This window comes from Centipeda flueggei ATCC 43531 (genome assembly GCF_000160695.1).
Taxonomy (GTDB): Bacteria; Bacillota; Negativicutes; order Selenomonadales; family Selenomonadaceae; genus Centipeda; species Centipeda flueggei.
Genome location: NZ_GG694007.1, coordinates 56,502 through 114,172, shown reverse-complemented (window position 1 = coordinate 114,172; position 57,671 = coordinate 56,502). Strand labels below are relative to the sequence as shown.

Genomic DNA, 57,671 nt, shown 5'->3' with positions numbered 1-57,671 from the left:
GGGACTCTTTGACGAATTCGACGTGAACAGCAGCAAGCTCGGCGCGACCGTCAAGGAGCGCAACGCCAAGCTGACAAAACTCCTCAGCGGCGTCGGCGCGATGCGCCTCGGACACTATCAGGACAACACCATCGACGCATTCGGCGACGCGTACGAATACCTCATGCGGATGTACGCCTCGAACGCGGGCAAGAGCGGCGGCGAGTACTACACCCCGCAGGAGGTCTCCGAGCTCCTCACGCGCCTCACCGTCATTGGGAAAACGCAGGTGAACAAAGTCTATGACCCCGCCTGCGGCAGCGGCTCACTCCTGCTGAAATTCGCCAAGGTCATCGGCAGGGAGAACGTCCGCAACGGATTCTACGGGCAGGACGAGAACATCACAGCGTACAACCTCTGCCGCATCAACATGTTCCTGCACGACATCAACTTCGACGACTTCGACATTGCGCATGGGGACACACTCATCAACCCCCACCACTGGGACGATGAGCCGTTCGAGGCGATCGTCTCCAACCCGCCGTACTCCAAGAAATGGGCGGGGAAAGACAACCCTCTGCTCATCAATGACCCGCGCTATGCACCTGCGGGCGTCCTCGCCCCGACGAGCAAGTCGGACTTCGCCTTTATCCTGCACTCCCTAGCGTGGCTCGCGGCGAGCGGCACGGCAGCGATTGTCTGTTTCCCGGGCATCATGTACCGCAGCGGCGCAGAGAAGAAAATCCGTCAGTACCTCGTGGACAGCAACTACGTCGATGCCGTGATTCAGCTGCCGGATAACCTATTCTTTGGCACAACGATTGCGACCTGCATTATGGTGCTCAAGAAATCCAAACCAGATACCACGACGGTCTTTATTGACGCATCGAAGGAATGTGTCAAGGTCACAAACAGCAACAAACTCTCACAGGAAAACATTGAGAACATCCTAAAGCTCTATACGGATCGGGTAGATGTGGAGCATACCGTGTGCGTCGCAAAGGGGGCGGAGATCGCTGCCGAGGACTATAACTTCTCCGTCAGCACCTATGTCGAGCCGGAGGATACACGCGAGATCATAGATATCGTGCAGTTGAACGCCGAGATTCGCACCCTCGTCGCACGCGAGACTGTTCTGCGTGACGAGATTGAGAAGATCATCGCCGAGATCGAGGGAGAGGAGGGCATCGCGCTATGAGTCGGCTGCGTGAGATGATAAAGGAACTGTGTCCCGATGGGGTGGAGTATAAAAAATTGGGGGAGATTGCGACTAATGTATTTCGTGGTGCAGGAATCAAACGGGATGAACTGACCGCAATGGGAATCCCATGCGTTCGATACGGTGAAATTTATACGACCTATGGCATCTGGTTTGACTCCTGTGTTTCGCATACCGACGAAACGTTTCTCACAAATCCTAAATATTTTGGGCATGGTGATATCTTATTTGCCATCACGGGGGAGAGTGTCGAGGAGATTGCAAAATCGACGGCGTACATTGGACATGATAAATGTGTGGCAGGTGGCGATATTGTCGTCTTACAGCATGAGCAGAATCCCAAATATCTTTCCTATGTATTGTCTACCGACATGGCACAGCGGCAAAAAAGCAAGGGGCGCGTCAAGAGTAAGGTTGTTCATTCGAGTGTTCCTGCCATTAAGGAAATCGTCATTCCTGTCCCGCCGCTCCCCATCCAAAATGAAATTGTGAAAATGTTGGACAATTTTACGGAGCTAACAGCGGAGCTAACAGCGGAGCTAACGTTGCGAAAAAAGCAGTATTCTTTCTATCGTGACAGTCTTTTGAACTTTTCGCGAGACGATGCAGAGGTTGAGTGGAAAACGCTGGGTGAGACTACGAAATCTATCTCATCTGGGAAAAATAAGATAAGAGTTGTAGACGGAGAATACCCCGTATATGGCTCAACAGGCATCATCGGATATTGTACTAATTTTGTATACGAGCATGCTCAAATTCTTGTAGCGCGAGTGGGGTCGGTTGGTTATGTGCAAATTGCAGATGGAAGATATGACGTGTCTGATAATACACTCATTGTCGATGTATTAAGCACTATCAATATGAAGTATATTTTTTATTATTTAGGCTATATGAACTTGAGCCGTCTTGCACACGGTGCGGGGCAACCTCTGATCACGGCGGGACAATTAAAAAAGCTAATTATCCCCATCCCACCGCTCGAAACGCAGGCAAAAATCGTCTCCATCCTCGACCGGTTCGATGAGCTCTGCCATGACCTCACGCAGGGGCTGCCCGCCGAGATCGCCGCCCGCAAAAAGCAGTACGAATACTATCGCGAAAAGCTCCTCACCTTCCCACGGAAGGGGACATCAGCAAGAGGAGCTCGATAGACCTTGTTATAAGAACATCTATTTGCTATAATAGAGACACGTCATATAGCAGGAGGTTCTTTATGAACTATAAAACCACGGATGGTTTGATGCGTCATCTTAGAGAGAATGGAATAGCGATTTCAGGCGGTACGCAAAAGCGACAACTTATTAACACGGGATATTTTCATGGCTATAAAGGATATCGTTTTTTTCGTCATGCAGGAAATCGTCTGCCGTTCACGTCATACAGCGAGGTTTATGCAACGATTCGATATGATTCGGCGCTAAAGGCTTTGATGTATGGAAAGGTAATGTTTATTGAAACAGCGGTCAAGAATATTGCCATCGAGGCGATTCTGACGCACGCAAGGTCGGAGAGCATCCAAGCGATGTGTGACAGAGTGGTCAGCAGCTATCATAATGCACCGATGGATGCGAATGAGGAAAAGAGGCGTCGACTGCAGCAGGCGAAACTAAATTTGCAGAATTCGATTCAGGCGAGTCTTGCTAAGGAGTATCGTCGCGGCAATCCAAAGATCACGCACTTTTATGACAACCCCAGCTATGCCGAGGTTCCCGTCTGGGCTCTTTTTGAGATCCTGACCATGGGTGACTTTGGATTCCTTTTGTCGTGTTTGGCGTACGATGTGCGTGATGATATTTCGCGCAGGATCGGATTTAATCTGGCTTGTGATACGGATCGTCAGCTTATCTACAAGTACATATACATGCTGAAGGATCTGAGGAATGCGATTGCACACAACGCGGTCGTCTTTGATACGCGCTTTCGGAGCGTTGACCCCAATCGAACGGTGCGACAGTGTCTGAAACTGGAGATCGGTCTGCCCTATGTGAATTTCAAAACGATAGGTGATTATGTTATCCTCGTGTGCTATTATCTGAAATGCCTACATGAGCCAAAGATGGAGATAAAAGCATTTCTCCGAGCCTTCGAGAAGATAACGACGGATTACGTGAAAGCCGTAAGCCCTTCCGTTGCCTCCATCGTGATTCATCATGACTTATCTGCGCGGATGGCGACACTGTATCAATATATTTAACTTGCATATTTGCGAACGCGGTAGTATAATAGTCGTACGAATTGGGGTATGTGTTTGCGGACGCATACTTGAGAGAGTCGGAGCGATCCGGCTCTCTTTTTATGTGCGCAACGCAGAGAGCAAGAAGGACAAATGTTCCGAGACAGCGAATAATGAGGAATAGCATAGGAACGATCGAGGAATAATACAGACTGAATTTCAACGAAACGAGGGTCATCATGTACTACAATCTCATCGCGAGCGCGGAGGAGAGTACGGTGCTCGCACAGTATGTACGGGAGGAGCGTGCGCCGTACGGCTCGTACCAGTCGGAGGCGGCACTGGAGCGGGCACTCATCCGTCTGCTGGAGGAGGAGGGCTATGCGCATCTCCCCATTCACGATGAGGCGGAGCTGATCGCCAATCTCCGCACGCAGCTCTCGGTACTGAACGACTATGATTTCACTGATGCGGAGTGGGAACGCTTTTTCAAGACATCGATCGCACCCGCGAGTGACGGAATTGTGGAGAAGACGCGCCGCATCCAGACGGACTATATTCAGAATCTAAAACGTGACGATGGCACGACGAAAAATATACGTCTGATTGACAAGGAACATATCCACAACAACCGACTGCAGGTGATCAATCAGTATGCGGTGGAGGGCGGTGCGGACGCGGGGGAGCATGCGGCGGCACACACGAATCGCTATGACGTGACGATCCTCGTGAACGGGCTGCCGCTCGTGCATCTGGAGCTGAAACGGCGCGGCGTGGAGATCCGTCAGGCGTTCAACCAGATCAAACGCTATCAGCGGGATTCGTTCTGGGCGGGCACAGGGCTCTATGAATACGTCCAGATTTTTGTGATCTCGAACGGGACGAATACGAAGTACTATTCCAATACGACGCGCGAGAGCCATATCCGTGAGATGGATGCGGCGGGGCGCAAGGCGAGCAAAAAGACGAGCAACAGCTTTGAGTTTACGTCCTACTGGGCGGATGCGGGCAACCGTCTCATCACCGATCTGATGGATTTCGGGCGGACGTTCCTCGCACGCCACACGCTGCTCGCGCTCCTGACGCGCTACTGCATTTTCACGACGGAAGAAGTGCTGATGATCATGCGCCCGTATCAGATCGCGGCGACGGAGCGGATTCTCGCCCGGATCAAGATTTCGTCGAACTACAAGACGTGGGGGCGCATCGAGGGCGGCGGCTATATCTGGCACACGACGGGCTCGGGCAAGACGCTGACCTCGTTCAAGACAGCGCAGCTCGCTGCGGCGATGCCTGAGATCGAGAAGGTGCTCTTCGTGGTCGACCGCAAGGATCTCGACTACCAGACGATGAAGGAGTACGACCGCTTCGAGAAGGGCGCGGCGAACGGCAATACGTCGACGGCGGTGCTCGCGCGCCAGCTGGCGGACGATGGCGCACGCATTGTAGTGACGACGATCCAGAAGCTGTCGAATTTTATCCGGCAGAACAGGACGCACCCGATCTATGGAAAACATGTGGTGTTGATTTTCGATGAGTGCCACCGCTCGCAGTTCGGGGAGATGCACACGGCAATCACAAAGGCGTTCAAGAAGTATCACGTCTTCGGCTTTACGGGGACGCCGATCTTTGCGCCGAATGCGGCAGGTGCGGGGCGTCCCTCGGCGCGGACGACGCCGCAGCTCTTCGGGGACAAGCTGCACACCTATACGATTGTGAATGCGATCAATGACGGGAATGTCCTGCCGTTCCGCATCGACTACATCAATACGATCAAGAGCAAGGAGGCGGTCGATGACAAGGAGGTGCGCGCGATTGATCGGGAAAAGGCACTTGCTGCACCCGAGCGCATCCGTGAGGTGACGAAGTATATCCTCGCGCATTTCGATCAGAAGACGATGCGGAGCAAGGCGTATTCGCTGAAGGGGCAGCGTGTGCTCGGCTTTAACTCGATGTTTGCCGTCGCGTCGATTCCCGCCTGCATGGCGTACTATGAGGAGTTTCGTCGTCAGCTGAGCGCGGCGGGGCGCGACCTCACGATGGCGACCATTTTCAGCTATGCGGCGAACGAGGACGATCCCGAGGATGCGCTGCCCGATGAGGATTTTGATACGGCGAGCCTCACCCCAACGAGCCGCGACTTTCTTGAACATGCGATTGCGGACTACAACGCGCACTTTCACACGAATTTCTCGACGGACGGGGATTCGTTCCAGAACTACTATAAGGATCTCTCGCAGCGGATGAAGAAGCGTGAGATCGATCTCCTCATCGTGGTGAATATGTTCCTCACGGGCTTTGACGCGACGACGCTCAATACGCTCTGGGTGGATAAGAATCTGAAATACCACGGGCTGATTCAGGCATTTTCGCGCACGAATCGGATTCTGAACTCGGTCAAGACGTTTGGCAATATTGTCGCATTCCGCAATCTGGCAAAGGCGACGGATGATGCGATCTCGCTCTTTGGCGATGAGAATGCCGAAAGTGTCGTTCTTCTGCGCGGCTTCCGCGACTACTATGACGGGTATGATGATGAAAAGGGGCAGCACCACAAGGGGTATGCGGAGCTGATTGCAGAGCTGCGTGCGAAGTTCACTGTTGGAGAGCAGGTCTTAGGCGAGGCGGCGCAGAAGGATTTTGTGCGCGTTTTTGGCAGTATCCTGCGCCTGCGGAATATCCTCATGGCGTTTGATGACTTTGCGGAGGATGATCCGCTCCTGCCACCGCGCGATCTGCAGGACTACCAGAGTGCCTATCTTGATATACACCATATATTGACGGGGCAGGGGAATGCCGAGAAGGAGAACATCAACGACGATGTCGTGTTCGAGCTGGAGCTCATCCGGCAGGTGGACATTAACATCGACTGCATCCTCATGCTCGTGGAGAAGTACCACGCGACGAACGGCGCGGATAAGAGTATCATCGGCGCGATTGACCGCGCCGTCGGATCGAGCCCCGAGCTCAGGAGCAAGAAGGAACTGATCGATGGGTTCATTGCGACCGTCAATACGGATACTCGGGTGATGGAGGACTGGCGCAAATACGTCACGGAGGAGAAGGAAAAGGAACTCGCCTCCATAGTCGCGGAGGAGAACCTAAAACCCGATGAGACGGAGCGGTTCGTCGCGAGCACGTTCCGCGACGGCCGGCTCAAGACCACCGGCACCGCCATCGATGCGATCCTCCCGCCTGTACGCCGCTTTGGCGGCGGGCGGGCAGAGAAGAAGCGCAGCGTCATTGAGAAGCTGAAGGTGTTCTTTGACAAGTTCATGGGGGTTGTGGAGGCGTAGAAAAAGGGGGCTGCTGCACCAACAAACGTGCAGCAGCCCCCTTTTGTGCAAGGCTTTGCCCTTGCCTTAACCCATCGATAATATTCTCCTTTTGGCAAAGTACAGCTTACTTGGTTTACGATGTAAAGTAAAAGAACGCTTGCGAATAGAGTGAGGACAGTCAAATCTCTGCTATATCAGGGAAATGATTCCCAGTCAAAATCACTGGATAAACTCAAATGTCCATGAGTTTTTCTGTATGGAAGGGGGACTAAACATACAAGGATACTCTACAACAGCGAATTCTTGTATCACAGCATCAAACATTCCAATCAGCTTAACATATTCCTTCAAATGGTTTGGCTGTTGAATTACAGGAGCTTGCCGCTTATAGAGAGAAGCACGATGACATGGGAGCGGATATGCTGCATATTCAGGACGTCGGCTTTGATGAGCTCGTGCGAAAATTTCACGGCGGATGGATGCCGAAACGTGGCTGAATGCAAAGGATGCCGCGGAGCTTGGATTTGCGGATTCTGTTCCCTACGTGGATGTTCAGCGTCCTGTAATGGATACGGCGGGGGCTGATTTTTTGATGATGCGACAGCAATCCAAGCGTATTAATATTAAAGAATAAAAACGAACATTAGAAACGATGTTGACATGGTGAAAATAATCTTATATCATCACTGCATATAATAGTTCTCATTTTCTATAGCCATCAACAACGGATTGTTGATGAGGGGACGGCAGCCGACGGGCTGAACAGGAGGCTTCGATGATTGAGGGAATGAAGGCGCGCCGCCGTATGGCGATGTATGTAGCGCTCGGACTGTCGGCGGGCGGCACGGCACTGTTTCACGGCGGAACGGCGTATGCGGCGGAGACGCATGACTACACGGAGACTGCGGCAAGCGTCAGTGGTCTTGAGGGCACGGATAAGACCGGATTCATGAGCGACAACAATATCGTGCTCGGAACGGAGGGCGGCCCTGCGAACCGCCCGTTCAGCAATAACGGCATCTTCTCGGGCGGCGGAAGGAAAAACGCAGCCGAGGATGTCAGCAATAATACCATCACGATTCATGGGCTGCGGACCAGCAACGGCGGCGGCTGGAGCATGATTTACGGTGGTGTCAGCGGCACGGGCGCGGTCACAGGGAACAAAGTCATCTTCAACCATGGGACGAGTGCGGATGCCCTCGTCGGCGGCTACACGGGTGCGACGGACAAGGATGTGCGCGGCAACAGCGTCACGGTCGCAGACGGCACGATAAAGGACGATATCATCGGCGGCTGGGCAGGCGTGGCTGCGGGCACGGGCACGCTCGCAGAGAACACGGTCGCCATCACAGGCGGCACGATTGGAAGCTATGACGGCGGCATCGTTTACGGTGCGCGCACGAGCGGAAATGGCGTTCTAAAAAACAACACAGTCTCCTTTGCGAATGCCTCCACGAGCAGGGCTGTCTACGGCGCGGCAACAGATGACACAAACAGCGCGGCGACTCTGCGCGGCAACAGCGTTACGGTCACGAGTGGCACGATCAACAGCCCCGTGGCGGGCGGCTATACCGTGGGCACGGGAGCCGTCGGCGGCGCTGAGGAGGGGGCGGGCAACCGCGTCGTCTTTGAAAACGGAACGGCGGGCGATCTCTACGGCGGTCAGATCGATAATGCGGACAGTACCGCCGATGTCACGGGCAACAGCGTCACTGTAAAGGGCGGCGCGTTCGGCGAGATCTACGGCGGCAATACGAAGGGGACGGGTTCGGCGAACCGGAACACGGTCACGGTGAACAGCGGCACCAGCGATGCGGACGTCTACGGCGGCTATGCAAAGGGAAGAAGCGGAGCAGACGGCGCGAATGCGGAGTACAACACTGTCACCATCAACGGAACGACCACAGGTGAGGACGGTCTCGCGAGTGTCTATGGCGGGCGCGCAGCATACAACGGCAATGCTTCGCACAATACCATCAACATCAATGGCGGCGTGATGAGGAACGTCTACGGCGGAGCTGTAAACACGATAAACGCCTATGGCAAGGGAGCGGCATCGAACAATACAATCACCATTACGGGCGGCACGGTCGGCACGGGCAACGGCAACGGCAATGTCTACGGCGGACATACCGGCAACTCCAACAAGGCGGTGGGTAACGTCGTCAACATCGGCGACGGGACGAGCACGACACTGAAGGCGGGGACGGATCTCCGCTGGGCGATGCTGCACGGCAACAACAGCTCCCCCTTTGGCACCTATGACATCACGGGCAATACGCTGAACGTCAACGTGAAGGACGCGCACGTACGGTCGGTCGATAATTTTGACACATACAATTTCAAACTGAATCATGCCTTCGCAGACGGCGATACAATGCTCTCCGTGACGAATTCGGGCGCATTCAGCGGCACGGGCGTCGACTGGTCGAAGATCAGCGTCGATCGTTCGGGGATTTCGGCGGACTACATCGCGAATGTACAGGGCGTGCACCGCGTGACTCTCCTGAAGAGCGTTGGACCGGACGACCTGCATTTCACAAACTATGCGGCGCGGAACTATGCCGCGACGGATACCCATGAGAGCGCGTTGGTGACGGATACGGATGAAGCCACGGCAAAATCCGTCGTGTGGGTCGTCAACCGCTTTAAGGGCGGGCGCGTCACCTATGACGGCACATCGGCGTCCGATAGCGGCGCTGTCTATGGCGGTATTTCCTACGACGGACATACGACGACGGACAACGTGCTGACGGTGAAGGGCGTACATGGTGCGGACGATCCGAAGTATGCCTACGGCGGCAGGAACGAGGGCACGACGGGCGATGTCACGGCGAACACGGTCACCATCGATATGGCAAATGCCGCAGATCTCGTGGAGGAGGTCTACGGCGGCATGGCGAGTGTCGAGGATAACACGGGTGCAGTCGATCACAACACCGCCAACATGAAGAACGGCACGACGCATCTGCTCTATGGCGGATATACCTTTGGCAAGGGCGCGGTTACGAACAACAAGGTGCAGTTCGACGGCGGCACATCGACGGGGTATGTCGCGGGCGGCTATCTTGACAACACGGCCAGTACAGTGGAGATGACAGGAAATAAGGTCGTCTTCACCAATGGTACGGCGGCAGAGCTTGCCGGTGCAGACAGCAACGGCAAGGGAAAGCTGAGCGGAAATACCGTCGATTTTGGCGGCGCGGCCAGCACGGCAGAGATCCTGCGCGGTGCACTCGCTGAGAATGAGGCAGCGGTCGAGGGAAATGGCGTCACCATGACGGCCGGCACGGCGGAGAGTGTCTACGGCGGCGCAACCTACATGACTGACTCGAGCAATAATCTTGTCGGCGGCAACGGCCGCGCGGAGAAAAATACCGTTGCCGTCACGGGCGGCGCAGTCACGAAGGAGATCGCGGGCGGCGTCGGCTACCGTGCGGACGGCAACATCGTCACCATCACGGGCGGCACCATCGGCACGACGATGCAGGCGGCGAACGTCTACGGCGGCAAGACGACAGAGGGCCCCGGCAGCGGGACAACGGACAATGTTGTGAACCTCGGCGCGGAGGACGGCACGTATGCGGCTGACCTCACGAATGCGCAGGTACACGGCGACAACAGCACGGACAGTGCCGTCAACAATAACGTGCTGAACGTGCACGGCAAGGACATTACCGTTAAGAGCGTCGACAATTTTGACAAATACAATTTCAAGCTGAAGGGCAATATCGGCGGCGGCGACACCATGCTGACGCTCAAAAACGGCGGCTTTGGCAGAGAAATCGACTGGAACAACGTCAGCGTGGATACGAGGGGACAGACGGGCAATCCGAACGGTGAGGTTACACTCATTAAGGCAGATACGGCGAACGCGCTCAAGTTCAAGAACTACGATGTGCGCGACCTTGTCAATGACCCGAACGCCGACTATGAGGCAATCCTGCGTACCGATACGGACAAGGGGGCAGGATCGGTGCATTCTGCAACCACGGTCAAGCTCAGCACCAGCCGTTTCCGTAAGAGCAGCTGGACGTATGACGGCACGAACCCCGTGACGAACGGTGAAGTTGCGGGCGGCGTCTCACGCAGGGACGGTCACACGGCGGAGGGAAATACCCTCACCATTGCGAGCACTGCGACGACGGGACTGAATGCCGCCTATGGCGGCAAGGCAGAGGCCGCGTCGGATGTTCGGGACAATCGGATCGTCGTCGAGGGCACGGGCAGCGGAACGATTGCGGATGCCGTTGGCGGTGCAACGGCAAAGGCGGGCGGCGTTGCGGAAAAGAACCATGTCCTCATCAAGGGCGGCACGGTCACGAACGCGATGGGCGGATACGTTTCGGGGGCGAATGCCTCGGCGACGGGCAATGAGGTCACGGTCGAGGGCGGTACCGTCGCGAACGTCATCGGCGCCGGCGGGGCTGGCGGAACCGGCAATATCGCAAATAATTTCGTCACCATCAAGGGCGGTACGGTCACGGGACAGATCGTCGGCGGGTATACGCACGAACTGACGAGCAGCTCGAACGGCAATACCGTCACACTCGGAGGCGGCACGCTCACGGGGGCAGAGGTCTGGGGCACGAGCTACGTCAACGCGAGCAATCAGGCATCCGTTCTTGGCAGCAGCGATGCACAGATTGCGGGCAATACGCTGAACGTAGCGGCAAAGAATCTCGAAGTCAAGAAGGTGCGCAACTTTGAAAAATACACCTTCACACCGACCGATGCCGTCCAGAACGGTGACGCCATGCTCACGCTGTCCGCGGCGGGCGGCTTTGGCGGCATCTCGGGCACGTCCGATGATGTCAAGGTCAAGTGGTCGAATGTCACGGCCGATACGTCGGCACTCACAGCATTGAGTACAGGAATTCAGGGAAAGAATACCATTACTCTGCTGAAAACCGGCGACGGTGCAGCAGACCTCCATTTTGACGGCTACGCTGCGACGGCAAAGGCAGACGGCACCTACGAGACCCTCCTTCATACCGCGGGCAATGCGGCGGACACCGCGGCGCTCCTCCTCGATGTCAACCGTTACAGGGACAGCCATGTCACAACGGATCAGGATGCCGACAGCGATCTCTACGGCGGCTACTCTGCCTCCGACCACCGTGACGATGGGGGAACGACGATCGGACACACGGCGACGGGCAACACCCTCTCCGTGACGAAAATCGCAAACGGTTCGAACATCAATGCCTATGGCGGCTATGCGGGCGGAACGGCAGGCGGTGCAGAAAACAACGAACTCACCGTGAACGTCACGGCACCAACGGCGGGCAAGATCAATAACGCCTATGGCGGCTACACGAAGGGCGCGGGCGCGGTCACAGGGAATAAACTGACCTTTTCACAGGGGACGGTGCTCCACGACCTCATCGGCGGCTATGCGGACAGCACGACGAGTGCGGCAGAAGTCACGGGAAACACCGTCACCGTCGCGGGCGGCAGCATCGGCGGCCTCGTTTATGGCGGCAGATCGGATGGGACGAGTGCCGTCAAAGGAAACGGCGTCCTCATGGACGGTGCGGCTGCGCCGGTGGATACACTGACGGGCGGCTACGGCGCGAGTGCAGAGAGCAACCGTGTCGAGCTGAAAGACGGCACGGCGCATGTAGTCTATGGCGGTGATGCGACGACAGGCGATGCGATAAAGAACATCGTTACCATCACGGGCGGCACGGTCACGGACAACATCTACGGCGGACAATCCCGCACCGGTGCAGCAAGCGAGAACATTGTCGACATCGGTGCGGTGCACATCCAGAACGGCATCGCAAACAAGGCCGTCGTGGGCGGCTATGCTGCTGCTGTCACTGACCACAATACGATTCATCTGCGCGGCACGGAGATCGACGGCATTGTCCTCGGCGGTGCCATCAAGGATACCGCTTCTCCGCTTGGTATGAAGGCGAACCCGGACGGCAAGGATAACACCCTCGCCATCCACGCGGCAGGGACGAAGATTGCCGACTTCGCAGGTGTACAGAACCTGCATTTCTATGTTCCTGAGGAGCGTACAGCGGCGGATACCACCCCGATGCTCACCCTGACAGCGAATGCCGACAAAGATATCCATGGAGTGAAAGTCGGTATCGGCATCGCGGGTGACCACAGCGTTCTCGCGAAGGGCGACACCATCAGCCTCCTGAAGATTGCGGACGGCAAGACACTCACTACGGACGCGGAACTCAAGAATGAGACGACGGGTATGCAGGGCGTCAGCATGAGATATCGCTTTAACCTTGCAAGACAGGGGGACAACGAACTCATCGCCACCGTCAGCGACACCGACCTCAACCCGCAGACAAAATCGCTTGTTGAGACTCGTGCCGCCTCTGCCGCACTCATTAACAGCGGTGCAGATCTTCTCGCGGGCGGCGGCATGAACGCCGCTGTGAACGCCGCCGACGCGGGGACAGGAGCGGGTGCACAGAGGACGGCAAATGACCAGACCTATCATCTCTGGGCGGCACAAAGCGGCTCTGCCGTCCGCCTCAATACCGGTTCCCATGTCGACGCGAAGGGCTGGAACCTCAATCTCGGCTTTGCCCGGCAGAAGGCATCGGAGCGCAACACGCTCACGTACGGTCCCTTTGTCGAGTACGGACACGGAAATTACGACTCCTATCTGGATGACGGCACGCACGGCGACGGTACGGCGAGCTACATCGGCGCGGGCGTTATGGCGAAGTCAGCCGCAGAGAACGGCTCCTATATTGAGGGCAGCGTGCGTGTCGGCCGCGCGAAGAGCGACTACACGGGAGACATCGCAGGCCGTCATGCGGGCTACGATATGAGCAGCACCTACTACGCCGCGCACATCGGCATCGGGCAGGAGAAGAAACTCGGAAACGGGACCATCGAGACCTATGCGAAGTACTTCTACACGCACCAGAACGGAGGCAGTGAGCGGCTGACCTCAGGTGATCTCTACGACTTTGATGACGTAGACTCCCAGCGCCTGCGCGTCGGTGCACGTTATACGAAGCAGAATGGCACAGGCGGATCATTCTATACGGGACTCGCCTACGAGTACGAGTTTGATGGAGATGCGCGTGCCTCCTATGCAGGGTACAGCACTCCGACACCGACGCTGAAGGGCGGCACGGGCATCCTCGAACTCGGCTACCGCTTCGCCCGCCCGGGCAGCAACGTCAGCTATGGACTCAACCTCATGGGCATGACGGGCAAACGCCGCGGCATCACAGGCGGTCTGCAGGTGAACTGGGCATTGTAAGAGAGTTACACACGCATATAAATAACGGGCTGCTGTACGAAGCTGGGAACTTCGTGCAGCAGCCCGTTGCTCTGCCTATGAGGGGATGGGCTGTGAGGGTCAGGTAATGGACGCCTTGTAGATGCTGTCGACGGCCTTTTCCAGCACGGCGTCAAACTCCGCGTCGCTTTGGCTGGCACGCAAGTCCTGCGCGAGGGCGCGGGAGAAGCTGGCGATGAGGCCGTGGTTGCGTGCGAGTTTCTCGTTCGCATCGCTCTGGGAGTAGCCTCCGCTGAGGGCGACGACGCGAACGACATGCGGGTTCTTCATAATCTCGGCGTAGAGATTATCGACACTGGGGATGGTGAACTTGAACATGAGTTTTGCATCGGCAGGGAGCTTGGCGAGGTTCTCCTTGATGACGCCGCACATGATCTCCTCTGCCATCGCCTTGTCGGGGCAGTGGATGTCGACCTCTGGCTCGAGGATGGGGACGAGGCCCTTTGCGATGATCTCCTTGCCAAACGCAAACTGTTGGTCGATGATGGCACGGATGCCGTCAGGGTTTGCCTCCTTGATGACAGAGCGCATCTTCGTACCGAAAATGTGGCGTGCGTTCGCGCGGTCAAGGAGTGTGCTGAGGTCAGGGATGGGCTTCATGAGTTGGACGCCGTCCGCCTCGGGCGCAAGCCCCTTGTCGACCTTCAGGATGGGGATGATGCCCTTTTTCTCCCAGAGATAGTCGGCGGTGTAGAGCCCGTCGATCTTGCGGTCCATTGTGTTCTCAAAGAGGATGGCGGCAAGAATTTTGCTCTTGTCGAATGCGGGGCTCTTGATGATGCGCGTGCGCATCTCGTGAACGCGCGTAAACATCTCCTCGTCACCGTGGTAGGCGCTCTCGTCGATGCCGTATGCTTTCAATGCCTTCGGCGTCGAGCCGCCGCTCTGATCGAGTGCGGCGACAAAGCCCTTGTCGTGCTCCATGCGGGTGAGCTGCTGCTGGTTCATAACAGATTCCTCCTTGTTTGTTTTGCTGCACAAGCAGAAACTTCTGCTTTATCGTATTATAACGCAGATCAAGCAGAAACACAACGAAGATGATATTTTTTATCAAAAAACAGCAAGCGGCGAATTGAGCCGATGCGGTGAATATGATAGAGTATTCAGCAGGTGTGTGTATGGAATAAGGAGATACGCTATGAGTCTTTATGATTGGATGCAGGAAAAAGTCTTTCATACCTACGAGACATGGCGGCTGAAAAGCAGCATATACAATAGGACTGGATTTCACATTGTCGCCATCGAAAAGCAGCTTGGGGCGATGCGGGACGGTGTCAATATGTACGTGGAGCTGTATCCGCCGCACGCGATACAGGGCTGTACGTGTATGAAGGCAATGCACGGGCGGCAGCGCGGTCGGGTGAATCTGCTGCTCGTGATGGATGGAAAAACGTATGGGATCACCGATCTCAGCAGTGATGATGCCGCTGTGATGATGCGGTCTTTCGTGAAGCATGCGGTACTTCCGCCCGCCGACGCGTATGTGGACATGCACGAGACGGGCAGTGCGGAGAAAAAGGAAGCGTTCACGGCAGTGGCAGAGCTGCTGCTCGGCGATGATGCGCAGGCATTCTGCCGACGGGTGAAGCCGCCGAAGTGTACCGAGGAGAGCGATGCATGGAATGACGCATGGTATGAGCTTGCGGAGGAACTGGTCTCCTGCGGGCGGGCCGTCATGCTGGACACAAAAACTGCGAAGGAGGAATTTTTCGCCGCGCTGTATGAGCTGACAGCGGGACGGACGATCGCCCTTCCTGCGGCGCTCAGCGCGGAATACGGCGTCCCGGCGTGGAGCAAAGAAATTAATGCGCAGTGGACGGATACGCTGCTCGCGGGGATGGACATTGGTACGGATGACTACGTGCTGCTCGTTCTGCCTGTGGAGGTGTTTTACCGCGCGAAAGAACTCGCGCAGACTTTCCTGCAGCGGATTGCGCGCGCGGAGGAGCTGTAAGGTGACGCATTGTTCCTTAACAATTGTTTACCGATTTGAGGTGTTCTACACCGTGGATACCGAAGGTGCAGTAGTGGCAGTGCTCCGTGTGATCTATGGCGGGCGGGATATTGATCAGGCGTTTCACACATAAAAATGCGGTCGGACGAAGATAAATTTCTTCATCCGACCGTGTTTTACTTTTTATTGCCTTTTAGCAGGTATGGCACTTGTCGTAGAGACCTTTCTCCTTGAGAAGCTTGACCATGGTCTCGCCGATGTGGGCGACGGTATCCGCGACGGGGATGCCTGCCGCGTTGAGCGCTGCGACTTTGTCCGCTGCCGTGCCCTTGCCGCCGGAGATGATGGCGCCGGCATGGCCCATGCGCTTGCCCGGAGGCGCCTGACGTCCTGCGATAAAGGCGGAGACAGGCTTGTTCGGCATGTTCTCCTTGATCCACTTCGCCGCGTCCTCCTCGGCTGTGCCGCCGATCTCGCCGATGATGAGGACGGCGTAGGTGTCGGGGTCGTCCTTAAAGAGCTGGAGCGCGTCGATGAAGTCCGTGCCCTTGACGGGGTCGCCGCCGATGCCGACGGTGGTCGTCTGGCCGATGCCCGCGTTCGTGAGCTGGAACGCCGCCTCGTAGGTGAGGGTGCCGGAGCGCGAGATGAGTCCGACGTGGCCGGGCTTGCTGACGGTGCCCGGGGTGATGCCGAGCTTCGACTGCTGGGCGGTGAGGAGGCCGGGGCAGTTCGGACCGACGAGGCGCGTCTTTTTGCCCTGCATATAGCGGCGCACTTTCACCATGTCGAGCACGGGAATGTGCTCGGTGATGCAGACGACGAGGTCGAGCTCCGCATCAACTGCCTCAAGGATGGAGTCCGCCGCAAAGCGTGCGGGGACGTAGATGACGGATGCCGTTGCGCCCGTTGCCTTGACGGCATCGGCGACGGTGTTGAAGACAGGGACGCCGTGGACGTCCTGCCCCGCCTTGCCTGGGGTGACGCCGCCGACGATCTTTGTGCCGTAGTCGAGCATCTGCTGGGTGTGGAACATGGCCGCTTTGCCCGTAATGCCCTGGACGATGACTTTGGTGTCCTTATCGATCATGACTGACATATCGTATACCTCCCTCTCTCACGCCTTCGCCTGTGCGACGAGTTTCACGATCTGCTCTGCGCCGCCCTCCATCGTGGGTGCGGGGAAGACGTTGCCGATCGGCGTATTCTTGAGGATCTCGCGTCCCTCCTCGACCTTCGTACCCTCGAGGCGGACGACAACGGGAACCGGGAGGGATTTCCCGTCCTTCGAGATGATCTTTGCCGCCTCGATGATGCCGTTGGCGATGTTGTCACAGCGGTTGATGCCGCCGAAGATGTTGACGAAGATGCCCTTTGCCTGACCGCCCTCAAGCATGATGCTGAATGCTTTGGCGATCTTCTCGGGCTCGGAGTCGCCGCCGACATCGAGGAAGTTCGCAGGCTCGCCGCCATAGTGCTTGATGATGTCGACGGTCGCCATGGCGAGGCCTGCGCCGTTGACCATGCACGCAACATCGCCGCCAAGGTTGACGTAGTTGAGCCCTGCGGCCGCTGCCTCGCGCTCCTTCGGATCCTCCTCGGTCTCATCGCGCAGCTCCGCGATGTCGGGGTGACGGAAGAGAGCACTGTCGTCAAAGTTGAGCTTCGCGTCGAGTGCGATCACATCGTCGTCCTCGGTGACGACGAGCGGGTTAATCTCGACCTGCGAGCAGTCCTTGCCGATGAATGCGGCGTAGAGTCCCTGCATGAGCGCCGCCGCCTTGCGGACCGCGGGGCCGGGGATATTGATGGCGTACGCCATGCGTGTCGCCTGGAACGGGGCAAGCCCGATGACGGGGTCGATATACTCCTTGATGATCTTCTCGGGGGACTCGGCGGCGACCTTCTCGATCTCCACGCCGCCTTCCTCAGAGCCCATCATGACGATGCTCGCCGTCTGGCGGTCAACGACGAAGGAGAGGTAGTATTCCTTTTTGATCTTTGAGCCTTCTTCGATGAGGAGGCGGTTCACAACCTTGCCCTCGGGGCCGGTCTGGTGGGTGACGAGTGTCTTGCCGAGGAGCTCCTGCGCGTAGGCGCGGACCTCGTCCTTGTTCTTCGCGATCTTGACGCCGCCTGCCTTGCCGCGTCCGCCTGCGTGGATCTGCGCCTTGACGACGATGACGGGGGTACTGAGCTTCTCCGCGTTCGCGACCGCCTCATCGACGGTAAACGCCGGCAGTCCGTTCGGGACATTGACGCCGAATTCGCGCAGAACCTGCTTGGATTGGTACTCGTGAATGTTCATTTACAATCCTCCCTTAGCTTTTGTGACTGAAGCACAACTCTTGTTCCTATCTTACCGCGCGGCCCAGGAAAAGTCTAGCAATTTTGTATAAATGAACGATTGAAAAAACCTCGCACAACATAAAGAATCTCTATGGATGAGGGACTATGCAGGTACAAAAAACTGCTGCGCAGAAGGTGCGCAGCAGTCTCACGATGAAATACGCCCGCTCAGAGCTCACTCAGGCGGTAGACGGTTTCCGCCGTCCAGACCTCGCCCTCACGCAGGATGGGCTGTGGGAAATGCGGATGCGCGAATGCGTTCGGGAAGAACTGTGTCTCAAGGCAGAACGCACTGCGCCGTGTGTAGGGGGCACCGCCCTTACCGACGAGGGGCGACTTGCCGAGGGCGTTTGCCGTGTAGAACTGCAGTCCCGGCTGGGTCGTCCAGCAGTCGAGGGCGAGCCCTGTCTGCGCGCTCGTGACGCGCGCTGCCTTTTTGAGATGGGCATAGGGCGCGGGGGCGGGATCGCCGCGCAGGACCCAGTTGTGGTCGTAGCCGCCGGCCATGCGGAGCTCGTCGTAGTCCGCGTCGATGCGCTCGCCGATGCGATGTGGCGCACGGAAGTCCATCGGCGTGTCCGCGACGGGGAGGATGCGCCCGTCGGGCAGGGACTCGGCGTCCGCCCATGTAAATTCATCGGCGAAGATTTCCGCCGTGTGCTCCATGACGGAGGGGGCGGCTGTGCCGTCGAGGTTAAAGTAGGCATGGTTCGTGAGGTTGCAGACGGTGTCTGCGTCGCTCACGGCGCGGTAGGAGAGGATGAGCGCGTCGTCGTCGGTGAGGCGGTAGGTCACAGTCGCCTCGAGGTTGCCGGGGTAGCCGCCCTCTCCCTCGGGGCTGATCGCTGTGAGCGCCACGCCATCTGCGACGGGCTCTGCCGTCCAGAGGTGGTAGTGCAGGCCATGCGTTCCGCCGTGGATGTGGTTCTGCTTGCGTGAGCCGGAGTTCTGCTCGAGCTGATAGGTATGTCCGCCGACCGTGACGCGCCCGTCCGCGATGCGGTTTGCATGTCGTCCGACAACGCCGCCCATCGACGTTGTGTCGCGCAGGTAGTCCGCGCCGCTCCGATAGCCGAGTACGATGTCGATCGGTGTGCCGTTCACCTCGCGCGCAAACGAGACGAGCCGCGCCCCATAGGTCGTGACGGCGACGGTTGTCCCGCGTGCGTTCCGCAGTGTATAGAGCTCGATCGCGCGCCCGTCCGGCATCGTGCCGAACGGTGATTTGGTTACCTCTGTCATGATATGTCCCCCTTTGTCCCTGACACGAAATGATATGTCTTATTTTATCACAAATTCTGTCACAAAGAGACGGCTTTCGTACAAAGAACTATCGCACCCGTCGGACAGTCCTCTGCCGCTTCGAGGGCATCGTCCTCCTCGGTCGGGGCGGGCTGACGCAGGAGGCGGGCACAGCGCACAGCGCGGTCGATGGCAAAGAGGGCGGGCAGCCGCTCCGCGCACATACCGCAGGAGACGCAGACGGTGCTGTCGATGGATAGGGTCATCATGTCCTCCACATGAAAAAGGGCGCTGCCCCCATCGGCTCACTGCGTTCGCCACTTCCCCCGCAAGCGGGGGAAGCTGCTATGCCGTTATCCAAAGCCTTCCCGCTATCACGGGGAAGGGGGACCGCGAGAGCGGTGGAAGGGGCACAAAACAGGGGCTGTGATACGAAGTTTGTCACTTCGTCAACAGCCCCTAGTCTGCATAGATTTTCAGAGAATCACGGATCAGCGATTCCTCAGATTTTCGCGCTGGCGTCCGATGCCTCGAGCGTCTTGTGCATGTAGGCGCGGATATCGACGCCGTGCTCCATCTTCATCACATCGTCGAGGAGCTGCTTTGCCTGTTCCATGGTGACGGAGCGGATCATCTCCTTGACGCGCGGAATGGACGGCGCGCTCATGGAGAGCTCCGAGATGCCCATGCCGAGGAGGAGGACGGCGGCGTACGGGTCGCTTGCCATCTCGCCGCACATGCCCACCCAGATGCCCGCTTCGCGCGCACTCTCGATTGTGCGCTTGATGAGACGCAGGACGGCAGGATTGAACGGGTTGTAGAGATGGGCGATCTGCGCGTTGCCGCGGTCGACCGCGAGGGTGTACTGGATGAGATCATTCGTTCCGATGCTGAAGAAGTCCACGTACGGTGCGAGGAGTGAGGAGACGACAGCGGCGGCAGGGGTCTCGACCATGATGCCGACCTGTACGTCGTCGGAGTACTCCTTGCCCTCGTGGGCGAGCTCGACCTTGGCCTGCTCGACGAGCTTCTGCACGCGCTGGATCTCGCTGACGCTGATGACCATCGGCACCATCATCGCCGCCTTGCCGTAGAGGCCGGCGCGCAGGATCGCCTTGATCTGCGGGAGGAAGAGGTCGTGCCGGTCGAGGCTGATGCGCAGGGCGCGATAGCCGAGGAATGGGTTCTCCTCCGGGTCGATGTTGAGATAGGGCAGGGGCTTGTCGCCGCCGATGTCCATCGTGCGTATGACGCAGATGTTGCCGCCGCATTTCTCGACCGCGGCGCGGTATGCCTTGAACTGATCCTCTTCCGTCGGGATCGTTGTCGAGCCCATGAAGATGAACTCGGAGCGGAACAGCCCGACGCCCTCCGCACCGTAAGTCAACGCGTTGTCCACGTCCATGTGCGTGCCGATGTTTGCCGTCAGCTCGACGCGCACGCCGTCCTTTGTGACAGCGGGGAGATCCTTGAGCGCGGCGTAGTGCGCCGCGAGTTTTTTCTGCTCCTCGATCTTCGTCTCGTAGAGGGAGCGCTCCTCCTCCGTCGGGCGGATGACGATGTCGCCGCGGCTGCCGTCGAGGATGACCTCGTCGCCGTCATGGATGAGGTCGATCTTGTCGCCGATGCCGAGGACGGTCGGGATGGCGCGTGCCTTTGCGATGATGACGACGTGGCTCGTCGCGCTGCCCGAGCCGAGGATGACGCCCGCGATCTGCTCGGTGGGCATGCCTGCGACGACGGACGGCTCGATCTCCTCGCCGACGAGGATGACCTGACTGGAGCCGATCTCCGGCTCCTTGACGCCGAGGACGTATTTCGCGATGCGCTTGCCCACGTCGCGCAGATCGACCGCGCGCGCGGCGAAGTACTCGTCCTCCATCTGCTCAAAGAGCTGTGCCTGCTCGTTCGCCGCGTCGAGGATGCCTTGCGGGGCACTGCCTGTTGCGGCAATCTTGGCGGCGATGTTCTCCGCCATCATGGGGTCCTGCACCATCATGCGGTGCGCCTCGAGAATGGCGGCCTGCTCCGTCTGCTCCTCTTTGCGCAGACGGTCGATGGTTGAGAGCAGCACCTCAGTGACGGCGGAGATTGCCTCATTCGCCTTTGCCTGCTCCTCGTCCACCGTACCTGGTTTATAGGCGGCAAGGTAGCCGTCAAGGTTCTGCCCAGCGAGCAGGACCTGTCCGACAGCGATGCCGGAGATGACGCCTTTTCCACGGATGGTTTCTGCCATAACAATCCCCTTTCCCCATGGGAATCTGCACAGTGAAAATTTTTCTGTGGTGACTGATGAAAAAACGCCGCGAGGAATATGTACCCTCGGGCGTCCTCCGTATGGTCTTACTCCTCGCCGAACTTCGAGTTGACGAGATCGGCAAGAGCCTTCACGGCATCTGCCTCATCCTCACCCTCGGCGATGATATTCATCTGCGTGCCCTGCACGAGCCCCATGCTCATCAGCATGAGAATGCTCTTGGCATCGACCTTCTTGCCCTTTGCCTCGATCTGGATCTTGGACTTGAACTTCGTCGCCGTCTGAACGAAAACCGATGCGGGACGCGCGTGAATGCCCGTCTTGTTCTCGATGGTTACTGTCTCCTGCGTCATATAAAACCTCTCCCATCCGATGTAATAAATCACCATAGGACCCCTTGCGCGCATCCGTTGTTGAAGTTCGCGCGCAAACGAATATCACGGTTATTATACTATAAAAATACGCACGAAAAAACCCTCCTGCAAAAAAAGTTTTTATTGTTTTTCACAAAATTTTGGATATGAGAGAAGGATTTTCCCTATTTGCGTCGAAAGCGTCTTAGAGTGACTATATGATATGGGAGATTGCCGTGAAGGGAGAGACCCGCAGGAAGGGGGCACGGCGATGCTGCAAGAGATACAGCGTTCTTCGCTGGTCCTCACCGTTCTCATCAGTGCAGTGCTCGTTGCGGGAGTGATCTTCCTCCTGCCGTCACTGATGCAGACCTACTACTGGCGCATCGCAGGGGCGATCGCGGGAGCAGGGCTTCTCGTTACCCTCTACAATCGCCTGATGGCGGCGCGGGCGCGGCGCCGGACGGAGCATGAGCCGCTCATCCTTGAGAAATGCTGCACCGACACGTGCATGGACACAGCGGATGACGCACCGGTGCGTCTGGATGCGTCTGTGACGATATTGCCGCGCAAAACATCGGTTGAAGAGAACCTGCCTGAGAGCCTGGAGGCTCTGCTGGATATCGCCTATGAGTCGGCTGAGACGGAGCCGCTGCGTGCCGTCGCCGCCTATCGGCGTGCCCTCTCATCCTATCCGAATAACTCATATATGCCGTTTCTCATCATCGAACTCTCTACGCTCTACAAGCGGCTGGGGAACTATGCTGCAGCGCTCGGCCTCCTTGACGAGGCACTGACGCTGCCGATTATTGCAAAGAACGTCGTCATGGTGCAGGAGTTTGAACGCTCCCGCAAAATCCTGCGCGCCGTTTCTGATATGCTCACTGCGCGGGGGACGCCTGCGCTCCCCTTCGGCGATGTGCCGGAGGACGTGCTTGCTGCGGCTGACCGGCAGGCGGACGGGCAATAACACCTGACATTTTTAGTAAAATGGAGGAATACACATGAAGAAAAGCGTTGACATCCTGGGACTTCCTGTCATCAGCATCACAGAGGGCCGTGAGCTCGGCATGAGCAAGACACTCCTCATCGATGCGCCGAACCGTATCGTGGCGGCGATCACGATTGAGGACGAGGACTGGTATCGCGGAGTCAAGCTCATTCCCTATGATAACGTGATTGCCGTCGGCGATGATGCAGTCACCATCAACAACAGTGAGAACATCCTCACGCTCGATGCGGCGGGAGATTTTGAAACCCTGCTCGACGACAACATCCGCGTCATCGGCACAAAGGCGATCACGCGCACGGGTGTCATTCAGGGCAATATCACAGAGATCTACATCGGTGACGACGGCAGCATCGAGAAATGCGAGATCACTGCGCCTGAGGGATCGACATCCGAGGTCACGGCAGATCAGGTCGCGATCTTCGGTAAGGAAGTCACGGTGATCTCCCCGGAAGGTGATGCAGGAAAAAAATCTGACGCAGCGTCTGCACCGGCGGCACCCGCTGTAAAAGAAACCGTGGCAAAGCCCGCTGCGGCTGAGCCGGCTCCTGCACCTGCTGTACCTGAGCCCGCACCGGCACCTGCGGCAGAGGCGCCTGCAGCGGAGGCGCCTGCAGCGGAGGAATCTGCTCCCGAGACTCCCGCAGAGGAACCTGCAGCAGAGCCTGCGGCAGAGGAGGAGTCCACAGCTGACGACGACAAGAATGCAGAGCGTGCAAACGAGGATCGTCATCGCCGCTTCCTCCTCGGCAAGAAGGCGACGCGCACCATCAAGATGGACAACGGCGTCGTCATCGTCGAGGCGGGCGCGGACATCACCGAGGAAGTCCTCCAGAAGGCCAAGCTCGGCAACAAGTTCATCGAACTCTCGATGAGCGCACAGTAACGTTTAGATAAATCTCTAGCACGGTAAGGCTTCTGCCCTGCCGTGTTTTGTTTTTCGGAATAGTCCGCATGCATGGGTAACGGGAATAGGGAAGGATAAAGGTATGAAAAAAGAAATTTCCCTTCTCGCATTTATATGTGCCGCAGCAGTCGGTGGGATGTTGTTGATTGCACAAAATCCATTGGAAAAACCAGATTTTATCCGGGAGGTGCTCGCTAAAAATGATGGATTTGCCGCAGAGGGCAGCGGTACGACCGGCGGGGCTGCTGCCGTAGAGGACAATATCTTCCGCGTGACCAATAGGCAGGAGTTTGTTGCCGCATTGGGGAATCGAAAGAACACGGAACCTAGGATTTTGATGATTTACGGAACGATTGACTTCGATACGGATGCGGATGGCAAGCACCTGACGAAGGAAGATTATATGGCGGAGGGCTATGATTTTCAGCAGTATTTGGAGTCGCATGCGCCGCATAGTAATGCGCCGAAAAGCCGAAAAGAAGAGCAGGAAGAAAAGAGAAAACAATCTCAAAAAAATCAGGAAAAAAACATCATGGTTCATGTCCCCGCCAATACGAGCATCATTGGGATTGAACATGCGAAATTAAAGGGCGTGGATTTAGTCCTCGATGCGGATAACGTTATCATCCGAAATATCATGTTTGAGTCCCCGTATGATTTTTTCCCGTCGTGGGATCCAAACGATGGGCCGGACGGCAGCTGGAATTCCCAGTATGACAGCATTACGATCCGTGGCGGCACGCATATTTGGATCGATCATTGTCATTTCGAGGATGCGCAGCAGCCGACGGAAACGTATTTTCATCGTGAATACGAGCATCGGGACGGTTTGGTCGATATCGTAAATCAGGCGGACGACATCACGATGTCATACAATGTTTTTGAACGGCATAATAAAGCGATTTTGATCGGGAACAGCGATGCAAAAACGGCGGATGACGGGAAACTGAATGTGACGCTGCATCATAACTACTTCCATAATTTGGTTCAGCGTGCACCGAGAGTGAGATTTGGCAAGGTTCACGTGTATAATAATTACTACCAAACGGACGATGAAAACGGCGCATACCGTTATGCGTATTCGTTGGGCGTCGGAAAAAACTCGAAAATATATGCCGAAAATAATGTCGCGGATATCGACGGCGGGACGTATCAAGATTTTGTCAAAGTATTTGGCGGCACGGAGTTTACCGCGGTCAATAATATCTTCAACGACGAGAAAATCGATGCATTTAACGAGCATTTATCCCCGGTCGCGTGGGCGCCCGAGCGATACATAAAAATCGACGATGTGAGTGCGGTGAAAGAAAAAGTTTTACAGCATGCGGGCGTGCTGAAAAATGAAGATTAATTTGTTCCGATTGGAATATGACCTGCCCCCCCAAAGGCCGATCTTCTCATCTAACCTTTGGGGGGCAGGTCATAAAACTTCGTGCGGCAGCCTCGATTGCCGGCCCACTCTCAGAGCCGGATGCGCTCGATATGCTCCATGTCGATGGTGACAACCGCTGTGTTGAGCGAGATTTCGTAGAGGATGAGGTCGTCGCCGACAGCATCAATGGTCTCCTGATAGCGTGGGATCTTTGCGGCAAAGAGTGCCGCGAGATCGTAGACGGTGCGCGCAGACTTCACGGCGCGTCCGCTCGCGCGGACGTGTTCGTTTGTGCCGTTGTGCGGAACGGTAGTGAATGCGATATTCGGATTTGCCGCGATCTCGACGACCTTCTCGTTGTCTTTGAACGTGGCGAAGTAGACGCAGTGTTCCTCGGGGGCATAGTAGAAGTTCACAATGCGGACATGCGGCAGCCCGTCCGTCGTTGTTGCGAGCGCGATCTCGCGCTGTTCGCGCATGATGCGCTCAAATTCGTCCCGTAGATTCATCTCATTCACCTCTTTGATGATGATGCAATATTCTTCGTTTGAAAGAAACGCCATCGGTCATGTTTGCCGATGGCGTTTCCGCTTTTGCGAAAAATTTCATGCTTCCTTTTTCCCGCTCAGCACGACTTTGCTGAAGAGGACGAGAACGCCGAGGAAGACGAGGAGCCCAAGCATCTCGGCAGTGCCGGCAAAGTCGGCACCGACGACGGCGAGAGGGCTTTCGCTGCCGCCGTTCGAGACGGAGATGACGATGATGCCTGCCAGGAGGACGCCGATGATGGACTCACCGACGATGAGCCCCGAGGCAAAGAGCGTGCCGCGCCGCAGACCTGCGCGCTCCGCCTCCTCCCCCTTCGTCTGACGCAGGTGACGGTTGATGAAGTAGCCGAGGACCGCACCGACGACGAGCGGTGTCTGGATGACGGGCGGGAGGTAGATGCCCATACCGACGGCGAGCGGCGGCATGGCGAGATTCTTCGTCGAGCGGCGCAGGAAGAGGTCGATGAGGACGAGCACGATGCCGACCCCGATGCCGATGTAGATGTACTCCCATGCGAGCTTCTGCGAGAAAATTCCCTGAGCGATGGTCGTCATGAGCACTGCCTGCGGTGCGGCGAGTGCCTGCGCGGGATCCATGCCGGCACGCGGCAGCGCGCCCGAGAACCCATACGCCTCATAGAGGAGGTTGAGCACGGGGGCGATGACGAGCGCGCCGATCACGCAGCCGATGAGGAGCGCGACCTGCTGACGCCACGGCGTTGCGCCGACGAGATAGCCGGTCTTGAGATCCTGCATATTGTCATTCGAGATGCAGGCGATTGCGAGGATGATCGACGTGGTAAAGATGGCGGTCGCCGTCGCAAATTTCTCGCCGCCCGGCAGCGCGAAGATGCCGAACATGGAGCACAGCGCGTACATGACGAGCGATGCAACGATGATGCCGAGGATGCCGATGCCCGAGATCGGGCTGGAGGATGTGCCGACGAGACCTGCCATATAGGCGCAGGCGGCGGCAACGAAGAAGCCCATGAGGACGGCGACGCCAACGCCGACGAGAGTGAAGATGATTTTCTGACTGCCCGGGATCTGCTCGGGGCTGACGAAGGCGTAGAAGATCGCGAGCAGTCCGATGACGGTGACGGCAAAGACGAGCCCGACGCTCTTCATCGTCATATCGATGTCCATGCGGTGTAGACCGCGCTCTGCGCTGTCTGCGCGTGCGCCTGCGATGGACTCCTTTACGCCGTCAATGACGGGGCGCGCGAGGCAGAGCAGCGTCCAGATGGCGGCGACACCCATTGCGCCGGCGCCGATGAGGCGCACCTTCTGCTGATAGACGGCACCCGCGAATTTCTGCAGGGTCATGCCGTCGGGGAGGACATCGGTGATGGTGAAGTAGGGGACGAAGCCCGCCCACGCGATGGCGATACCAATCAGCATCGCGAGTCCGCTCGTGATGCCGATGAGGTAGCCCGCACCGACGAGTGCCGACGAGTAGCCGAGCGGGAGCTGGGTCATGCCGCGTCCGACGTGGAACCATGCGGAGAGGCTGCCGCCGAGCACCTGCAGACCATTCGTGAGGAAAGCGATCACGCCCGCAACGGCACTGCCCGAGAGAATCTCCTTCAGTCCAGAGCCGTGCTGCTCGCGGCTGTCCGCATGCGAGCCGACCTTCAGGATCTCCGCCGCAGCGACGCCCTCCGGGTAGGCAAGGTCGCTGTGGACAACCATCGCACGCCGCAGCGGGATGGTGAAGAGGACCCCGAGGCAGCCGCCGCAGGCAGAGACGACGAGCGTCTGCCAGAACTCAAAGTCCTGCCAGTAGCCGATCATGAGCATGCCCGGGATGATGAAGATGATGGCGGACAGCGTACCTGCTGCCGATGCCTGTGTCTGCACCATGTTGTTCTCGAGGATGTTTGCATCCTTTGCCATCTTGAGCACCGCCATCGAGATGACCGCCGCCGGAATGGCGGAGGAGAACGTCAGACCGACCTTGAGGCCGAGGTAGACGTTTGATGCGGTAAAGATGATGGTGAGGATTGCGCCGAGGATCATGCCGCGCACCGTCAGCTCAGGGAGCCGCAGTTCGTGCTGCATGAACTCGTTTTCGGAGTGTGTCATGCCAATACCACCTTACTCAATGAAAAATGAAAAACATCTGTATTATAGCACGTAAATCAAAAATAGCAAAAATAACATATCAATGAGTGCTGATTCGGGACGTGTATGCGTCTGGCACTATCGGCGGCACGTGCAGAGGGCAGAACAAAACCGCCGACGCGCTTTCTCGTCACGCATCGGCGGTTCTGAGGAAAATACGGGAAGTGATAGGTAACTCTTTTCGTTCAAACGATCCATGCTTCATTCCACATCGCCGCTAGCATGAGATGCGGAACTTTCCGGCAAAAACGCTGAGAAACTACCACGACATGTTCTCTGTGCGCACATCCTGCCCCCCCGCTGTCACCGGGGATGTCCTCCTTGTCATGCGCTAATCCATGCCCTCTTGTGCCCACCCCATGCGGGCTGCCGCATTCCCTGCCGCACCTTCGCTCGGCATCCCCGTCCGACCCACCGGGTCGGGGTGCACGGTGCAGACCTTTGCGGCCAGTCAGTAACCCATCGGAATCTCCTCCCAGTCCGTCGTGGACGCTGCGGCTGCTTCCTCACTCAGCCAGCGAGGTGCATCCCGTGTCCCTCTCCAACAACCGTCGGTCAACACGGTGGGAAATCCCCGAAGGAGATACACCATGTGCTTACGGATCACATGGGGGCAGCCTGTCCTGAATCAGCCTGCCACTCTAACATCTCCTTAACTATCCTTAGTATAGTAAAACTTCAGAAGATTGTCAACACCAAAAAAGAATTTAATTTGAAAAAAATGCAAGGCTATGATAATATGCTAAACATATACATTATATAAAAACGGGAGGTAATTTATGAAAAAAAAGAAAATCAATCTTATCGTGGGTTCAATCGGAGCGTTTATCGGTGTTTTTGTGTTTATCACCTATATTCCTCAAATTATCGCTAATTTAGAAGGGGTAAAGGCTCAACCGTGGCAGCCTCTTACCGCTTCGATTTCCTGTCTAATCTGGGTTATTTATGGATGGACGAAAGAGCCAAAAAAGGATTTTATCCTTATCGTCCCGAATTTAATTGGTGTGATTTTAGGCTTTCTGACATTTGTTACAGCCATATAACATATAAATTGGCCTATAGAATAAAGGAGATGGGGATATGGGATATCAGCTGTGGAACGCACTCGAGGAGCTGAAGTCGGACGCGTATGCGTGGGTGGATCTGACGCACCCGCTGAACAACGACAGCCCGTGCTGGGCGGGGATCCCCGAGGGCTCGGTGGAGCTCTCAAAGACGTGCTTTGACTGGGGCAATCCGATGCTCGACTGCCTGATCCAGACGTTCAAGTTCCCGGGGCAGTTCGGAACGCACATCGATTTTCCGGGACATTTCGTGCGCAACCTCCCGCTCGCGGATGCTTTTGGTGCGCGGCACATGCTCTATCCGCTGTGCGTGATCGACGTGACGGAGCAGGTTGCACGCGATGTCCACTATGCGGTGACGGTGGAGGACATCCAGGCGTACGAGGCGAAGTACGGCGCGATTCCGGACGGTGCGTTTGTCGCACTCTATACGGGGTGGAGCAGGCATTGGCCGGATATGGACGCGATCTCCGGCATCGCCGCGGACGGCAGCGAGAACTTCCCGGGCTGGTCGATGGATGCACTGAAGTATATCTACGAGACGCGGAATGCAGCGGCGAACGGACACGAGACGCTCGACACGGATGCCTCGACGGAGGCGGCAAAGGCGGGGGATCTCGCGTGTGAGCGCTATGTCCTCGGCAAGGGGAAGCTGCAGGTCGAGGTGCTGACGAATCTCGACCGCGTGGCGCCGGCAGGGGCGCTGCTCTTCCTCGGGTGGCCGAACATCGAGGGCGCGACGGGGCTGCCCGTACGCGCGCTGGCGATTACGCCGAAAAAATAAGGGAATGACCTGTGGCAGAGGTGCTGCCATCGTCTTCGAGCCGTTTTGCAAAGCCGATACCTACCGGCTTGCAGGCGGCTCCTTTTGCATCTGTGGCAGGACTTTTGCGCTGGGTATCGAATCATAAAGAGATAACTTGTGTGTTTAGGAGACGATGAATTGCAGAGTAAATACCTCGATATTGAGAAGAAAGCAGAGCGCGGAGAGCGGCTGACGTATGAGGACGGCGTGGCGCTCTTTGCCTCGCACGATATCGCGTGGCTCGGTGCGCTCGCCGACCATGTGCGCGCGGAGAAATGCGGCGATATTGTCTACTACAATGTGAACTGCCATGTGAATCTGACGAATATCTGCATGGCGCACTGTAAGTTCTGCGCGTTTGGGCGTGACGCAGAGGATGCGGGCGCCTACGAGATGAGCGCGTCGGAGGCGGTGGCACACGTCGCGGAGGCGATGCGCGACCCGCATCTCGCGGGACTGCACGTCGTGAGCGGGCTGCATCCGACGTGGACGTTTGACGACTATCTCCTGCGTCTGCGCGCGCTGCACGAAGCGTTTCCCTCGCTCTACCTGAAGGGGTTCACGGGCGTGGAGATCACGCATTTTGCAAAGACTTCGGGGCTCTCCGTGCGTGAGGTGCTCCTGCGCCTGCGCGATGCGGGACTGCAGTCCATCGCGGGCGGCGGTGCAGAGATTCTCTCGGACCGCGTGCGCGATGAACTCTGTCCGAATAAGGCGACGGCGGACGAGTGGCTTGCAACGCACCGAACGGCGCACGAACTTGGGATCAAGACGAATGCGTCCATGCTCTACGGACACATCGAGACGCTCGAGGAGCGCGTCGCACACATGATGCGCCTGCGCGACCTGCAGGACGAGACGGGGGGCTTTCAGACGTTCATTCCATTCCCGTTTCTGCCGTCGCATACGGAGCTGGGGAGGACGGTGCGGCAGACGTCGATGTGGGACGATCTGCGGACGATTGCAATCTCGCGCCTCCTGCTCGATAACTTCCGCAACATCAAGGCGTACTGGGTGATGCTGACCGTGCCCGTGGCGCAGGTCGCGCTCGGGTTCGGTGCGAACGACATCGACGGCACCGTGCACAAGGAGACGATTCTCCATGACGCGGGGGCAAAGAGCCCGCGCGCCCTCTCCGAGGATCACATTATCCGCATCATCCGCGAGATCGGCCGCACGCCCGCCGCGTGTGATTCGAACTTTAATATTATTGAGACGTACTGAGGATTTCGCCAATATGTCCCCCGCGAACACCTTGGAATCAGGGGATATGGAGTTGCGAAGGTGGTGGGAACAATGTCCGACACAGCTTATGAGGAGCGCATTGTGCGCACGATGGAGGCGTTCCGCAGGAACCGCTACGATGTCTCGCGCTTCGCGGAGCGCACAGCGGCGGCGGACTATCTCGCTGCGAAGATTCGCGGCAAGCGCGTCGGATTCGGCGACTCCGAGACGCTGCGGGCGCTCTCCCTCTACGAGCGTCTGAGCGTGCATAACGAGGTCATCGATCCGCCGCGTGCGGGGCACGTCGGCGGTATCGAGGCATTCCTCGCCGCAGGGCGCGAGGCACTCATGACGGATATTTTCGTACTCTCGGCGAATGCAATCACTGAGCAGGGGCAGATCCTCAACATGGACGGCGCGGGCAACCGTGTCGCAGGCTCGCTCTTCGGACACGAAAAGACCTACTTCGTCGTCGGCATCAACAAGCTTGTCCCAGACATCGCGGCGGGCATCGACCGCATTCACAACATTGCCGCCCCGCGCAACGCGCACCGCAAGGGCAAGAAAACGCCCTGCGCGAAGGACGGTACGCGCTGCTATGACTGCGCGGCACTGGAGCGCATCTGCAACGCACTGACCATCCACTACAAGAAGATGAGCTACCGCCCGATGGAGCTGGTACTGATCGAGGAGGAACTGGGATTATAGGTGTAAAGCAAATGACACGAAAAAGATTGATATGTCTTTACAAATATGATATTCTACAAAAAAGGAGGCGATTGATATGGCCCAGGCAATGGTGAATTTTCGGATGGATGCAAACCTCAAGAGCGAGATGGAGGAGACCTGTCGCAAGATGGGGTTGACGCTCACATCGGCATTCACGATGTTCGCGGCGAAGGTGACGCAGGATCGCCGAATTCCGTTCGAGGTAACGGCAGAACCCGATCCGTTCTACAGCGAGGAAAACATGGCACGTCTGCGTGCGGCGATTGCGGATGTTGAGGCGGGGCGTAGCACGCTGAAACCGCATGAGCTTATCGAGGTCGACTGATGGAGAAACTGTGGCAGGATGAAGCGTGGGAAGCCTATCTGTACTGACAGACGCAGGATAATAAGACGCTGAAAAAGATCAACCGTCTCATTCAGGATATTGACCGCAACGGTTATCACTGCCAGGGACAGCCCGAACCGCTCAAGGGGGATCTCTCGGGCTTTTGGAGTGTTCACATCGACGAGAAGAATCGCATTGTTTTTCGGATTGTGGATAACCGTATGGAGATTGCACAATGCGGTTCGCACTATCGGGACAAGTAAATAATGACACAGAAAAAGGAGGCGTGCGCCTCCTTTTTCATATGCAGTAAACTCTATTCCTCATCCCTCGGATTCCCGTCCTCGTCCAAGGGAATGTAGACACTCTTCTCCTGCCACGGGTACTGATACGCAAGCGTGACCTGATTGTCAAGCCCGTAGTGTACGGCGGTCAGTGCGCCCGTGCCCGCATCATCGACGCGTTTCAGCCAGCGCCCATCGTCGAGGCGGTCCTTCTGTGTGCGCAGCCACGCAGGATCGCGCTTCGAAAGCCCCGCCTCGTTCATGCGGAAGACAAGCTTTATGGGGGTGCCGTCCACGGTGTAGTGAAAGCTGCAAAATGGCGCATCTCTTTCATAATCCTGCGGATCGGGGCGAAAGAGCTGTTTGAAATAGGCAAGTCCCGCTTCGTTTTTCGTGATGCAGGCGATGGCGCGCTGTTTCTCGTACATTTCTCCATCGGCATCCACACCGTCACGCAGCCCCAGTGTTTTTTCCGATGCCGCCGCCTCCTGCAGTTCCTCATCAAACGTGGGATCGATCCAGTGGCAGGACATCTGCTCGATGGTCGCGCCCTCCTCGATCTCACGCGCAAGCGTTAGGAATTCATGATCGTCCGGCACGAGCGCAAGCCCCTTCTGCACGGCATCAAGTGCCCCGTCACGGTCGCCGAAGTGTGCGCGGAGTTTGCCGAGCTGCAAGTATGTCCACGGATAGTCCGGCTCCGCCTGCGCACCCTTCTCTGCCATGCGGAGCGCATCGCTGAGCCGTCCGCAGTACATGAGGGCGACGGCGTAGCGGTAGTAGTATGTTCCGCAGCCGCGCGCGTTCGCCTCTGCTGCGGGCAGCCACTGCGTTGTGCGGTAGTAGTACTCGTAGGCATCGATATTGTTGCACGCGTACGCATACCACAGCGCGATATTCAGATCGGCACGCGCCTCTTCGCGCGTGAAATTCCCCTTGATCGTTCCGTTCTTGATGTACGATTCCAGATAGTGCAGCATCTTGTAGAAATAGCCCGTCGAGCCGTCGTCCATCGCCTCAAGTTTCCGAACCGCCGCAGGGGAGAGCAGGGAGGATTTCGCGGCGGCGGGGCTTTCCTGCTCCGAGCCGTCCTCCTCCTCCGTACGATCAAAGAGGCTGACGGAATTTGCGTCCCGTCGGAAGGAGTGGAATACCGCCCATGGCAGATCCGTCTGTTCGAGAAAGTCGTTGGCGGCGTCGAGGACGGCGCGCAGATCCCATGCGAGAAAGTCCAGATAGCCGCAGTCTGTACCTGTCGCTCCGCCAAGGAAGGTCACAGCATCCAGCTCCTTGGTATCCCTCTCGATTGCCGTCATGAGCGCGTCGCGAAACGCGAGGGGAGCCTCCGAATCCGTGCGCAGCGCATCCGTCAGCGGATAGGCAAGAAAGCCCGCCGCGATCCCGTCCGCATGGTACATATCCACGAGCGCCGCATCGTTTTCCGTATAGGCGCTGAGAATGGCGGGCAGACGCGTACTGCCTGTGCAGACATCGAACCGCCAGCTCGTATCGGAAATATCCTGCGGCTCGCGTTCGTAGGCGAGATGGGAGTGCTCCAGATAGTCCTCTGCATCGTTGTCGAGAGAAAGCCCCGCTTCCTCCAGGGCCTTTGGCAGATCCGTCAGTAAAATCGGCGGCTCTTCCCGCGGCGCATCGAGGACTTCGAAATCATGGATGAGGCGGATGGAGGCGATTTCGCCGAGTGCCCGATCGACGATTGTGGAGAGCATCCACCATGCGCGGTTCTCGTCCTCTTTCAGGAGCGGCAGGAGCTTTTCGCAGTAGACCGTGAGGGCGATCCCGTCGCCATCGGGCGCGAACCAGACGGCGACATCCGTCATCTCGATGCTGTAGTCGCCCGTGCGCAGGGCACCAAGAAAGGCGGTGCGACCGACGTGGATGTCCCAGTGCTCGCGCACAGAGGCGGGGGCATGGCGCGCGAAATAGACGAGCGGAAAGAGTTTGCAGCGCTCCCCCTCGGGGGTGAGGATGAGCTCATGTTTCTCGCCGCCCTTTCCGAGCTCGAATGAGACATCGTCAAAGGCGATGTGCAGAGCAGAGCTGCACCGCTCGATGAGCTCCTCGCCGTGCTCCGATCCCGCATCCATCAGCGCGCGCAGCTCCGCCTCTATGTTCTCGAACGCCGCCCACGCTTCCTGCACGCGGATGCGGAACGGACGCTGAAAGAGCGGCAGGGAAAGCCCCTTGTGACAATACGCAATCATACTCTTGGTATCCGCATCGCCGGGAAGTGCGGCGAGTGCCGCCTCAAAATGTGGGAGAGCGCGGTCCTCGCGGTCGAGATAGTAGTAGGCGTAGCCCATACGGAAGTTCCAGAGATGATCGCCCGCGAAATAGTTCGCGTGCGGCGCGAGAAGTCCGATCGCCTTTTCAAAATAGGCGCGATCACCCGCGTCCGCCGCATTGTTGTAGGCGCGTGCAAGCTCACTGTCGAGTTCCGGCGTGCGCTCCTCGGCGGGCAGTGCCTCGATCTCCGCAATGATCTTTTGATATTCTTCGTTCTCGTGCCAAACTTGGCACTGTTCGAGTAGTGTCATGAAAAACTCCTCTGCTTAGTCCCACCAGAAATACCAAATGTGCGATTTCCGCAGGCTGTCGGCGAGCCTGCTGATGCTCATGCCGGGTGTGCCCTGCTCGATGATGTCGCTGCAGTAGGCGTACTGCTCCACGGCGCGTGCGGCGGCGTGCTCCGGCGCGACGGGCGCGGGGACGCGGTACTCAAGCGTGTCGTAGGTGAGGACGGCAGGGACGGCTCTGTCCGTCTCGTACCAGTACTTTGCGACCGCCGTATGCGCGGAGGTATCGGGGCAGTCGTTCCACCCGCCGAAGGGCAGGTAGGTGAAGATCTCCCATGGGTGCTTGACGGGGATCTTGGCGAGGATTACGGGATGCGTTTTCCCCGTCTCGCAGTTCCAGTAGGTGATGAGGTCGTCGTTTGCCTCACCCTTCGTATCTTCTTTGACCGTCATGTCCTCCGTACATGCCGCGCGCCGCTGCATGAGCACCGTTTTGCCGTCCTTGACCGCCTTCTGCGCCATGCGCTCACGGAACGCGATGACGGCATCCCGATCGAATTCGTAGTCCTCAAACGCACCCTTTTCGGCCTCAGCATTCATCGTCAGTGCCTCCCAGAGCGTGTCGCTCGGGACGATGATGACGGGGACAATGCCGTCGCGCGCGGCCGTGCGCGTGGCGTAGCTGTACCATGATGTGATCGGGTCGTCGTCCACCAGCGGCGGGAGGTACATCAGAGAGCAGCTCGCCCTGCTGGCGTTCAGGTACTGCATCGTTGCGATGGCGACGTCGCTTGGCTCGACTTCCTCCTGCCCCTCGCTGTTGCGTTTCCACGAATCCCAGTGCCGCTCGATGAGTTCCGCCATCTCCCGATAGAGCTGCTCGTCGAATGGGACGAAGAGATATGCCTCGTCGTCAAACTCCTTCGAGTAGTATTTTTCCGCCCCGAAATACGCGAGGGCGTGATTGTCGACGTCCGATGGGTAGGAGGGCGCCTCGCCGTCATAATAGTAACGAGCGAACGCCGCGCCTTCCGCGTTAAAGAAGCCGCGCATCAGGATTCCGTGCAGCTCGTCGCGGAGGAAGGGGCGCAGGTCTGTCTCCGCCGGATGTTCCTTTACGGCACGGACGGTCGCCTCGTACTCGCGGATGAACCAGTCTGCCATCAGGTCATGCAGGATGCACCACCGCAGGTAGACCGCCATGTGGCTGTACGCCGTGATCTCGTCCACGGGCAGCTTCTTCTCGTGCAGGCTGGAGAGATGCCACTCTGCATTGTCCATCACGAGGTCCTCGAAGTCCTCAGGGGCGCATGCACTGCGCCGCTGTGGATCGACGACGAAGCTCACGTGCCGCTCGTCAAAGAGGTTCAGCAGTTCCTTCGCACTGCGGTCGAATTTGTAGTTGAGCTCGTCGCGGTAGAGTGGGATGATCTGATAGAAATTGACCTCGTCGCCGTCCGGCAGGGGACAGACCGTGTTGTCTCCCTTTACCTGCGCCCCGATGATCAGGGCGGCGGTCAGCTTGGTGTTCTCGGCGTAGTTGTTTGTCCTGCTGTCGATGGTATGCCCCCAGCCGAGCCATGTATCATCCTCGATCGGCAGACGTGCGAGGCTCTTCAGCAGGCGGATCGGCCAGTAGTGCTCCTCGTCGTCCTCGTGGATCTTCCAGTCGGACGGCAGGGCGATCGCGAGCTCGGCACGTTCGAGCTTGTACTCGGCGAGCTCTTTTGGCACGTTCATGCGGTGCGCCCCCATCCCGAGGGTGACGAGCATGTAGTAGTTCCGTTCCTCGGTCGGATCGACGATGCAGATGTCCAGATGGATGTCAGGCGAGACAATCTCGTGAAAGACGTTCGCGTACGTGCCGAAGCTCGTCTCGATGAAGTCCTCGACGGCAGTCATCTCCTCCTCGGTGTAGACCTCCGTGGGCACGGGCTTTTTTCCATGCGAAGAATTATTGCGGACGATTTTTTTCATTGTGTTCTCCTTTATGACTGAGGAGCAGGCTCTCCAGCATCGTTTCCAGAAGGCTTGTCGGTGTGATGACGAATCCCTCCGCCGTGATTTTTTCATTGAAGAAATCAACGGAGCGGTCGTGGTCAAGGAAGTGATTCCGTGCTAAGGAATCGCTGATAAAATGAAGTCTGCCAGATTGGCGTAGATTTTTTGTCCGAACAAGGTGGAAAACCGGACGCATAGCAAAGGCTATGTGGAGGATTTTCCGCCGAAGTGCGGGCGAAAAAGATGCGTCAAGATGGTAGTGCTGAATTTATCAGTGCTTCCTTAAATATTGCTCGACATCGTCGAGGGTAAAGGCACACTCCTTGAGCGCCGTGTCGGCAAAGGCGTTGGCGTAGTGAATGCTCTTCATCGTGCGCTTCAGCCTTGTCGTCGGATAGGCACTGCATAGTGCCTGTCGGAGTGCTGTCGCCATCTGTGCGGGCGAGGCATCCTCTGTGACCGGCATGGATGGGAGGATGCGCTCACGGCAAAGGTGTGCGTACAGGGTGCGGAACTTTTCTGCCAGTACGGTATCATCATGGTCGGTCATGGCTGCGCCTCACGTCTGCTGGTGCTGCATGGAGACAATCTGACAGTCGGGGCAGAACTCGATGTAGAGCGTGCCCTCCATATAGTCCGTCAGTGCATCCCAATGAATCTGCATGAGATACTTCATCGGCTGCCCGCAGTCGGGGCAGGTCGTGTATTCCCAGTCCTGCCACCAGAGCGCAAAGCCGCCGAGCGTGCAGGTGTCCTCGAAGCGTGCGCCGTAGAACAGAGGAACAGGCGTCTCGCCGAGGATGAGATCGTTCTCAAAAATCCTGACAAGCTCCTCTTCGATATACGTGGTATCGCCCGCATCCTCGCAGGAAAGCACCTCGCTGCCGCCGTCGAGCGCATAGCGGCTCAGCCTCGGGCCCTCATACGAAACGCAGTTTGGGCAGCAGGTCGCTGTGAGGATGCCGTCGATGCCGAGGAAGTGCAGACGCGCATCCCGTCCGTCGAGGACGAGCATATCCGCCATGCGGCTGCCGCAGTGCGGACAGTTCTCCTCCCGTGGTCGGGCAATGCGGACGGGCGAGCGGCGGAGCTCTTCCTCCGATGCGGCGTGCACCAGCGTATAGCAGGTGTCGAAATTCAGCGTGCGCCGTCGCCCCTCACGGTCGAATGTCCAGCCGCCGCACTGCGCATAGACAGAGGGGTTGACGTGCAGCTTCCCGCGCCACGGGCGCGGATTGCATTCGAGTGCGAGGAGTGCCGCAAGGGATTGGTCGTCTCCCTGCATACCGAGGCACATCATAAGCTCGTTCGCCTCATGTGCGGCATCCGTCTCCATCAGTGCTGCGATCAGTCCGTCCCGCACGTCCGTCGGTGCATGATAGTAGAGTGCCGAGGGCCAGAAGGAACGTGCCGTGAGTGCCGCGCGTGGGATCTCCGGCACGAGCCGTCCGCGACAGCAGAGCAGATACCAGAAGTCATCGGGAACATCCTCGATCTGCGCGATGATCTCCTGCTCCTTTGCCGAGACCTCCTCGGGCGTCCATGCGAGTGCCGCACGGCGATTCGCCGCTGTCCTGCACCGCCAGCAGAGCCCCTTGTAGCCGAGCTCCGTGCCGCAGTCGGGGCACTGGTAGGGCAGCGTCATGATCGGCTCCTTTCCGTGATTTCTGTTGTGGGAATATTCATCTATTTTATGATAGTATAGATGTATTGCGGTTTCAATAGGTCTTTCGGGTAAAGTTGGGCAACAAGACCTGCCTTGATGCGGGTCAAGCCAGGTCGCTCTACAGATATCCGTATTGCTTCCGCTTCTGCCAAATGAGCAGGAAGGTGAGCGATGCGCCGAGGAAGTCCGCGGCAGGTGTTGCCATAAAGACGCCGTCCACGCCGAAGACGTGCGACAGGAGGAGCAGGAAACCGAGCAGACAGATGAGCGTGTCCCAGACGGAGAGCAGGGCGGAGGTGCGTCCGTCGCCGAGCGCGGTGAAGAACGATGCGCCGTACATGCTGAACCCGAGGAAGAGGAAGGCGATCGCGTGGATGCGGAAGCCGTGCACGGCGAGGTCATAGACGTGTGTGCCCTCGGCGGCGAAGATGCCCGTAATCGGCGCGGCGATGAGGATGCTGAGGCCGGTGGTAAAGAGGGAGAACACGGCGATGAGTGTGAGACTGCGGCGCAGGATTCCGCGCAGGGCGTGCGTGTCACGTTTGCCGTAGTTGAAGCTCGCCAGAGGTGCGACCCCCTCGGCATAGCCCATGTAGATGCCTGTGAGCAGCCCGGAGATGTATTCGGAGATGGCAATTGCCGCCACGCCGTCCGCGCCCGCCAGATGCATCATCGTGTTGTTCATGACGATCATGATGAGGCTCATCGAGAGCTGCATCACCATCTCACTTGATCCGTTGCCCATCGCGGAGAGGACGGCGCGCAGGCGCCAGGCGGGACGTACGAACCGCAGTGTGCCGCGCCGATGAATGGCAAAGTAGTAAAGTCCTACGAATGCGGAGATGGAGTAGCCCGTCGCCGTTGCAATGGATGCTCCCTCCAGCCCCCAGCCGAGGACAAAGAGGAGGATGTAGTCGAGCACCATGTTGACGATGCCGCCGACGAACGAGGAGAGCATCGCAAGGCGTGGCTGTCCCGCCGCAACGAGGAAGATGTCGAGGATCAGCCCTGCCATCGTGAGCGGTGTTGAGACGAAGAGGGGAATGGCATACACTTCGCAGAGCGGATAGAGGGCATCGTCCGCGCCGAAGAAATAGAGGATCGGGCGCAGGAAGGTCATGCCAAGTACGGCAATCATCGTGCTGAGGATGACGCAGACGAGGACGAGCAGGGAGAAATTTTCGCATGCATGGCGATTTTCGCCCGCGCCGAGCTGCGCTGCAACGAGCGCACTCCCTCCCGTGCCGAGCATGGTTGCGAGCACAATCGTGAGCGGGATGAACGGCATAACGATGTTGATCGCCGACAGCCCGTCCGTTCCGACGGCGTGCGCCACGAAGAAGCCGTCGACGATGAAGTTCACATTCATAAAGAGCTGTGACACGATCATCGGCACGGCGAACGCGAGCAGTGTGCGGTAGGTGATGGGCTGGGATAGCTGCGGCATTTCGTCTTCTCCGTTGATAGTAGGCGCTATCATAGCATGGAACATGGGGGAAAGCAAGCGCGGAGGATTTGCAAAATCTTGCCGCATTTGATACACTTGCGAGAGCATTAGAAGGAGAGTACATGAGCGATTTGAGAACTGCCCGTGCCGCCGCTGAGCGCGGGGTACGGCTGACGAGGGAGGATGCACTCCTCCTCTATGAGGACAACGACCTCCTCGCGCTCGCCGCGTGGGCGCGTGCGGCGAAGGAGCGCGCGAGCGGGAAGAATGTCTACTATACGGTGAACCGCCACATCAACCTCACCAATATATGCCGTGCGAACTGTCCGCTCTGTGCCTTCCAGGTGGAGCAGGGCGATGCACGTGGATATATTATGGAAACGGACGATGTCGCGCGTGTGCTGGAACTGGCGAAAAAAACGCCGCGCCTTACGGAGATCCATATCGTGAGTGCCCTGCATCCCGACCGTCCCTTCTCCTACTACGAGGGCGTGGTGCGGCAGGTGCGTGCGGCACTGCCCCACGCGGATATCAAGGCATTTACGCCCGTAGAGGTTGTGAACTTTGCAAAAGGCGAAGGGGGTTCTGTCCGCGACATCCTGCGCCGTTTGCAGACGGCGGGGCTCTCATCCCTCCCCGGCGGCGGGGCGGAGATTCTCTCCGACCGCGTACGCGCGATCATCTGCCCGAACAAGGCAACGCGTGCGGAGTGGCTCGACTGTATGCGTACGGCACACGCGCTCGGCATCCGTACAAATGCGTCTATGATGTACGGACACATCGAGACGGTCGAGGAGCGCATTGACCACCTGCTTGCCTTGCGCGAACTGCAGGATGAGACAGGCGGTTTTCAGGCGTTTATGCTCTTCCCCTTCCACCCTGAGAATACGGCGCTCGGTGCGGAGCGAAAGCTCGCGCGCGTCGGCTCGTGGGAGGATATGAAAATGCTCGCGCTCTCGCGCCTTGTCCTCGACAATGTGGCGCATTTCAAGGCATTCTGGGTCATGCTGACGCAGCCCATTGCGCAGCTTGCCCTTGCCTTTGGCGCGGATGATCTCGACGGCACCATCGGTGAGGAGAAGATCATTCACGCGGCGGGCGCACAGACGCAGACGGGCATCACGCGGCGCGAACTGGACGCGATGATCCGCGAGGCGGGCTACGAGCCAGTGGAGCGCGATACGTTTTATCAGCCGATTGCGGCAGGGGAGGGTGCATGAGACTCACGGAGCAGGAGGCTGCCGATCTCCTCACGCACGGCGACCCCATCGACCTCGGGCGTGCGGCGGACGCGGAGCGGCGGCGGCGGTTCGGCGATACGGTGACGTTCATCGTTGACCGCAACATCAACTACACGAATATCTGCGTGAACGAGTGCCGTTTCTGTGCCTTCTATACGAAGGTGGGCGCGGAGGACGGCTACCTCCTGCCGATGGAGGAGATTCTCGCAAAGGTCGGCGAGACGGCGGCGGCGGGCGGCACGCAGGTCATGATCCAGGGCGGCATTCACCCCGACCTGCCGCTTTCCTACTATGAAAATATGCTGCGTGCGATCCGTGACCGCTATCCCTCCATCGTGATCCACTCCTTCACGGCGACGGAGATTCTGTACTTTGCCGAAAAGGAGGGCATTACGATTGAGGACACGCTGCGGCGGCTGCAGGATGCGGGGCTCTCGTCGCTCCCCGGCGGCGGTGCGGAGATCCTCGTGGACCGCGTGCGGAGGCTCATCGCACCGAAAAAGATCATGACCGAGGACTGGCTGCGCGTGATGCGGACGGCGCACAAGATCGGTATGGAGTCGACGGCGACCATGGTCATCGGCTTTGGTGAGACGATGGCGGAGCGCGTGGAGCACATGGAGCACATCCGCCGTTTGCAGGAGGAGACGGGCGGCTTTCGTGCGTTCATCACATGGACGTTCCAGCCGGGCAACACTGCACTCGGCGGGGAAAAGACGTCGAGCTGGGACTATATGCGGACGCTTGCCGTCACGCGGCTCTACATGGACAATGTTGCGCACATACAGGGGTCGTGGGTCACGCAGGGCGAGCGTATCGGACAGCTGACACTTGGCTTCGGCGCGGACGACCTCGGGAGCATCATGCTTGAGGAGAATGTAGTGCGTGCCGCGGGGACGCGGTATAATATGTCGATCAAGAAGATGATTGATCTGATTCACGGCGCAGGCAGAGAGCCGGCACAGCGTGACACGCAGTATCGCGTGATACGGAGGTTTTGATATGGCAGAGCAACAGGTTCCGACAGCGGGCTATGCCGTCATCGGCGGCTCGGGGACGCTCTCAAGCGATTTCCCGCGTGCGTCGATGGCGGCGGATGTGGAGATCCTTGCGGACGGGCTGCACTTTGCGACACCCTACGGCGAGAGCCCTGCGTTCCGCCTCTTCTCCGTCGCGGGACGGCGCGTGCTGACCTGCCGCATGCACGGCTGGCGCAGCGGCGTGACGCGCGCGGATGCGTCGCGGCAGGTGTTCTGGGTGCTGCGGGAGGCGGGCGTGCGGCGCATCCTCTCCGAGGGCGGCGTCGGGACGGTGAACCCGCTGCTCGATCCGCGCGACTTCCTCATTCCCGACGACTACCTGGACCTCTCCGTGCGCAAGGATGTCATGCTCGACGGGCGTTATCTGCTTGTCATGCGCGATGCACTCTGCTCCGAGCTGCGTACGGCACTCATTGAAGAAACGAGGAAGCGCTATACGGGGCGCATCTTTGACCGCGGCATCTACGCCGTCACTGACGGGCGGCATTTCGAGAGCTCTGCCGAGATCGCGATGCTGAAAGGGCACGCGGACATCGTCGGGCAGAGCCTTGCGCCCGAGGTCTATCTTGCGCGCGAGATCGGCGCGTGCTATGCGGGGCTGTACTTCGTCGTCAACTACGGCGAGGGCATCCGCCCGTGGTCGCACGACACGCTAGAGCAGATCTTCTACGACGATGCACCGATGATCGGCGACATCCTCCTCGCGACGATTCGCAGCGTCCCCGCCGAAAAGAGCGCGTGCGAATGCCGCAGCCTGCGCAAGGAGACGCTGCTCAAGGATGTCTACAACGCAGCGTCGGACAAGGGGTGACGCGGGCTTCTAAAAATGGACAGGCATCGGAGGAGGAACAACGAAACATGAAGTGCGAATACATCGACTTTCCGGCAGCAGGAGAGGTGCACCCTCTCCCCGGCAGCAACACACGCCATCCGTATCGGCATCAGCTGGATGCGCTCTGTGCTCTCGACCGCATGGACGAAGAAAACGCCAGTTATAGTACGCTGGTGGTGCTCCCCACAGGTGGAGGGAAAACGTATACGGCTTCCACGTGGCTTCTTCGTCATGCACTCGACAAAAAGAAAAAGATTCTCTGGCTTGCCCATCGCCAGATGCTTCTTGATCAGGCTGCGGAATCCTTCCAGAAATTTGCCTATACCGCTGAAATTCCCCATATCTCGTCCTTTCGCTATCGCATCGTGTCCGGCTCATCGAATCATGATAAAACGATCAACATTGATCCGAAGGACGATCTGCTCATCATCAGCAAGGACAGTATCGGCAGGGCGTCCAATCTGGCGCGCCTTGCCCCGTGGCTTGCGGGAGAGAACGAGATTTTCCTCATCGTGGATGAAGCGCATCACTCTACGGCAAAGACATATCGGCGCGTCATTGATTACGTTAAGGACAAGGTAGAGCATGTAAAACTGATCGGTCTCACGGCGACGCCTTTTCGTACGGCCGAGAATGAACAGGGGCTTTTGGCGCGTATCTATAAAGACGGCGTGTCCGGCGGCAGGTCGAAGAAAAATGACATCGGCATTGCCTACAAAGTCGATCTCAAGGAACTCATCAATCGGCAAATTCTCTCTCATCCTCATTTTGAGACCTACTATACGGATGAGGAGTATGGCAAAGATTTGGGGCTTGAGGCGTTGGAAAGCATCCAGCATCTCGATACACTTTCTCCCGAACTGTCCCAAAGTATCGCGGAGAGCGGACCGCGCAACAAGCTGATTGTGGATACCTATTTGAAAAAGGCTGACGAATACGGGAAGACCATTGTTTTTGCCGTCAACATTGACCATGCGATTGCGCTTGCAAAGCTGTTCAACAAGGCTGGCATTAAAGCAGAGTACGTTGTGTCTGCCATCAAGGATATGGGCACTGGTGCAACGATCAGCCCCAAGGAAAATGACAGCAAGCTCGAAGCTTTTCGCAGCGGTGATGTAGAGGTCTTGGTGAATGTAAATATTCTCACAGAGGGCGTTGATCTGCCCATGACGAAGACCGTGTTCCTCGCGCGTCCTACCGTGTCTACCATCCTTATGACACAGATGATTGGCCGTGCTCTTCGCGGTGAAAAAGCGGGTGGGACAAGCATGGCCTACATCGTCTCTTTTGTTGATGATTGGAATGAACATATCGCATGGGTCAGTCCGGATACGATTTTTGTCGGAGACAGCGAATGGCCGCCGAAAGACAGCCCGGAGTACAGAAAGCAACAAATGCGGTGGATCGTAATTTCCAAAATTGAGGAATTTGCCGCCATCCTGAACGATGCGATCGACACCACGCAGCTTGAGGCGGTTCCCTTTTGGGAGCGCATACCCGTGGGCATGTATGCGTTCCAATACATCAACGAAGAGGGGATCGACTTCTCCTATCAGGTCATGGTATATAACAGCACCCAAGACGCCTATGAGAAAATGATGCAGGCACTCCCGGCCCTGTTTGAGGGCATCAACACCGATGACGAATATCTCTCCAATGATGTGCTGGACAAATTGGAGGCAGAATGCAAAAAGCAATTTTTCCATCGTGACATGGTGCCGCCCTATGACCCCAGAGATGTGCGGCATATCTTGAAATATTATGCGCAGAAGGAATCCGAGCCGAAATTCTATACGTTTGACCAGGTGGACAGAAGCAAGCTGGATGTTCCTGCGATTGCGCGGCACATCTGGGACGAGGATCTTGGACCAAAGAAGAGAAAAGAATATCTTGATGCCCTGTGGGAAAGCGTAGATGATAATCTTCTGCAGTTGTTTTTTGGGAAAAAGATATACTTTCTGCGCATGGTGGATATTGAACTTGCGAAGATTTCTGACCCGGAACTTTATGCGCCGGAGGAAAATGTAACGTACGATAAAATAGCCTTGGAGAATCTTCCGCTGGATAAAATCAGGGAAATTGATCCCGCGCTGGAAGAGGAGCTGCGTGAAGGAGCGTTTGCCAAGGCGAAAACCTCTTCCGGCTATGTTTGCGCCCATTGCGGAGAAGTATTTTCCAATCGTCGATACCTCAATGTAGACCATATCGTTCCCATGAATAAGGGCGGGCGTTCTGTACTCGAGAATTTACAGATCCTTTGCCGCAGCTGCAACGCAAAGAAGGGCGATCAATTGGAAGGGGGATACTGATGAAGGAACTCCTATATACTGCCTTGGATGCAGCCTGCATTATTGATAATGCGGGGTTATCTGCCAAGGAAGCCCTTCGCCTTGTCCACCGGATGCATACAGAGGATAAATCCTTTTTGGCGGTGGAATATCGGCAAAATTATCGGAAATGGCTGTTGGATGTCCTGTATTGGTCGGATTATATGCAGGATAAAATCACTCTTGATGCCGATTTCCCATCAGTACAGGCAGTCTCTGACGGAACGTTGGACGTATCCGACTTGATGCGTGATGATTTTGACTTGGATCTCTTTTTCAAGAGGCTGCGCGTGCAGATTCTTTACCTTGGGAAAAAGGATTATGTCCGCATGAAACTCAGGACGTTAATCGCGGCGTACGGATATCAGCGCCGCTCGAGGGAGTTCGTACGCTTCCTAAAAATTCGGCTCATTTTTTACCATATTCAAACAGCACTGCGCGGAAATGAGATCTGCGATGTAGAGACCATGGACAGTCTTGATGATATGATTACGTTTCGTGTGCTGTAAGCACAGCGTCCCCGCCGAAAAGAGCGCGTGCGAATGCCGCAGCCTGCGCAAGGAGACCCTGCTCAAGGATGTTTACAACGCAGCGTCGGACAAGGGTTGACGGCAGTCTTCTAAAATCGTATAATAAGCATAGAAAAAAGGTGCTGTCGGTAAACGGTCAGCCCCCGTAATCTAAGAAATGGTTATAAGAAACCCGCCTAGAGTTGGTGACTGCAGGCGGGTATTCTTATGGTCTCAAGGCTACGATACAGATCGTTACAAGAAAGATGAACGACAGAAAATCGTACAGAGTCATAAGTATCGCCTCCTCTCTTGAGGAGACTGACCGCCTACCGCTCGTGACAACATCTGCGTGCATTGTAGCATGAAAATATTTGCCTGTGAACTGTTCTTTCATATTGACAGGTTGGCAATACGAACTCTCCTGTATACACGTTATACTCTGTGAAAAATCCGTTGACAATGATTCCCTGTGGTGCTACTATGATGGCGCAGGAAATCCTGCGGCGATGATTTGACCGAGAAGAGGTGTGATTCGTCGTGAAACAATTACTATCTGTACAAATTCTTCTTCGACCGTAGTGTCCGAGTGCGTTTTCGCGTTCGGGCTTTTTATTATTTAGGAGGTCATTATTATGTCCATCAACCGGGGAAAAGTCGTCATCATCGGTACGAGCAATGTCGGCTCCGCCGTGCTCAACAAAATCGCAGACTTTCAGCTGGCCTCGGAGATTGCCCTCATCGATCTCGATATGAATCGTGCGCGCGGCGAGGCACTCGATACGAGCCACGCCATGTCCTCGCCGTACAGCACGAACATCAAGATCCATACGGGGACGTATGAGGACTGCCGCGATGCGGCGTTCATCGTCATTACGGCGGGACCGTCGATCCTGCCTGGAGAGAAGCCCGACCGACTGAAGCTCGCGAGCACGAACACGAAGATCATGCGCTCCATCTTCTCTGAGATCGTGAAATACACGAAGGAAGCCATGGTCATCATGATTACGAACCCGCTTGACGTTGCGACCTACGTCGTATCAACCGAGTTCGACTACCCGCGCGAGAAGATCCTCGGCACGGGCACGATGCTCGAGACCTATCGCTTCCGTTACCTTCTCGCGGAGCATTATGATATGGATCCGAAGAATATCCACGGCTATGTCCTCGGAGAGCATGGCAACGATGCTTTTGTTGCATGGTCGACGGTAAACTGTGCGGGGCTCGGGATCGATCATCTTGACGAATACTTCCACTTTAAGGAGCGGCTGAATCGTCATGACATCGAGCAGGGACTCATACAGACGGCATACGATGTCATCAACCTCAAAGGATTTACCAACACGGGAATTGCTATGGTTGCCTGCCGCTTTATCAAGGCGATTCTCTACAATGAGCATACGATCCTGCCCTGTGCCGCCGTCATGAACGGCGAGTACGGCATGAAGGATGTTGCACTCTCCATTCCGCGCATGATCGCACAGGATGGCATCGTCCGCTCGCTCGAGGTGCGCCTTGCCGACGATGAGATGGAAAAACTTTCCCGTGCGCAGAAGAGCGTCCGTGCTGCACTCGACGGTGCGGGCGTGAAGTAAAGGCTGTTATGTCCTTTGCAGTGAACGCTCCCACCCGTCAGGCTTGACGGAACGGTTCACACGTCGTATAAATGAGCACAGAAAAAGGTGCTGCCAGTAAACGGTCAGCTCCTCTGCTAAAAACGAACTAAGATTAGCCGCCTAAGTTTGGAGACAGAGGGCGGCTTTTCTTATGCTTTGATCGCTGCAATACAAATTGTAACGAAAAAGATCCGCGATAAAAAAGCACCTCGAATTGCTGTCAGCAGTTCTGTCACATTTTGAACAGATCGCTGTGTGTGCCTGTACGCATCAGGTAGAGCAGAAGTGTATCTCCATCGATCTCATAGATGAGCAGCCAGTCCGGCGTGATGTGACACTCCCGACATCCTGCATAATCTCCCGCGAGCGCGTGGTCACGATATCGTTGTTCCAGAGGCACTCCATCCGCCAACTTCTTGATGACAGCGGTCAAGAGTTCCGTGTGATAGCCCCGCTTGGCAGCGCGTTTTAGATCCCGCTGAAAACGTGAGGTTGGGCGGATAATGTATTTCATGAGAGCAGGTCTTTCATCATCTCGTCAACGTCGGTGTAGCGTTTGCCTAGGCTAGGGTCTGCCTTCATACGGCGCACTTCGTCAAGAGACTCCTGTGTCTCTGCGTTGGGGTGGGGCGCACCGATCTCAAAGGGGATGCGGTACTCACGTACAGCCTTCTTGGCAAAAATGTTGAATGCTGTCGTCATTGTCATCCCCATATCCGTACAAAAAGCATTGAACTGCTCCTTCAGGTCATTGTCCATGCGAATGCTGACGTTGGTCTGTCCCATCTGAATCACTCCTTTTTATTAAGATAGTGCAAAATACGTGCATTGTCAAGAAATCTATAGCATCTATCCTGCGTTTTTCTATGTCAAAAATCCCCACTCACGATTGGACTCGCGAGTGGAGATTCTCTATCTTATGTTCTGTTCCTATTCCTTCGCCGCCTCGTATCCGACCATCAGCGCCTGCATATTGCGGTCGACGGTGTGCGGCGGGACACGGTTCGCCACGGCACTTTTCACAGCGTCGAATGGGACGATTCCCGAGACGCGCGTGATCGCGCCGAGGGCGACGATGTTTGCAAAGAGAGACTTGCCGATCTTCTCGATGGCAAGCGTGGTGATGGGAACGGAGACAACGTGTGCTGCCTGCGGCACATTTGGCACAAGCTCGCTGTCAACGATCAGGATGCCCGTCGTGGGATCGAGATCGCCCGCGTACTTGTCCGCCGCTGCCTGTGTCATGGCGAGGACGATGTCGGGGTGCTCGACGTGCGGATGATAGATCACGTCGTCGCTGATGATAACCTCGGAGCGGGACGCACCGCCGCGCGCCTCTGGGCCATAGGACTGTGACTGTGCAACGTTTCTGCCGCACGCTGCCGCCGCCTCGGCGAAGATAATGGCGGCGGTGATCACGCCCTGCCCGCCCGAACCTGAGAGACGAAGTTCCTTCTGCATATCAGAGCCCTCCCGCACGCCGCTGAATCTCGGCGTTTGCCGTGCCGTACTCCTCACCCGCGCACGCGCAGAGAAGTCCGATGGGGAACTTCTCCGCCGTGCGCTTTTCGGGCGGGAGCTTGTCCCATGCCGCCTTCATGACGGCAGAGTCCCGCATCCACTCAAGCATCGCAGCGGGCGACCCCATCTTGTTCTTGCGCCCGTAGGCGGTCGGGCACTGCACCATCGCCTCGATGAGGGAAAACCCGTGATTTGCGAGACCACCTGCGATCATCTGCGTGAGATGCTTGACGTGAAAGGCTGTCGAGCGTGCGACGTAGGTTGCTCCTGCTGCCTCGGCGATGCGGCACGCGTCGAGCGGACGGTCGATTGTCCCGTATGGTGCCGTCGCCGTCATCTTGCCCGGCGGGGTCGTCGGCGAGGACTGTCCGCCCGTCATGCCGTAGATATTGTTGTTGAAAAGTACGACGGTGAGATCGACGTTGCGCCGACAGCCGTGCAGGAAGTGATTGCCGCCGATGGCAGTGCAGTCGCCGTCTCCTGTAATGACGATGACGTTCAGCTCAGGTCGTGCGAGCTTGATCCCCGTTGCAAAGGGAATCGCTCGCCCGTGCGCCGTGTGTACGGTGTCAAAGTCCATATAGCCCGAGCCGCGTGAGGAACAGCCGATGCCGGAGACGATGACCGTGTTGTCCTGTGAAAATCCCTCCGCACCGTCCACCGCCTCCGCGATGCACTTCATTGCCGTACCGTTGCCGCAGCCGGGACACCAGAGATGGGGGAGGCGGTTCTGACGAAAATACTGCTCGAACGGACGCTGTATGTCGGCCTTTATATGTGCTGTGCTCATGCCCGCACCTCCTCGCTCATCTGACGGATCGCCGCCGTGATCTCCTGCGGCGTGAAGTCCAGCATATTGTATTTGAGGCAGGAGCGGACGTGCGTGCCGTGTGCAGCGCGCGTGACCTCACCCACGAGCTGCCCGTAGTTCAGCTCTGCGACGAGGATGCCCTTGACACGTGCCGCGAGCCGTGCGACTGCCGCATCCGCGAACGGCCAGATCGTCTGGAGCCGCAGGAAGCCGACCTTGATTCCCTCGGCGCGTGCCGTGCGCACCGCTTCGTATGCCGTACGCGCCGTGCCGCCGTAGCTGACGACGGCGTACTCCGCATCCTCCATAAAGGATTCCTCTGTGTGGATAATCTCCTCACCCACGCGGCTGATCTTCTCGTGGAGACGGCGGATGAGATGCTCCGTCACGGCAGGACTGCCTGAGGGAAACCCCGTCTCATCGTGGAGCAGTCCCGTGACGTGGATGTGATATCCGTCGCCGAAACGCGCCGCATCGGGTACGAGATCCTCGCCCACGGCATAGGGCTGATAGCCCTCGGCACGCGTTGCTTTCGGCAGGCGGCGCGGGTAGATTTCGATTTCCTCAGGGGAGGGCAGTGTCACATTCTCGCGCAGATGCCCGATGATCTCGTCCGTCAGCAAAATGACGGGGGTGCGGAAACGCTCCGCAAAGTTCACTGCCATGACCGCCATGTCGAATGACTCGCGCACGCTCCACGGGGAGAGCGCGATGATCGGATGATCGCCGTGTGTGCCCCAGCGCGCCTGCATCACATCGCCCTGCGAGGGCGCAGTCGGCTGTCCTGTCGAGGGGCCGACGCGCTGGACGTTCGCCACCACGCAGGGGATCTCCGCGCACGCGGCATAGCCGATCAGCTCCTGCTTCAGTGAGAAGCCCGGGCCGCTCGTCGCGTCCATGACCTTTGCCCCTGCGAGCGATGCGCCGAGAATCGCGCCCATCGCGCCGATCTCGTCCTCCATCTGGAGGAATGTGCCGCCGATCTTCGGCAGCAGCTTTGCCATCTGCTCGGCGATCTCCGTCGAGGGCGTAATGGGGTAGCCTGCGAAGAACGTGACCCCGGCGGCAATCGCACCCTCGGCGACTGCCTCGTTGCCCTGCATCAGTCTTGTGCCTTCCATCCTACGCCCTCCTCTCCACGAAAATCGCAAAATCGGGACAGCGCATCTCGCACTGCCCGCACGCGATGCAGTCCTCGGGGCGCACGGGCACAATCTTGCCGAGCAGACTCACCTCGAGCACCTTCTTCGGGCAGAATGCCGCGCAGATTCCGCAGCCCTTGCACCGCTTTTCCTTGATATACAGCTCACCTTTCATGGCACTTCTCTCCCGCTGGGATGCGGAAACACATCCTCACATACACAAAGCTCATCCTATCATTTCTATAAAAACGATTTTATCATTATAACAGAAAATACAGAAAAAATACAATCCATAAGTGAGTACACGTGAATACAATTGCAGATGCAGATGGTAAAAGTGATTGACGGATGCATTTTCCTGTAGTAGTCTAGGAAAACACGGGAAGGGGGGGCATTTCGTTGTCATTTTATACCTACAGCTATATTGAGCAGGTTGGACAGGCGAGCCACACGGCGTGGTACGTCATTTCGTTCCTCGCGCTCGCTGCACTGCTTGTCGTGAGCATCAAGTATCTGCGCAGCAGCTTTTCCTCGCGTTACCGCGATCTCGTCGTCCTGCTGTTTCTGGCGGTGATCTTTCTCGGGGGCATACAGTACGGCGACTACAACCGCATGAAGAGCGACCGCGAGCAGACCTCACGCATGGCACAGTTCGTGCAGAGCCTCGGGAAGGATCTCGATGTCCCTGCCGGCGATATCAAGGTGAACTCGACCAATCTGAAGCAGGGGATGCTCGTCGATGTAGAGGGCACGTTCTACGTGATTCATTTCAATGCGGACTACACGTCGTTTCAGTATGAACGCACGCACCTCCTGCGGCGGGATATACAGATCGTAGATAAGGAGGACTGAGATGATCGTCTACTTACTGGTACTCGCAAAACTCGCTCTCGGTCTGCTCTGTCTCATCGTGCAGATCAACCTCCTCGGCAAGGGCAACCTCGCCCCCACGTCCGCGACCGATCAGGTGCAGAACTACGTGCTCGGCGGCATCATCGGCGGTGTTATCTACAGCAGTGCCATCTCTGTGATTGACTTCCTCCTCGTGCTCGTCGCGTGGACGCTCCTCGTGCTCCTGCTGAAATTTATCAAGGCGAACAACCGCCGCGTCAAGGAGATCGTTGACGGCACACCTGCCATCCTCATCGAGCGCGGCAAAATCCTCATGGACGAGTGCATGCGGCAGGGGCTCCTCGCGCATGATCTCACGCTGAAACTGCGTCTGGCGGGCGTCTACTACATCAAGGATGTCAAGCGTGCCGTGCTCGAGCCGAACGGACAGCTCACCATCATCCAGTATGGTGAGGAAAATGCGCGCTATCCGCTCATCCTCGATGGGCAGGTCGAAGAGGATATCCTCGAGCTCATCGAAAAAGACCACGTGTGGCTGAATGCCGTCCTGCGCGAAGCGGGCTATGAGCTAAAGGACGTCTACGTCGGCGAGTATCAGGACGGTGCGCTGATTATTCATCCGTATGAGAAGAAGTGAGCGAAGGACAAAAAACTCTCCAAACCTAAAAATGGTCTGGAGAGTTTTTTGTCCCGTCAATTTTGGTTTGGCTTACATTTTGTCAAACTCCGCGAAATCTTCATGCAGTCCCTCGATGATCTGTCCTGTGGGAGTTCCTTCTGCATCCGTCTGGATGAGTGACCAGCTGATGCCGTCGCGGTCACGGTCCAAATTTCCATCATCGATGAGACTGATCAATGTTCCAACGATGCCCTTTGCATAGGCGGTCAGCAGACGCTTTATGTGATCTTCGCCGACAGCTCCCGCGGCGGTTTGATAGAGCGACTCGATGTCCTCGGTGAAGTCCTCTGCGCAGCTAAGCCCTTCCTCGACATCTGTGATGCTGCGATGCAGTTCTTTGAGAATGAGGTAGCGTGCGAACTGTGGGATGCCTTCGGTTACCTCGCTGAATGCCCATGAAAATGACGCAGGACATCCGGCGTTATTCATTTTTTCAACGAGGCATTTTAGTTCCTGTTTATTTTTGGCATCAAGTTTCGCCAATTCTCTTCGATAGTATGCTTGAGAACCGTCTGCCTCTGCTGCGATGTATTTGTCAAAATCGTTATCGCACACTTGAATGTACCTCCATATTTAGGAATCGCTGAATTTATCAGAGATTCTTTTACTTCACCCGATATGCGACTGCATACATGACGGGCAGGACGAGCAGTGTCAGCACCGTTGCCACAATCAGTCCGCCTGCGATGGCGACGGCCATGGGCCCCCAGAAGATGCTGCGCATGAGGGGGAGCATGCCGAGGATAGCAGCAGCCGCGGTGAGCATGATGGGGCGAAAGCGCAGAACGGCGGAGTCGATGATAGCGTCCATGGGCTTCTCGCCTGCCTCCTCATGTTTCTTGATCTGGTCGATGAGGATGACGGAGTTGCGGATGATCATGCCGAAGAGGGCGAGTACGCCGAGGTAGGCGACGAAGCCCATGGCAGAGTCCGTGAGGAGCATGGCAAGGACGACGCCGATGAGCCCGAGCGGTGCGACGAGGATGGTGAGCGCCATCTTGCCCATGGTGCCGACCTGGAACATGAGCAGCGTCATGATGATGAAGATCATTGCGGGGACGGGCTTTACGAGAAAGCCCATGGAGTCGTCCGCGTTCTCAAGTGCGCCCGACGGGACAATGGTGGTGCCGGCGGGGAGGTTTTCACGCAGCTCCTTCGTCGCGTCGTAGATGCGCAGAGCAGCATCGTTGCCCTCGCCGTCCTTGATATCCGCCTCGACCATGATGGATGGGAGGAGGTTATGCCGCTTGATCAGGCCGTCCTCCGCCTCGTAGGAGAGACGGGCAATCTGATCCAGCGGGATCGTGCCGCCGCGCGTAGGGATGGGGAGAGCGCCGAGCTGCCCGAGGTTCGTGCGGTCCTCTTCCGTGAGACGCAGGACGATGCCGAGGGTGCGGTCGCCCGTGTAGAACTCCGCCGCCTGTGCGCCTGAGATTTCGGTGTAGAGCATCTGCTTTACATCCTTGGCACTGAGTCCATAACGTTTCAGTTTGTCCTTGTCGAGGTCGATGCGGATGCCTTTTGCTTTTTCCGTCCAGTCGAGATGGACGTTGTCGGTCACAGGGTCGGCGGCGGCGATGGCGGCGACCTGCTCGGCGACGCGGCGCACGGCATCGGTTGTCGGTGCAGAGACGCGCAGCATGACGGGGTGGCTCGCAGGCGGCCCCGTCTGAATGTACTGCGTCGTGACGCGCGCGCCCGAGAGCTCGTCGTTGGCGGCACTGCGGATGATGGCGGCGAGCGCCTCGCGCTGCTCTGTATCCTTTGCCGTGATGACGAACTGTGCTTCGTTCGCGGCGTCCGCCTTCGGCTCAACGGTGAGGACGAAGCGCGGCGTGGACCGCCCGATATAGGCGGCGTAGTTGGATACCTTCTCGCTGTTCGCGTCAAGGATGGCCGTGAGGCGATCCGCCTCTGTCTGCGTCGCCTTCAAGGATGCCCCCTGCGGCAGGGTGAGGCGGACGAGCAGCTCAGGGCGCAGGGAGGGCGGAAAGAAGGTTTGCTTGATGTGCGGGAAGGCGACAAGGCTCATGGCGAAAAGGAGTACGGTGCCGATGAGGACGATGGCGCGGTGCGCAAGGAAGAGGGTGAGCACGCGGCGAAAGAGACGGTAGAAGGGTGTTGCGTACGGATCGTGCAGTGCACCGTCCGCCCTCTGCTTGACGCGGATCAGATGGCAGCCAAAGAGCGGTGCGACCATGACAGAGACGATCCAGCTGAGGAGGAGGGCAATGCCGATCACGGGGAAGAGGGCGGAGCAGAACTCGCTCGCCATGCCTTTGGAGAAGGCAACAGGAATAAAGCCCGCGCAGGTGATGAGCGTGCCTGTGAGCATGGGCTTTGCCGTCTGGGTAAAAGCGTAGCACGCGGCGTCGAAGCGATCCTTGCCGCGCTCAAGCTGGACGCTCATCATCTCAACGGCGATGATGGCATCGTCGACGAGAAGCCCGAGTGCAATGATGAGTGCGCCGAGAGAGACTTTGTGCAGGTCGATGCCAAGGGCGTACATACAGACGAATGTGCCTGCGAGGACGAGCGGGATGCAGCATGCAACAACAAGTCCGGTGCGCAGACCGAGCGAGAGGAAGCTGACCGCGAGGACAATGACGATGGCGATGGCGAGCGTCTCCACAAAGTCATGGATGGAGTGCTGAACGACGGCAGGTTGGTTCGACACCTCGCTCAGCTCCGTGCCGAGCGGGAGATCCTGCCGAATCTGCGCGGTGAGCGCATCGAGGTCTTTGCCGAGGGCGAGGATGTTGCCGCCATTCTCCATGGAGACGGCGATGCCGATGGCAGGTGCGCCGTTATACATCATTTTGGGATCGGCCGGGTCGATCGGGCGGCGCGTGATGTCCGCGATGTCGCCAAGGCGGAGGACTCTGCCCTCTGCGGGGATGGGGAGGGCACGGATGTCGTCGAGGTTGTCAAAGACACCTGAGACGCGCAGGTTGAGCGTCCCGTCCGCCGTCTCGATCGAACCGCCGGGGAGGACGGTGTCCTGCGTGCGCAGGGCGTCTGCGATCGCTGTCGGGGCGATGCCGAGGGAGGCGAGGCGGTCGCGGCTGATCTCGACGTAGACGCGTTCGCGCTGGACGCCGATCAGTTCGACTTTTTGCACGCTTGGCACGGTGAGGATGCGGCGGCGCACGTCCTCCGCGATGGCACGCAGCTCCTCATAGGAGTAATCCTCGCCTGTAACGGCATAGATCGAGCCGAATACGTCGTCAAAGCGATCGTTGTAGAATGGACCGAGAACGCCGTTCGGCAGATCTCCCTTGACGTCCTCGCCGAAGTTGCGGACGTCGCGCCATGTCGGGCGGATGAGGTCCGTATCTACGTCGTCGCGCAGTCTGACGTAGATGATGGTCTGACCTGCGCGCGTCTCGCTTGTGATCTCCTTGAGTCCCGGCGTGTCCTGAAAACGCCGCTCAAGTTTATCCGTGACCTGATCCTGCATCTCCTCTGCCGTCGCGCCCGGCCATGCGGCGGAGACAACCATCTGGCGGATGGTAAAGGCAGGATCCTCCATGCGGCCGAGGGACGTATAGGCAAAGATGCCGCCGACGGCAAAGACGATGATAAAGTACCAGACAAGGGTGCGGTGGCGCAGGGAGAGTTCGGTGAGGTTTCTCATTTTGTGCGCACCGCCTCTCCGTCATGGAGACGGTGGATGCCTGCCGTCACAACGACGGCATCCTGCGGAAGTCCTGCGGCGACGACGTCGTTGTCGCGGAATGCAGTCACGGTGACAGGGCGCAGGTGTACGATGCCGTCCTCCACGACAAAAACCTCTGCCGTGTCACCCGTCTGATAGATGGCGGAGAGCGGGAGGACAACACCGGCCTCGTCCGATGCACCGAGACGCACGTGTGCCGTCATGCCGAGCGGGAGGTCGGCGGGGGCATCCGCGAGGGCAATGCGTACAGCGTATGTACCGCCTGCGGCATCAGCGACGGGCGCGATCTCACGTACCGTGCCCGTGAGTGCCGCGTGGTTTGCCCAGAGGGAGACGGCGGCGGGCATGCCGATGGAGACCTCGGCGAGGCGGCTCTCGGGGACGGCGATCTCGATTTCACGTTCTCCATCCTGTGTGAGAGTCATGACGGTCTGCCCTGCAGCGACGACCTGTCCCTCCTCGGCGGCGATGCCCGAGATCACGCCGTCCGCGCCTGCAATGAGATTCGTATAGCCGAGCGCGTTGCTGCTCTGTGTGTTCTGTGCGAGTGCCTGACGGTAGGCGGCCTCGGCGGCGCGTTCGTTTGTACGGTACTGATCGAGCATCGCCTCCGAGATTGCCTGTGCGGCATAGAGCTCCTCATAGCGCGCACGGTTGGCGCGGGCGAGATCAAGCTGTGCGCGCGCGGAGGCGACGCCTGCACCTGCCGCATTCGCCTGCTGCTGTATGTCGCGTGCGTTGATAACCATGAGCACGTCGCCTGCATGGACGTGCGCACCCAAGCTCACATTGCGCGAGAGGATCTGCCCGCCGACCTGAAAGGCGAGCTTCGTCTCATAGCGTGCGCGGACGATCCCGCTGTAGTCTGCCTCCGATGCACCTGCTGCGCTGAGCGCCATCGTGCGCACGACGGGGGGCGGCGGCTCTTTGGCTGTATCGCTGCCGCAGCCGGTGAGCAGCATAAGTGATGCCGCGAACACGAGGGCGGTATATTGCTTCTGCATGACGATCTCCCTTTCGTTGTTTTTAAGGAATCATGAAAAGTGAAGTCCATCCGATTGACGCAGATTCTCTGCCGAAGTGCGGGCAAAAAAGATGCGTCAAGATGATGCTGAAGGTATCAGTGCACCCTTAACAGCATAAATTTTACCATTGAATAAGCATTGTGTCTATAAGTGACAGCAGGAGTATTTACGGGGAAATGAAAAAGAACTGCTGTGAGCGGCAGTTTTTTCGCTTCCATTTCCGGAATTGAATCCACACATATTTTGTGCTAGAATAAATGCTG

Annotated in this window: 47 protein-coding genes and 3 pseudogenes (1 of these 50 only partly in view); 27 read left to right on the top strand and 23 right to left on the bottom strand. The window is 57.6% G+C overall.

The annotated features are described in order from the left end of the window. The 7 genes and pseudogenes from HMPREF0908_RS06120 to HMPREF0908_RS10405 all read left to right on the top strand — a co-directional run. Positions 1-1,177, top strand: the 3' portion of a protein-coding gene (locus HMPREF0908_RS06120; RefSeq protein ID WP_006690582.1) for a type I restriction-modification system subunit M. The gene continues 401 nt to the left of window position 1, outside the view; 1,177 of the gene's 1,578 nt are visible here — the last part of the coding sequence; the start codon falls outside the window, past its left edge; its stop codon occupies positions 1,175-1,177. After that, positions 1,174-2,349 (top strand): restriction endonuclease subunit S, encoded by a 1,176-nt coding sequence (locus HMPREF0908_RS06115; protein ID WP_006690581.1) that lies wholly within the window; start codon positions 1,174-1,176, stop codon positions 2,347-2,349. The genes HMPREF0908_RS06120 and HMPREF0908_RS06115 overlap by 4 nt, the downstream gene beginning before the upstream one ends. A gap of 62 nt (positions 2,350-2,411) precedes the next feature. Next, positions 2,412-3,392: an Abi family protein gene (locus HMPREF0908_RS06110; RefSeq protein WP_006690580.1), complete on the top strand. Its 981-nt coding sequence runs from the start codon at positions 2,412-2,414 to the stop codon at positions 3,390-3,392. A gap of 218 nt (positions 3,393-3,610) precedes the next feature. After that, on the top strand, positions 3,611-6,667 hold the full coding sequence (locus HMPREF0908_RS06105) for a type I restriction endonuclease subunit R (protein ID WP_006690579.1): 3,057 nt from the start codon (positions 3,611-3,613) through the stop codon (positions 6,665-6,667). Positions 6,668-7,005: 338 nt separating this feature from the next. Beyond that, positions 7,006-7,146: a hypothetical protein gene (locus tag HMPREF0908_RS11025; RefSeq protein ID WP_006690577.1), complete on the top strand. Its 141-nt coding sequence runs from the start codon at positions 7,006-7,008 to the stop codon at positions 7,144-7,146. Then, positions 7,101-7,226: pseudogene (locus tag HMPREF0908_RS10650) on the top strand (head maturation protease, ClpP-related); the annotation flags it as partial. The gene HMPREF0908_RS11025 and the pseudogene HMPREF0908_RS10650, both read left to right, overlap by 46 nt. A 198-nt stretch (positions 7,227-7,424) precedes the next feature. Then, on the top strand, positions 7,425-13,898 hold the full coding sequence (locus HMPREF0908_RS10405) for an autotransporter outer membrane beta-barrel domain-containing protein (protein ID WP_006690575.1): 6,474 nt from the start codon (positions 7,425-7,427) through the stop codon (positions 13,896-13,898). Between the two features lie 99 nt (positions 13,899-13,997). Here the strand turns inward: HMPREF0908_RS10405 and HMPREF0908_RS06095 are convergent, their stop codons facing one another. After that, positions 13,998-14,885, bottom strand: a complete 888-nt coding sequence (locus HMPREF0908_RS06095) for a fructose bisphosphate aldolase (protein WP_006690574.1) — start codon at positions 14,883-14,885, stop codon at positions 13,998-14,000. Positions 14,886-15,075: 190 nt separating this feature from the next. Here HMPREF0908_RS06095 and HMPREF0908_RS06090 point away from each other — a divergent pair, with 190 nt between their 5' ends. Beyond that, positions 15,076-15,891, top strand: coding sequence for a DUF6630 family protein (locus HMPREF0908_RS06090; protein WP_245522919.1), 816 nt, complete (start codon positions 15,076-15,078; stop codon positions 15,889-15,891). A gap of 193 nt (positions 15,892-16,084) precedes the next feature. On the opposite strand, the gene sucD is transcribed toward HMPREF0908_RS06090, so the two are convergent. From sucD to HMPREF0908_RS06060, 6 genes are all read right to left on the bottom strand, one after another. Beyond that, entirely contained in the window at positions 16,085-16,990 is a 906-nt protein-coding gene (gene sucD / locus HMPREF0908_RS06085; RefSeq protein ID WP_006690571.1) for a succinate--CoA ligase subunit alpha, read from the bottom strand. Between the two features lie 18 nt (positions 16,991-17,008). Next, the gene (gene sucC, locus HMPREF0908_RS06080) at positions 17,009-18,199 is read right to left on the bottom strand and encodes an ADP-forming succinate--CoA ligase subunit beta (RefSeq protein WP_006690570.1); all 1,191 of its coding nucleotides are present in this window, start codon (positions 18,197-18,199) and stop codon (positions 17,009-17,011) included. A gap of 209 nt (positions 18,200-18,408) precedes the next feature. Continuing rightward, positions 18,409-19,482 carry an aldose epimerase family protein gene (locus HMPREF0908_RS06075; protein WP_006690569.1) on the bottom strand — a complete coding sequence of 358 codons (1,074 nt, stop codon included), beginning with the start codon at positions 19,480-19,482 and terminating at the stop codon, positions 18,409-18,411. A gap of 59 nt (positions 19,483-19,541) precedes the next feature. Further along, positions 19,542-19,751: a ferredoxin gene (locus tag HMPREF0908_RS06070; protein WP_006690568.1), complete on the bottom strand. Its 210-nt coding sequence runs from the start codon at positions 19,749-19,751 to the stop codon at positions 19,542-19,544. A 233-nt stretch (positions 19,752-19,984) separates the two neighbouring features. Next, complete coding sequence (gene ptsP / locus HMPREF0908_RS06065) at positions 19,985-21,718, bottom strand: phosphoenolpyruvate--protein phosphotransferase (protein WP_006690567.1); 1,734 nt, start codon at positions 21,716-21,718, stop codon at positions 19,985-19,987. Positions 21,719-21,825: 107 nt separating this feature from the next. Beyond that, a complete protein-coding gene (locus HMPREF0908_RS06060; protein ID WP_039981290.1) occupies positions 21,826-22,092 on the bottom strand; it encodes an HPr family phosphocarrier protein in 267 nt (88 codons plus the stop codon). Positions 22,093-22,363: 271 nt separating this feature from the next. On the opposite strand from HMPREF0908_RS06060, the gene HMPREF0908_RS06055 reads away from it, so the two are divergent. The 3 genes from HMPREF0908_RS06055 to HMPREF0908_RS06045 all read left to right on the top strand — a co-directional run bounded on the left by HMPREF0908_RS06055 (position 22,364) and on the right by HMPREF0908_RS06045 (position 25,359). Next, positions 22,364-23,062 carry a tetratricopeptide repeat protein gene (locus HMPREF0908_RS06055; protein ID WP_040572545.1) on the top strand — a complete coding sequence of 233 codons (699 nt, stop codon included), beginning with the start codon at positions 22,364-22,366 and terminating at the stop codon, positions 23,060-23,062. A gap of 34 nt (positions 23,063-23,096) precedes the next feature. Continuing rightward, entirely contained in the window at positions 23,097-23,987 is an 891-nt protein-coding gene (locus HMPREF0908_RS06050; RefSeq protein WP_006690564.1) for a PRC-barrel domain-containing protein, read from the top strand. A 103-nt stretch (positions 23,988-24,090) separates the two neighbouring features. Then, positions 24,091-25,359 (top strand): pectate lyase family protein, encoded by a 1,269-nt coding sequence (locus tag HMPREF0908_RS06045; RefSeq protein WP_006690563.1) that lies wholly within the window; start codon positions 24,091-24,093, stop codon positions 25,357-25,359. A gap of 110 nt (positions 25,360-25,469) precedes the next feature. Here HMPREF0908_RS06045 and HMPREF0908_RS06040 read toward each other — a convergent pair whose 3' ends face one another. Together HMPREF0908_RS06040 and HMPREF0908_RS06035 are read right to left on the bottom strand one after the other, a co-directional pair. Beyond that, complete coding sequence (locus tag HMPREF0908_RS06040; protein WP_040572596.1) at positions 25,470-25,889, bottom strand: pyridoxamine 5'-phosphate oxidase family protein; 420 nt, start codon at positions 25,887-25,889, stop codon at positions 25,470-25,472. 96 nt (positions 25,890-25,985) lie between these two features. Beyond that, entirely contained in the window at positions 25,986-28,013 is a 2,028-nt protein-coding gene (locus HMPREF0908_RS06035) for an OPT family oligopeptide transporter (RefSeq protein ID WP_006690561.1), read from the bottom strand. An 818-nt stretch (positions 28,014-28,831) separates the two neighbouring features. Between HMPREF0908_RS06035 and HMPREF0908_RS06030 the strand changes: the two genes are divergently transcribed. From HMPREF0908_RS06030 to HMPREF0908_RS10645, 6 genes and pseudogenes are all read left to right on the top strand, one after another. Next, on the top strand, positions 28,832-29,095 hold the full coding sequence (locus HMPREF0908_RS06030; RefSeq protein ID WP_006690560.1) for a SemiSWEET family transporter: 264 nt from the start codon (positions 28,832-28,834) through the stop codon (positions 29,093-29,095). A gap of 37 nt (positions 29,096-29,132) precedes the next feature. After that, positions 29,133-29,900: a cyclase family protein gene (locus tag HMPREF0908_RS06025; RefSeq protein ID WP_006690559.1), complete on the top strand. Its 768-nt coding sequence runs from the start codon at positions 29,133-29,135 to the stop codon at positions 29,898-29,900. 159 nt (positions 29,901-30,059) lie between these two features. After that, positions 30,060-31,145 (top strand): aminofutalosine synthase MqnE, encoded by a 1,086-nt coding sequence (mqnE, locus tag HMPREF0908_RS06020; protein WP_211204788.1) that lies wholly within the window; start codon positions 30,060-30,062, stop codon positions 31,143-31,145. Positions 31,146-31,217: 72 nt separating this feature from the next. After that, entirely contained in the window at positions 31,218-31,853 is a 636-nt protein-coding gene (locus HMPREF0908_RS06015; protein WP_006690557.1) for an LUD domain-containing protein, read from the top strand. 76 nt (positions 31,854-31,929) lie between these two features. Further along, the gene (locus HMPREF0908_RS06010) at positions 31,930-32,199 is read left to right on the top strand and encodes a type II toxin-antitoxin system RelB/DinJ family antitoxin (RefSeq protein ID WP_006690556.1); all 270 of its coding nucleotides are present in this window, start codon (positions 31,930-31,932) and stop codon (positions 32,197-32,199) included. After that, positions 32,199-32,462, top strand: a pseudogene (locus HMPREF0908_RS10645) (Txe/YoeB family addiction module toxin). Before HMPREF0908_RS06010 ends, HMPREF0908_RS10645 begins: the two are co-directional and overlap by 1 nt. A gap of 53 nt (positions 32,463-32,515) precedes the next feature. On the opposite strand, the gene HMPREF0908_RS06005 reads toward HMPREF0908_RS10645, so the two are convergent. Both HMPREF0908_RS06005 and HMPREF0908_RS06000 read right to left on the bottom strand, forming a co-directional pair. Then, positions 32,516-35,041 (bottom strand): hypothetical protein, encoded by a 2,526-nt coding sequence (locus HMPREF0908_RS06005; RefSeq protein ID WP_006690555.1) that lies wholly within the window; start codon positions 35,039-35,041, stop codon positions 32,516-32,518. 15 nt (positions 35,042-35,056) lie between these two features. Further along, positions 35,057-36,997: a suppressor of fused domain protein gene (locus tag HMPREF0908_RS06000; protein WP_006690554.1), complete on the bottom strand. Its 1,941-nt coding sequence runs from the start codon at positions 36,995-36,997 to the stop codon at positions 35,057-35,059. A gap of 184 nt (positions 36,998-37,181) precedes the next feature. Here HMPREF0908_RS06000 and HMPREF0908_RS11280 point away from each other — a divergent pair, with 184 nt between their 5' ends. Then, complete coding sequence (locus HMPREF0908_RS11280) at positions 37,182-37,307, top strand: secretion protein HlyD (protein ID WP_071585461.1); 126 nt, start codon at positions 37,182-37,184, stop codon at positions 37,305-37,307. Here HMPREF0908_RS11280 and HMPREF0908_RS05995 read toward each other — a convergent pair. From HMPREF0908_RS05995 to HMPREF0908_RS05985, 3 genes are all read right to left on the bottom strand, one after another. After that, positions 37,293-37,571, bottom strand: a complete 279-nt coding sequence (locus HMPREF0908_RS05995; protein WP_006690552.1) for a hypothetical protein — start codon at positions 37,569-37,571, stop codon at positions 37,293-37,295. The two genes, HMPREF0908_RS11280 and HMPREF0908_RS05995, sit on opposite strands and share 15 nt — an antisense overlap. Before the next feature lie 9 nt (positions 37,572-37,580). Beyond that, positions 37,581-38,666, bottom strand: a complete 1,086-nt coding sequence (locus HMPREF0908_RS05990; protein WP_006690551.1) for a hypothetical protein — start codon at positions 38,664-38,666, stop codon at positions 37,581-37,583. A 139-nt stretch (positions 38,667-38,805) separates the two neighbouring features. Continuing rightward, complete coding sequence (locus tag HMPREF0908_RS05985; protein WP_040572544.1) at positions 38,806-40,134, bottom strand: MATE family efflux transporter; 1,329 nt, start codon at positions 40,132-40,134, stop codon at positions 38,806-38,808. 122 nt (positions 40,135-40,256) lie between these two features. Here HMPREF0908_RS05985 and HMPREF0908_RS05980 point away from each other — a divergent pair, with 122 nt between their 5' ends. From HMPREF0908_RS05980 to HMPREF0908_RS05955, 7 genes and pseudogenes are all read left to right on the top strand, one after another. Continuing rightward, positions 40,257-41,354 carry a radical SAM protein gene (locus tag HMPREF0908_RS05980; RefSeq protein ID WP_006690549.1) on the top strand — a complete coding sequence of 366 codons (1,098 nt, stop codon included), beginning with the start codon at positions 40,257-40,259 and terminating at the stop codon, positions 41,352-41,354. Continuing rightward, on the top strand, positions 41,351-42,376 hold the full coding sequence (gene mqnC / locus HMPREF0908_RS05975; RefSeq protein WP_006690548.1) for a cyclic dehypoxanthinyl futalosine synthase: 1,026 nt from the start codon (positions 41,351-41,353) through the stop codon (positions 42,374-42,376). Before HMPREF0908_RS05980 ends, mqnC begins: the two co-directional genes overlap by 4 nt. Position 42,377: 1 nt before the next feature. Next, complete coding sequence (locus tag HMPREF0908_RS05970; RefSeq protein WP_006690547.1) at positions 42,378-43,226, top strand: MTAP family purine nucleoside phosphorylase; 849 nt, start codon at positions 42,378-42,380, stop codon at positions 43,224-43,226. Positions 43,227-43,273: 47 nt separating this feature from the next. Beyond that, positions 43,274-45,556, top strand: coding sequence for a DEAD/DEAH box helicase family protein (locus HMPREF0908_RS05965; RefSeq protein WP_006690546.1), 2,283 nt, complete (start codon positions 43,274-43,276; stop codon positions 45,554-45,556). Beyond that, the gene (locus HMPREF0908_RS05960) at positions 45,556-46,083 is read left to right on the top strand and encodes a hypothetical protein (RefSeq protein ID WP_006690545.1); all 528 of its coding nucleotides are present in this window, start codon (positions 45,556-45,558) and stop codon (positions 46,081-46,083) included. The genes HMPREF0908_RS05965 and HMPREF0908_RS05960 overlap by 1 nt, the downstream gene beginning before the upstream one ends. Before the next feature lie 4 nt (positions 46,084-46,087). Further along, positions 46,088-46,183, top strand: a pseudogene (locus HMPREF0908_RS11395) (phosphorylase); the annotation flags it as partial. Positions 46,184-46,718: 535 nt separating this feature from the next. Further along, the gene (locus HMPREF0908_RS05955; protein ID WP_006690543.1) at positions 46,719-47,678 is read left to right on the top strand and encodes an L-lactate dehydrogenase; all 960 of its coding nucleotides are present in this window, start codon (positions 46,719-46,721) and stop codon (positions 47,676-47,678) included. A gap of 253 nt (positions 47,679-47,931) precedes the next feature. Here the strand turns inward: HMPREF0908_RS05955 and HMPREF0908_RS05950 are convergent, their stop codons facing one another. The 6 genes from HMPREF0908_RS05950 to HMPREF0908_RS05925 form a co-directional block, all read right to left on the bottom strand. Then, entirely contained in the window at positions 47,932-48,213 is a 282-nt protein-coding gene (locus tag HMPREF0908_RS05950; RefSeq protein ID WP_006690542.1) for a type II toxin-antitoxin system YafQ family toxin, read from the bottom strand. Then, on the bottom strand, positions 48,210-48,485 hold the full coding sequence (locus tag HMPREF0908_RS05945; protein WP_006690541.1) for a type II toxin-antitoxin system RelB/DinJ family antitoxin: 276 nt from the start codon (positions 48,483-48,485) through the stop codon (positions 48,210-48,212). Before HMPREF0908_RS05945 ends, HMPREF0908_RS05950 begins: the two co-directional genes overlap by 4 nt. A gap of 144 nt (positions 48,486-48,629) precedes the next feature. Next, entirely contained in the window at positions 48,630-49,160 is a 531-nt protein-coding gene (locus HMPREF0908_RS05940; RefSeq protein WP_006690540.1) for a 2-oxoacid:acceptor oxidoreductase family protein, read from the bottom strand. Between the two features lies 1 nt (position 49,161). Beyond that, positions 49,162-50,010 (bottom strand): thiamine pyrophosphate-dependent enzyme, encoded by an 849-nt coding sequence (locus HMPREF0908_RS05935; RefSeq protein WP_006690539.1) that lies wholly within the window; start codon positions 50,008-50,010, stop codon positions 49,162-49,164. Continuing rightward, a complete protein-coding gene (locus tag HMPREF0908_RS05930; protein WP_006690538.1) occupies positions 50,007-51,152 on the bottom strand; it encodes a 2-oxoacid:acceptor oxidoreductase subunit alpha in 1,146 nt (381 codons plus the stop codon). The genes HMPREF0908_RS05935 and HMPREF0908_RS05930 overlap by 4 nt, the downstream gene beginning before the upstream one ends. 1 nt (position 51,153) lies before the next feature. Beyond that, the gene (locus HMPREF0908_RS05925) at positions 51,154-51,348 is read right to left on the bottom strand and encodes a 4Fe-4S binding protein (RefSeq protein WP_006690537.1); all 195 of its coding nucleotides are present in this window, start codon (positions 51,346-51,348) and stop codon (positions 51,154-51,156) included. 224 nt (positions 51,349-51,572) lie between these two features. Here HMPREF0908_RS05925 and HMPREF0908_RS05920 point away from each other — a divergent pair, with 224 nt between their 5' ends. Both HMPREF0908_RS05920 and HMPREF0908_RS05915 read left to right on the top strand, forming a co-directional pair. Beyond that, complete coding sequence (locus tag HMPREF0908_RS05920) at positions 51,573-52,025, top strand: DUF3290 domain-containing protein (RefSeq protein ID WP_006690536.1); 453 nt, start codon at positions 51,573-51,575, stop codon at positions 52,023-52,025. Between the two features lies 1 nt (position 52,026). Beyond that, positions 52,027-52,662 (top strand): DUF421 domain-containing protein, encoded by a 636-nt coding sequence (locus HMPREF0908_RS05915; RefSeq protein ID WP_006690535.1) that lies wholly within the window; start codon positions 52,027-52,029, stop codon positions 52,660-52,662. Between the two features lie 72 nt (positions 52,663-52,734). On the opposite strand, the gene HMPREF0908_RS05910 is transcribed toward HMPREF0908_RS05915, so the two are convergent. The 3 genes from HMPREF0908_RS05910 to HMPREF0908_RS05900 all read right to left on the bottom strand — a co-directional run bounded on the left by HMPREF0908_RS05910 (position 52,735) and on the right by HMPREF0908_RS05900 (position 57,387). Then, positions 52,735-53,133, bottom strand: coding sequence for a hypothetical protein (locus HMPREF0908_RS05910; RefSeq protein WP_169304134.1), 399 nt, complete (start codon positions 53,131-53,133; stop codon positions 52,735-52,737). 175 nt (positions 53,134-53,308) lie between these two features. Then, the gene (locus HMPREF0908_RS05905) at positions 53,309-56,341 is read right to left on the bottom strand and encodes an efflux RND transporter permease subunit (protein WP_006690533.1); all 3,033 of its coding nucleotides are present in this window, start codon (positions 56,339-56,341) and stop codon (positions 53,309-53,311) included. After that, positions 56,338-57,387 (bottom strand): efflux RND transporter periplasmic adaptor subunit, encoded by a 1,050-nt coding sequence (locus HMPREF0908_RS05900; protein ID WP_006690532.1) that lies wholly within the window; start codon positions 57,385-57,387, stop codon positions 56,338-56,340. Before HMPREF0908_RS05900 ends, HMPREF0908_RS05905 begins: the two co-directional genes overlap by 4 nt. Positions 57,388-57,671 lie beyond the last annotated feature (284 nt).

What these genes read in the sequence shown, in the direction of transcription:
- mqnC (WP_006690548.1), top strand. Translation starts at nt 41,351, where the DNA reads ATGAGACTCACGGAGCAGGAGGCTGCCGATCTCCTCACGCACGGCGAC.
- HMPREF0908_RS05970 (WP_006690547.1), top strand. Translation starts at nt 42,378, where the DNA reads ATGGCAGAGCAACAGGTTCCGACAGCGGGCTATGCCGTCATCGGCGGC.
- HMPREF0908_RS05965 (WP_006690546.1), top strand. Translation starts at nt 43,274, where the DNA reads ATGAAGTGCGAATACATCGACTTTCCGGCAGCAGGAGAGGTGCACCCT.
- HMPREF0908_RS05940 (WP_006690540.1), bottom strand. Translation starts at nt 49,160, where the DNA reads ATGCAGAAGGAACTTCGTCTCTCAGGTTCGGGCGGGCAGGGCGTGATC.
- HMPREF0908_RS05945 (WP_006690541.1), bottom strand. Translation starts at nt 48,485, where the DNA reads ATGGGACAGACCAACGTCAGCATTCGCATGGACAATGACCTGAAGGAG.
- HMPREF0908_RS06075 (WP_006690569.1), bottom strand. Translation starts at nt 19,482, where the DNA reads ATGACAGAGGTAACCAAATCACCGTTCGGCACGATGCCGGACGGGCGC.
- HMPREF0908_RS05900 (WP_006690532.1), bottom strand. Translation starts at nt 57,387, where the DNA reads ATGCAGAAGCAATATACCGCCCTCGTGTTCGCGGCATCACTTATGCTG.
- HMPREF0908_RS05910 (WP_169304134.1), bottom strand. Translation starts at nt 53,133, where the DNA reads ATGAATAACGCCGGATGTCCTGCGTCATTTTCATGGGCATTCAGCGAG.
- HMPREF0908_RS06040 (WP_040572596.1), bottom strand. Translation starts at nt 25,889, where the DNA reads ATGAATCTACGGGACGAATTTGAGCGCATCATGCGCGAACAGCGCGAG.
- HMPREF0908_RS10405 (WP_006690575.1), top strand. Translation starts at nt 7,425, where the DNA reads ATGATTGAGGGAATGAAGGCGCGCCGCCGTATGGCGATGTATGTAGCG.
- HMPREF0908_RS06050 (WP_006690564.1), top strand. Translation starts at nt 23,097, where the DNA reads ATGAAGAAAAGCGTTGACATCCTGGGACTTCCTGTCATCAGCATCACA.
- HMPREF0908_RS06110 (WP_006690580.1), top strand. Translation starts at nt 2,412, where the DNA reads ATGAACTATAAAACCACGGATGGTTTGATGCGTCATCTTAGAGAGAAT.
- HMPREF0908_RS05925 (WP_006690537.1), bottom strand. Translation starts at nt 51,348, where the DNA reads ATGAAAGGTGAGCTGTATATCAAGGAAAAGCGGTGCAAGGGCTGCGGA.
- HMPREF0908_RS06005 (WP_006690555.1), bottom strand. Translation starts at nt 35,041, where the DNA reads ATGACACTACTCGAACAGTGCCAAGTTTGGCACGAGAACGAAGAATAT.
- HMPREF0908_RS05955 (WP_006690543.1), top strand. Translation starts at nt 46,719, where the DNA reads ATGTCCATCAACCGGGGAAAAGTCGTCATCATCGGTACGAGCAATGTC.
- HMPREF0908_RS05905 (WP_006690533.1), bottom strand. Translation starts at nt 56,341, where the DNA reads ATGAGAAACCTCACCGAACTCTCCCTGCGCCACCGCACCCTTGTCTGG.
- HMPREF0908_RS06060 (WP_039981290.1), bottom strand. Translation starts at nt 22,092, where the DNA reads ATGACGCAGGAGACAGTAACCATCGAGAACAAGACGGGCATTCACGCG.
- HMPREF0908_RS06035 (WP_006690561.1), bottom strand. Translation starts at nt 28,013, where the DNA reads ATGACACACTCCGAAAACGAGTTCATGCAGCACGAACTGCGGCTCCCT.
- HMPREF0908_RS06115 (WP_006690581.1), top strand. Translation starts at nt 1,174, where the DNA reads ATGAGTCGGCTGCGTGAGATGATAAAGGAACTGTGTCCCGATGGGGTG.
- HMPREF0908_RS05930 (WP_006690538.1), bottom strand. Translation starts at nt 51,152, where the DNA reads ATGGAAGGCACAAGACTGATGCAGGGCAACGAGGCAGTCGCCGAGGGT.
- HMPREF0908_RS06090 (WP_245522919.1), top strand. Translation starts at nt 15,076, where the DNA reads ATGAGTCTTTATGATTGGATGCAGGAAAAAGTCTTTCATACCTACGAG.
- HMPREF0908_RS06010 (WP_006690556.1), top strand. Translation starts at nt 31,930, where the DNA reads ATGGCCCAGGCAATGGTGAATTTTCGGATGGATGCAAACCTCAAGAGC.
- HMPREF0908_RS05995 (WP_006690552.1), bottom strand. Translation starts at nt 37,571, where the DNA reads ATGACCGACCATGATGATACCGTACTGGCAGAAAAGTTCCGCACCCTG.
- HMPREF0908_RS05985 (WP_040572544.1), bottom strand. Translation starts at nt 40,134, where the DNA reads ATGCCGCAGCTATCCCAGCCCATCACCTACCGCACACTGCTCGCGTTC.
- HMPREF0908_RS05935 (WP_006690539.1), bottom strand. Translation starts at nt 50,010, where the DNA reads ATGAGCACAGCACATATAAAGGCCGACATACAGCGTCCGTTCGAGCAG.
- HMPREF0908_RS06045 (WP_006690563.1), top strand. Translation starts at nt 24,091, where the DNA reads ATGAAAAAAGAAATTTCCCTTCTCGCATTTATATGTGCCGCAGCAGTC.
- sucC (WP_006690570.1), bottom strand. Translation starts at nt 18,199, where the DNA reads ATGAACATTCACGAGTACCAATCCAAGCAGGTTCTGCGCGAATTCGGC.
- HMPREF0908_RS05990 (WP_006690551.1), bottom strand. Translation starts at nt 38,666, where the DNA reads ATGACGCTGCCCTACCAGTGCCCCGACTGCGGCACGGAGCTCGGCTAC.
- HMPREF0908_RS05950 (WP_006690542.1), bottom strand. Translation starts at nt 48,213, where the DNA reads ATGAAATACATTATCCGCCCAACCTCACGTTTTCAGCGGGATCTAAAA.
- HMPREF0908_RS05960 (WP_006690545.1), top strand. Translation starts at nt 45,556, where the DNA reads ATGAAGGAACTCCTATATACTGCCTTGGATGCAGCCTGCATTATTGAT.
- HMPREF0908_RS06105 (WP_006690579.1), top strand. Translation starts at nt 3,611, where the DNA reads ATGTACTACAATCTCATCGCGAGCGCGGAGGAGAGTACGGTGCTCGCA.
- HMPREF0908_RS06015 (WP_006690557.1), top strand. Translation starts at nt 31,218, where the DNA reads ATGTCCGACACAGCTTATGAGGAGCGCATTGTGCGCACGATGGAGGCG.
- HMPREF0908_RS06000 (WP_006690554.1), bottom strand. Translation starts at nt 36,997, where the DNA reads ATGAAAAAAATCGTCCGCAATAATTCTTCGCATGGAAAAAAGCCCGTG.
- HMPREF0908_RS05915 (WP_006690535.1), top strand. Translation starts at nt 52,027, where the DNA reads ATGATCGTCTACTTACTGGTACTCGCAAAACTCGCTCTCGGTCTGCTC.
- ptsP (WP_006690567.1), bottom strand. Translation starts at nt 21,718, where the DNA reads ATGGCAGAAACCATCCGTGGAAAAGGCGTCATCTCCGGCATCGCTGTC.
- HMPREF0908_RS06070 (WP_006690568.1), bottom strand. Translation starts at nt 19,751, where the DNA reads ATGATGACCCTATCCATCGACAGCACCGTCTGCGTCTCCTGCGGTATG.
- HMPREF0908_RS06030 (WP_006690560.1), top strand. Translation starts at nt 28,832, where the DNA reads ATGAAAAAAAAGAAAATCAATCTTATCGTGGGTTCAATCGGAGCGTTT.
- HMPREF0908_RS05980 (WP_006690549.1), top strand. Translation starts at nt 40,257, where the DNA reads ATGAGCGATTTGAGAACTGCCCGTGCCGCCGCTGAGCGCGGGGTACGG.
- HMPREF0908_RS06055 (WP_040572545.1), top strand. Translation starts at nt 22,364, where the DNA reads ATGCTGCAAGAGATACAGCGTTCTTCGCTGGTCCTCACCGTTCTCATC.
- HMPREF0908_RS06095 (WP_006690574.1), bottom strand. Translation starts at nt 14,885, where the DNA reads ATGAACCAGCAGCAGCTCACCCGCATGGAGCACGACAAGGGCTTTGTC.
- sucD (WP_006690571.1), bottom strand. Translation starts at nt 16,990, where the DNA reads ATGTCAGTCATGATCGATAAGGACACCAAAGTCATCGTCCAGGGCATT.
- HMPREF0908_RS06025 (WP_006690559.1), top strand. Translation starts at nt 29,133, where the DNA reads ATGGGATATCAGCTGTGGAACGCACTCGAGGAGCTGAAGTCGGACGCG.